The organism is Pseudonocardia thermophila (genome assembly GCF_900142365.1).
Classification (GTDB): Bacteria; Actinomycetota; Actinomycetes; order Mycobacteriales; family Pseudonocardiaceae; genus Pseudonocardia; species Pseudonocardia thermophila.
This window is the reverse complement of record NZ_FRAP01000006.1, coordinates 224292-274568: the sequence shown is the minus strand read 5'-3', so window position 1 is coordinate 274568 and position 50277 is coordinate 224292. Positions and strand designations below refer to the sequence as shown.

Here is a 50277-nt window from a genome sequence, read left to right as displayed (position 1 = left end):
GCTACAACACTCGACGCGCCCACTCCGCTCTCGGTGGCCGACCCCCAGCCACCCGACTCGCCGCCTAACTGTCAACAACCTCCCGGGTCAGTACACCTAGCGCCGCCGCGGGCGTAACATCAGCAGACGTCCATCGACGATCGACCGGCCGCGCGAGCGCGAACGCCGTGCCGCCTTTGGGAGGCCCGCACCGTGGCCGAGCTCCTCGACCGCACCGGCCCGTCACCCGCTGCGCCTGCCGCGGAAGCCGCGATCGCACCGCCCGCCGGCGCTGAGGTCCGCGCGCTGGAGGCGGTGCAGCAGGCGCTGGCCACCCCGCCCGTCGTGCGCACCGCCCGGGCGATGTCGCTGTTCGGCGAGCACGCCGCGGGCTGGCTCGCGCTGGGGCTCCTGGGGGCCGCCGTGGACCGCGGGCGCCGCCGTGATTGGCTCACCGCCGCCGCCGGGGTCGCCGCCGCGCACGGGGCATCGATCGCGGTCAAGCGGGTGGTGCGGCGCCGCCGTCCCGACCACCCCGCCGTGCAGGTACTGGTCGGCACCCCCAGTCGGCTCAGCTTCCCGTCCGCGCACGCCACTTCCACCACCGCGGCCGCCGTGCTCTACGGCCGCCTGCTCGGCACCCGGCTCACCGCCGCGGTCGTGCCGCCCATGGCGCTGTCGCGGATGGTGCTGGGCGTCCACTACCCGAGCGACGTCGCCGCCGGCACCGCGCTGGGCGCGGCGGTCGCGCTGCTCACCGGCCGGGTGACCCGTCGGGAGGTCGACCGATGACCAGTACGGATCTCACCCCGGTCACCGGGGAGCAACCCGTGGTCGCCCGCACCCCGAAGACGGTCGCGCTCGGCCTGCTGCGCACGATGCGGCCCAAGCAGTGGGTCAAGAACGTGCTGGTGCTGGCCGCGCCGTTCGTGGGCGGGCAGCTGTTCACCGGCCGCTCGATCCTGCAGCTGGCCGTGGCGTTCGTGGCCTTCTCGCTGGCCGCGTCGGCGATCTACCTGGTCAACGACGCGAAGGACGTCGAGGCCGACCGGGTGCACCCGAAGAAGCGGTGGCGCCCGATCGCCGCCGGGGTCGTGCCGGTGCGGCTGGCGTACGTGGCCGCGGGCGCCCTGATGGTGGTGGCCCTGGCCGTCAGCGTGCTGGCCACCTGGCAGCTCGTCGCGCTGATCGCGGTCTACCTCGCGGTGCAGCTGGGCTACTGCTTCGGGCTCAAGCACCAGCCGGTGCTCGACATCTGCGTCGTCGCGTCCGGGTTCCTGCTGCGCGCGGTCGCCGGCGGTCTGGCCACCGGCATCCCGCTGTCGCAGGCGTTCCTGCTGTGCGCCGGGTTCGGCTCACTGTTCATGGTGGCCGGCAAGCGCTACGCCGAGATGATGCTCGCCGAGCGCACCGGCGCGAAGATCCGCAAGTCGCTGGAGTCGTACTCGGCGTCGTACCTGCGGTTCGTGTGGGCGCTGGCGGCCACGGTGCTGATCGTGAACTACTGCCTGTGGGCGTTCGAGATCCGCGAGGAGCACCACAACACCGTGTGGTCGACGATCTCGATCGTGCCGTTCGTCGTGGCGGTGCTGCGCTACTCCGTCGACGTCGACAGCGGCAACGGCGGCGCCCCCGACGAGATCGCCCTGCGTGACCGGGTGCTGCAGGTGCTCGCCGTCCTGTGGGTGGCGACGTTGACCATGGCCGTGTACACCGGTTGACCCGCTCGGCGGAGCCCGGCGAGGGGCCGACGCAGCGCGGAGGGACGGCGTCGCTACCCTCGGGAGTCGTGGGTGACGCGCACAAACCGGCCACGTTCGACTCGTTCGACCTCGTCGTCGTCGGGTCCGGGTTCTTCGGCCTGACGATCGCCGAACGGGTGGCGGCCGGGCTCGGCAAGCGCGTGCTCGTGCTGGAACGCCGCTCGCACATCGGCGGCAACGCCTACTCCGAGCCCGATCCGGAGACCGGCATCGAGGTGCACAAGTACGGCGCGCACCTGTTCCACACCTCCAACGAGCGGGTGTGGGAGTACGTCAACCGGTTCACGGAGTTCACGAACTACCAGCACCGGGTCTTCGCCAGGGTCGGCGACCAGGTCTACACGTTCCCGATGAACCTGTCGCTGATCAACCAGTTCTTCGGCCGGTACTACAGCCCCGACGAGGCCCGCAGGCTCATCGCCGAGCAGGCCTCCGAGGTGGAGACCAAGGACGCGAAGAACCTCGAGGAGAAGGCGATCTCGCTGATCGGGCGCCCGCTCTACGAGGCGTTCATCAAGGGCTACACCACCAAGCAGTGGCAGACCGACCCGCGCGAGCTCGACGCCTCGATCATCACGCGGCTGCCGGTGCGGTACACGTTCGACAACCGGTACTTCAACGACACCTACGAGGGCCTGCCCGTCGACGGCTACACCGCGTGGCTCAAGCGGATGGCCGACCACGAGAACATCGAGGTCCGGCTGAACGTCGACTACTTCGACGTGCGCGACGAGATCCCGCCGGGCACCCCCACCGTCTACACCGGCCCACTGGACCGCTACTTCAACCACTGCGAGGGCGAGTTCACCTGGCGCACGCTCGACTTCGAGCGCGAAGTCCTCGACACGGGCGACTTCCAGGGCACCTCGGTCATGAACTACAACGACGTCGAGGTCCCGTTCACCCGCATCCTGGAGTTCCGCCACTTCCACCCGGAGCGGAACTACCGCACCGACAAGACCGTGATCGTCCGGGAGTACTCGCGGTTCGCCGAGCCCGGCGATGAGCCGTACTACCCGGTCAACACGCCCGAGAACCGCGCGAAGCTGCTGCGCTACCGCGAGCTGGTGCGCAAGGAGACCGCGACGGCGAACGTGCTGTTCGGCGGCCGCCTGGGTACGTACAAGTACCTCGACATGCACATGGCGATCGGCTCGGCGCTGACCATGTACAACAACCGGCTCGTCCCGTTCTTCACGAAGGGCACCCCGCTGTCGGGCACCGAGTCGGGCGACGACGACTGATCTTGACCTCGACCGATCCGACCCACCCGGAGGCCACCACCGTGTCCACCACCGCAGCAGAGACCGCGCCGGCGGCCGCCCCCGCCCCGGGCGAGCTGCCCCGCGAGGGACTGCTGCAGCGGGTGATCCTGCCGCGCCTCGGTGACCCGATGAGCGTGCGCGCCCTGTACGTGGACGAGCGGACCGGGCTGCGCCTGACCACCACCACCGCGCTGCCGACCGACCTGCCGGTGAAGCCGGTGCACCTGACCGGGTCCACGGTCGGCGGCGGTCGCAGGCTGCACGCGACCTCGCGCACGTCCGCGGTGATCGACGCCGACAGCGAGGTGTCCTTCGGCGCGTACTTCAACGCGTTCGCGGCGTCGTACTGGCGGCGCTGGACGACGCTCGACAAGGTGCGGCTGCGGCTGGACCTCACCGGCGGCGGACGCGTCGACGTCTACCGCACCAAGGCCGACGGCTCGCAGATCTTCGAGCGCAGCGAGCTGCTCAACGGCCCGGGCCGCCACCAGGTCGACATGGAGCTGGACCTGCGGCCGTTCGAGGACGGCGGCTGGTACTGGTTCGACCTCACCACCGATGCCGATGAGCTGACCCTGCACGGCGGCGGCTGGTACGCCGACTCCGAGCCGGCCGTCCCGGCCCGCATCGCGGTCGGCATGCCCACGTTCAACCGGCCGGCCGACGCCGTCGCCACCCTCACCGCGCTCGCGTCCGAGCCGCTCGTGCTCGACGCCGTCGTCGCCGTCGTCGTGGTCGACCAGGGCACGCAGAAGGTCCGCGACCAGGCCGGGTTCGAGCAGGCCGCGGCGCTGCTGGGCGACAAGCTCACGCTCATCGAGCAGCCGAACCTCGGCGGGGCAGGCGGCTACGCCCGCGCCATGCACGAGGCGCTCGACACCGACTTCGAGCAGTTGCTCTACATGGACGACGACATCCTGCTCGAGCCGGACTCGATCCTGCGGGCGCTGGCGTTCTCCCGGCACGCGCGCACGCCCACGCTGGTCGGTGGGCAGATGCTGTCGCTGCAGTCGCGGTCGCAGCTGTCCACGATGGGCGAGGTCGTGGACCGCAACGCGTTCCTGTGGCGCAACGCCCCCGGCACCGAGCCGCACCACGACTTCGCCGAGCGCACCCTGCGCCAGACCCCGTGGCTGCACCGGCGCGTCGACGTCGACCACAACGCGTGGTGGATGTGCATGATCCCGCGGACGGTCGTGGAGAAGATCGGCATGCCGCTGCCGGTCTTCATCAAGTGGGACGACGTCGAGTACGGGCTGCGCGCCCGGTCCGCCGGCTACCGCACCGCCACCGTGCCGGGCATCGGGATCTGGCACATGTCGTTCCTGGAGAAGGACGACACCAGCGACTGGCAGGCGTACTTCCACTACCGCAACCGGTTGGTCGCCGCCGCGCTGCACGGTCCGGACAACCCGCGGGCCATCCTCGTCGACATCTTCAAGCGCACGCTGCGCCACCTGATGCTCATGGAGTACTCGGCGGTGGCGCTGCAGGAGATGGCGCTGCGCGACTTCCTCGCCGGCCCCGACGAGCTGTTCGCGAACATCGGCACGATCCTGCCGCAGATCCGGGCCAAGCGCGCGGAGTACGACGACGGCCGCCCGCTCGACTCGGCCACCCAGGTGCCGCTCTCCGAGCTGGACTCGCTGGCCGCGCAGTCGTTCCCGGACCCGCCCACGGGGAAGCTGCCGATCGCGAAGGGCCTGGTCAAGAGCGTGCTGCGGAACCTGCGCCCGGTGAACCCCGCCCACCGCGAGGTGCCGCAGCGCAACGTGCCGCACCGGCAGGCGCAGTGGTTCGTGCTCTCTCAGCTGGACTCGGCGACGGTCACCACGCCCGACGGGCGCAGCGTGACGTTCCGCCGCCGCGACCCGGAGCTGTTCCGCTCGATGCTGCGCCGCTCGTTCGAGCAGTTGCGGGTGATCGGCAAGCGCTGGCCGCAGCTGCGGGCGCAGTACCGGGCGGCGCAGCCGCAGCTCACCAGCCGCGAGGAGTGGGTGAAGCGGGTCTTCGAGAAGACCTGGTGAGCTACTGGTCGTCCGGCATCCGGAACAGGTCGTGCTCCTCGGCCCACCGGATCGTCGCGTCGAGGGACGAGCGGACGTGCTGGGCCATCAGCTCCCGCGCCTGCGTGTCCTTGCCGTCGGTGATGGCGTCGGCGATGGCCTCGTGCTCGGCGAGGTTGCGCTGCAGCAGCCGGGTGTTGCCGTCGTAGGCGGCGTAGCTGATGTTGGCGGGCAGCCGGGAGTGGATGTCGCGCAGGCTCTGCGCGAGCTGCCGGTTCCCGGACGCCTCCACGATCACCGAGTGGAACGCGTCGTTGGCCTCGGCCCAGCGGCGGCCGCGGTCGGGTGCCCCCGGGGTGGGGTCGAAGTTGCGCCAGGCGGCGTGCATGCGCTCGATCTGCTCGTCGCTGATCCGCTGGGCGGCCAGGAACGCGGCGAACCCCTCCAGCTCGGCGCGGAGCTCGCCGAGCTCGCGGATGTCGCGGCTGGAGTGCCCGTTCACCCGTGCGCCGCGGTTCTTGACGATCGTGACGATGCCCTGCGCGTGCAGCACCCGCAGTGCCTCCCGGACGGGGGTGCGGCTCGTGCCGAACTCCTCGGCGAGTGCCGCGTGCCGCAGCCAGGAACCCACCGGCTGCTCCCCGAGCAGGATGCGGCGCTGCAGGGCGAGCACGATCTCGTCGCTCTTGGCGAGGTCGCCGTCGTCCGCCACGTGCGCCACCATGGCGCCATCATCGCAGATCTGGATGCAGTTCAGTACGACCGACATCCGAATCGACGAGCTGTGGTCCGCGGTCAACCCGTACCGGGCTACACCGCGGGCCGCTGAGACCGGTGGCCCTCAGTCGTCCAGGCCGTACAGCCGCGCCCAGTTCCCCCGCGACATCAGCTCGCCGGCCGCCTCGCGGTAGCGCTGCGCCACCGCCGGGCCCTCCTTGTAGAGGCGCTTGAGCGCCTTCAGGCCGCGCGCGGCGAGGTCCTTGGTCTTCGCCGCGTCGCGCTCGCGGACTCGGAAGCCCATCTCCGACATGTCGGTGACGATCGCGCGCTTGAACAGCGAGACGTGCCACCAGTGCGCGTCACCGGCGGGCACGAACGCGCTGTCGCGGCCGATCCCGGCGAGCTGGTAGGCGACCCGCTTCGCCCAGGTCGCCCGCGGCATGCCGGGCGTGCCGCGGTCCCGGACGACCTCTGTGTCGCGGAAGTCGCGGGTGTGTTCGGGCAGCTCCGCCATCGCGTGTGTCACCGTCTCCGGATAGGCGGAACGGATCTTGCGGATCTCCGCCGCCGCGGCCACCGAACCGTCGTTCATCGATTTCGGACCCTCGAGGAAGTCCTCGACGGCCTTGATCAGCGTGGCCGCGAGCCCGTAGTGCATCGCGACGAGGTAGTGGCCGAGCAGCGTCGCCAGTTCTTTCACGGTGCGGTGCCCCGTGAACGGCGTGTGCAGCGCAGCGGTGATGAGGGCGTTGCGCATGTTGAAGTACCGGTGCCACTCGTCCCAGTCCTTCCAGCCGAAGTCGGCGTGCCACACGGCGGCGCCGGGCAGCGCGACCGTCGGGATGCCGTGGGCGCGGGCCCGGTAGCCGTACTCGACGTCGTCCCACTGGAAGAACATCGGGAGCGGGTAACCGATCCGCCGCACGATCTCGGCCGGGATCAGGCACGCCCACCAGCCGTTGTACGCGGTGTCGACGCGCCGCTCCTGGACGATCGGTCGGCCCTGCTTGTCGGTGCCCAGGAGGTTGGCCTCCTTGAGCGCGCCAGGTATGGGAAGCCCGGCACGCAGGGTTTCGATGTCGGCGTACTCGGCAGCGATGTGCAGGTAGGCCGGGTGCAGCAGGTTCAGCATCTGCCCGCCGACGATCGTCGGGTGCGTGGTGCACGCCGCGAACGCGGTGAGCCGCACCAGGATCTCCGGCTCCAGCAGCACGTCGTCGTCCATGAGCAGGACGTCGCGGTGCTCCTCGGCCGGGCCGCGGGTGGCGTCGAAGATCGTGCGGGTGAACCCGCCCGCACCGCCCAGGTTGGGCTGGCGCACGTAGCGCAGCTTGCCGCCCAGGGCCGCGGAGACCTCGGCGAAACGGGTCCGTGACTCCAGCGGGTCGGTGCCCTGGTCGACGACCTGCACGTGCTCGACGGTCGTGAGCGCTTCGGGATCGTCGGCGAGCGCCTGCATGGTGTTGAGGCAGTCCTCGACCCGGTTGAACGTGCAGATGCCGACCACCGTCGGGGCCGGGGTGCGCGGCGCGGCCACGCTCCAGCGCACGTCCGTGACGGTCAGCTCACCCCTCTCGGTGGTGAACTCCAGCCACATCCCCCCGCCGTCGACGAACCGGTCGATCTTCCCGACCAGGCGCACGACCCACCCGTCGGCGTTCTCGACGTCCTGCGCGTCGACGATGCGCCAGACCTTGTTCGTGTCGGACGCGTAGAGCCGGACCCGGCCGGTTCCGGTGACGGTCGCGGACGCCTCCACCTCGGGGATCGCGGTCCAGCGCTGCCAGTAGGTGGCGTGGAAGCGGCCGAAGTACGTGTTGGTCGTCACCCGGGTGGCCGGGGAGAGCTCCACCGTGCGCCGGGTGCGGCGGGCGGCGCCGCACTCGACCTTGCTGTAGAGGTCCTCGGGGACGAGCGCCGACGGGCCGAAGAACAGGCCGCGCTGCACGAGCAGACGGCCGGGGGCGTCCTGCCCCCGGGGTTCGGCCGCCCGATCGGCGAGGGTCTCCGTGTCGTCGGGTGTGCGCAGCATCGGTTGAGATGTCCTCACAGCTGGGGGAAGGGCCCTGGACCCACCCATTGTGCTGGTGACCGCGGCATCAGCCGTGGGCCGGGTCGTCGCGCGGCGTGTCACCGTCAGTACGCTCGCTCATCATGACGGTGACCACCGCGGATGGACGGACACGTTCCGTGGTGCGCCCGGCTGCGACGGGCCTCGCCCTGCCGGCGGCGGCCGCGGTGGCGGCGATCGCGGCGTTCCTGCTCGTGCACGACGCCCTCATAGATGACGCGCACATCACGATGAGCTACGGCCGGAACCTCGGCCTGCACCTGCACTGGGGGCTCATCCCGGACGAGGTGGCCAACAGCGCGACCTCGCCGCTCAACGTGCTGCTGCTCGGCGCGATCACCGCGGTGGTCCGGGACGGCGTGGTCGCGGTCGGTGTGTTGTTCGTCGCGTCGATCGTCGTTGCCACGGTCTGGCTGCGCACACTGGCCCGGCAGTTGGAGCTCTCCCGGTGGTTTCCGGTGCTCGCCGTGGGGCTGCTGCTGGTCAACCCGCTGATGCTCTCCACGGTCGGGCTGGAGCCGTACCTGTGCGCGGCGCTGGTGGCCGGGCTGTTGCGCTACGGCACCGCGGACCGGCCGGTGGCGTTCGGGCTTGTGGGGGGTCTGGCCGTGCTCGCCCGGCCCGACCTGGGCGTGCTCGTCGCGGGGATCGCGCTCGTGCTGCCCGGGGTGCGCCGTCGCCTGCTCCGGACCGCTGCCGTTGCGCTGGCGGTGGTGTTGCCGTGGTGCGTGTTCAGCTGGTTCGCCCTCGGCTCTGCGGTGCCCGACACACTGGTCATCAAGGCGGGATCCGCGAGGTGGGGAGGCCATGAATTCTGGACCGGTCCGCTGCTGTACTACGGTTACATGCCGCGAGCGGCGCTCATGGCCTTCCTGCCGGCGCTCGCGGGCGTGCTCGTGCTGCTGGTCGTGCTCGTGAGCCGGGTACGCGCGCGGTGGGTCCCGTGGCAGCATGCGGCCGCGGCGGTGGGGCTGGGTGGGATCGCCCATTACGGTGTCTACGGGCTGCTGCACACCTCGCCATACCACTGGTATTTCACGCCGCTGATCATCTGTGGGATCCTTTCCGCGGCTATTGCCGTCGCGGCGTTGCGCGGCTGGCGAGCGATGGCTCCTGTCATTTTCGGGGTGCTGCTGGTCGGCGGGTCGCTGGCCGTCGACCTGGGCCACGGGCTGCCGTGGAAACGGGCCGTCATAGAGACGAACTGGGCGTCGGCCGCACAGTACGAGCGCATCGGCAAGGACATCGCCGCGGCCATGCCCGGCGCCACCATCGAGAGCCCTGGCGAGATCGGCACGATCGCCTACTACTGCGAGTGCCCGATCGTCGACCAGTTCTCCGACCGGGGGCGCGTGATCGCCGTGCTCAACGAGAAGGAGAAGAACGCCGGCTGGCTCGTCCGGTTCCTGATCCGGCTCAACTACGCGAACCTGGACCGCAGCGAGCGGCCGCGACCTGTCGACGCACGCCTTGTGTACCAGAGCGCATTGCTCCCGGACGGGCCGCTGCAGTGGGAGGCCAGGCACTGGGCCGAGCCTGTGCCCGGGCGCCTGGTGCTGGAGCGGACCCCGAACTCATGAAGGGCATCGTCCTCGCCGGCGGCAGCGGCACCCGGCTCCACCCGATCACCCGCGCGGTGTCCAAGCAGCTGCTGCCCGTCTACGACAAACCGATGATCTACTACCCGCTCGCGGTGCTGATGCTGGCCGGTGTGCGGGAGATCCTCGTCATCTCCACCCCGCACGATCTCCCGGCGTTCCGCCGCCTGCTCGGTGACGGCGGCGAGCTGGGGCTGCGGTTCAGCTTCGCCGAGCAGGCCGCGCCGAACGGGCTGGCCGAGGCCTTCCTCATCGGCGCCGACCACATCGGCGACGACGCCGCCGCGCTGGTGCTGGGCGACAACATCTTCCACGGTCCTGGGTTCAGCGGGATGCTGCGCGAGGCCCGCGCGCAGATCGCCTCGGGCGAGGCCGGCTGCGTGCTGTTCGGCTACCCGGTGCGGGATCCGCAGCGGTACGGCGTCGCCGAGGTCGACGAGACCGGCCGGCTCGTCTCGATCGAGGAGAAACCCGAGGTGCCGCGCTCCGACCAGGCGGTCACCGGCCTGTACATGTACGACAACGAGGTGATCGAGATCGCTCGCGGGCTGCGGCCGTCGGCGCGCGGCGAGCTGGAGATCACCGACGTCAACCGCACGTACCTGGAGCGCGGGCGGGCGAAGCTGTTCCCGCTGGGCCGCGGGTTCGCGTGGCTGGACACCGGCACCCACGAGTCGCTGCTGGAGGCCGGGGAGTACGTGCGGGTGCTGGAGAACCGGCAGGGCATCCGCATCGCGTGCCTCGAGGAGATCGCGATGCGGATGGGCTACATCGACGCCGAGGCCTGCTACGCGCTGGGACAGCGGCAGGCCTCGTCCGGGTACGGGCGGTACGTAATGGACGTGGCGACCACCTTCGAGGGAGCGTGAGGTGCGGGTTCTGGTCACCGGCGGGGCCGGGTTCATCGGCTCGCACTACGTGCGCACCCTGCTCGCCGGCGGCTACCCGGCGTTCGCCGGTGCCGAGGTGGTGGTGCTGGACCTCTTGACCTACGCGGGCACCCGCACCAACCTGCCCGATCACCCGCGGCTGGAGTTCGTCCACGGCGACATCCGCGACCCCGAGGCGGTTGCTGCGGCGATGGCCGGGGTGGACGTCGTCGTGCACTTCGCGGCCGAGTCGCACGTCGACCGCTCGATCCGCGGCGCAGCCGACTTCGTCTCCACCAACGTCCTGGGCACCCAGGTGCTGCTGCAGGGCGCGCTGGACGCCCGCGTGTCGCGGTTCGTGCACGTCTCCACCGACGAGGTGTACGGCTCGATCGACGAGGGCTCCTGGACCGAGGACCGGCCGCTGGAGCCCAACTCCCCGTACTCGGCGTCGAAGGCGGGCTCGGACCTGCTCGCCCGCGCCTACCACCGCACGTACGGGCTGCCGGTGTGCATCACCCGCTGCTCGAACAACTACGGGCCGCACCAGTTCCCGGAGAAGGTCATCCCGCTGTTCGTCACCAACCTGCTCGACGGCAAGAAGGTGCCGCTCTACGGCGACGGGCTCAACGTGCGCGACTGGCTGCACGTCGACGACCACTGCCGCGGCATCCAGCTCGTCGCCGAGAAGGGCCGCGACGGTGAGGTCTACAACATCGGCGGCGGTACTGAGCTGACCAACCTCGAGCTGACGAGGCGGCTGCTCGCCGCGGTCGGGGCGGGGGAGGAGATGATCGAGCGGGTGCCCGACCGGCTCGGCCACGACCGTCGCTACAGCGTCGACTGGACGAAGATCCGCACGGAGCTGGGGTACGAGCCGCGACGCTCGTTCGACGAGGGGCTGGCGGAGACCGTGCGCTGGTACCGGGAGAACCGGGCCTGGTGGGAGCCGCTGAAGGCGCGGGCCTGAGTCAGGCCAGGTAGCGGGCCAGGCTCTCCCGCCAGTCCGGGCAGCGCACCCCCGCGGCCTCGGCTTTGTCCAGCGCCAGCACGCTGTTGAGGGGGCGGGCCGCCGCGCCCGGCTTGTCGGCGAAGTACGCAGCGGTGGTCGTGTCGGTGACGGTCAGGTCCGGCCGCACGATCGCGAACACCGCCCGCGCCACGTCCGCCCAGGACACCGGTTCACCGCCGCCGGTGACGTGGAACGTGCCCGTGGCGCCGAGGTCGAGCAGGTGCACGATCGCGTCGGCGAGGTCCTCGGCGAACGTGGGGCGGCCGATCTGGTCGGCCACCACCGTCGGCGCGATACCGCGCTCGGCCAGCCCGACCATCGTGCGCACGAAGTTGTGCCCGTCGCCGACGACCCAGGTCGGGCGCACGATGAGGTGCCGTTCCGCGGTGGCCACGGCGAGATCGCCCGCGGCCTTCGACGCCCCGTACACCGACAGCGGCGCCACCGGGTCGTCCTCCCGGTACGGCCGCGGCGAGCGGCCGTCGAAGACGTACTCCGTGGACAGGTGCACCAGCAGGCAGCCGTGCCGGTCCGCGAGCCGGGCGAGCTCGGCGGGGCCGGCCGCGTTCGCCTGCCAGGCCGCGCGCCGGCCGTCCGGGGTCTCGGCGGCGTCCACCGCGGTCCACGCGGCCGCGTTCACGATCACGTCGTAGCCGGAGACGTCGACACCGGCGAGGTCCGCGAGGTCCAGCTCGGCGCGGGTCGGGGTGGCCGCGTCCGGCCACCGCGCGGCGAGCGCTCGCCCGACCTGCCCGGTGGCGCCGATCAACAGCGTGCGGCTCACCGCTGCTGCCCCAGCAGCTCGGCCAGCCGCGGATGCGCGATGTCCTTGGCCGAGCGGATCGCCCGGTCGGGCCCGATCGGCCAGTCGATGCCCAGGTCCGGGTCGAACGCCTGGATCAGCGTGTACTGCGCGTCCGGGGACCAGTGGTCGTTGACGAGGTAGCTGTAGACGACGTCGGTGGTGAGCGTCTGGTACGAGTTGCCGCAGCCGCGCGGGATGTAGAGCGCCCGGCCCGGCTCCAGCTCGAACGTCGCGACCTTGCCGCGGTCCGGCCCTTCGCGCAGGTCGACGATCGCGGCGAAGACCCGCCCGTGCAGCACGGTCACGTACTTGTCCCACGGCTCGGCGTGGATCCCCCGGGTCACCCCGATCTCGCGGTTGTACGACACGTTCTGCTGGACGATCTCGAACTCGGGGAACCCCTGCTCGGCCAGTTTGGCGCGCTGGAAGCACTCGGCGAACCAGCCGCGCTCGTCCCCGTGCACGGCCAGCTCGATCTCCAGGAGGCCGGCGATCGACGTGGTGCCGGCACGCAGCGTGTCACCCACCCGATCAACCTCTCACAGCGTGCCGCCGAGTTCGTGCGCTGGTCGCGCCGGTACTCTGGTCCGGTGACGGACGAGGAACCGGACACCGCGTCTGCGGCCTACACGGAGCGGCTCGTGGGCCGTTCCGGTGCCGGATGGAAGCGGCTGCTGGACGTCCAGGCGCCCTATCGCCGCAACCTCCAGCGCCTGCTCGGTGACCGCCGCACCCTCGACGTCGGCTGCGGGATCGGCCGGCTGCTCAGGCACCGCGCCCCGGGCAGCGTCGGCGTGGACCACAACCCGCATTCGGTGGCGATGTGCCGCCGGGCGGGCCTCACCGCCTACACCGTCGAGGAGTTCCTCGCCCGGCCGCCCGCCGAGCCGCTGTTCGAGGCGATGCTGGCCGCGCACCTGGTGGAGCACCTGCCCCCAGGGGAGGCCGCCGGCGTGCTCAAGCCGTACCTGGCCTACCTGGCGCCGCGCGCGGTCGTGGTGCTGATCTGCCCGCAGGAGCGCGGGTTCGCCTCCGACCCGACCCACACCGTCTACTTCGACCAGGCTGCGCTCGCCGCGCTGGCGGAGGAGCTGGGCCTCGTCGTCGAGCGCCAGTACTCCTTCCCGCTGCCCCGCTTCGCCGGGCGCTTCTTCACGCACAACGAGTTCGTCACCGTCGCGAGGAATCCGTGACCACAGGAGAACTGCCTGCCGTGGCGCCCGCTGCGGACCGGCGAGTGGCGCTGCCCGGCACCGGCGAGCTGCTCATCGTGATGCCGGCGCTGAACGAGCAGGACAGCGTCGCCCGCGTGGTGCGCGAGGTGCGGGCCGCACAGCCGGACGCCGACGTCCTCGTGGTCGACGACGGCTCCACCGACGCCACGGCCGAGCGCGCGGCCGCGGCCGGCGCGCAGGTGATGCGGTTGCCGTTCAACCTCGGGGTCGGCGGGGCGATGCGCGCCGCGTACCGCTGGGCCCGGGACCGCGGCTACCGGCAGGTGATCCAGGTCGACGCCGACGGTCAGCACGACGCGGCCGAGCTGGAGACGCTGCTGGCCGTGCAGGCCGCCGATCCGTCGATCGACATCGTCATCGGGTCGCGGTTCGCCGGGAAGGGTGACTACCCGGTGCGCGGGCCGCGCCGCTGGGCGATGCGCATGCTGTCGGTCGCGCTGACGTCGATCGTCGGCACCGACGTCACGGACCCCACGTCGGGGTTCCGGCTGGTCAACCGGCGGGCCCTCGCCCTGTGGGCCGAGCACTACCCGGAGGAGTACCTCGGCGACACCGTGGAGGCGCTCGTCATGGCCCACCGCGCCGGGCTGACCATGCGCCAGGTTCCGGTGGTCATGCGCGTCCGCGAGACCGGCCGGGCGAGCACCAACCCGGTCCGCTCGGCCGTCTACCTGCTGCGCGTGATCGTCGCGATCGGGCTGGCGATGGTCCGGCGCCCACCCCGAGGTGGCGACTCGTGAAGGGCGTTCGCTGATGCCGACGACCCGCCTGACGATCATCTCGGTGATCGTGGCCGTCGCGGCGCTCGTGCTGGTGTTCGAGCTGCTGCGCCGCAGGCGGCTGCGCGAGAAGTACGCCGTCATCTGGGTGCTCATCTCGCTCGCGACGGTGGTGCTCGCGGCGTTCCCCACGCTGCTGCGCGACGCCGCGCACCTCGTCGGCATCCAGACCCCGTCCAACCTGCTGTTCTTCGGCTCGGTGCTGGTGCTGTTCGCGGTCTCGCTCCAGCTCTCCCGCGAGGTCGGGCTCCTGGAGGAGCAGTCGCGGCGGCTGGCCGAGGAGGTCGGCGCGCTGCACCTGCGCGTCGAGGAGCTGGAGAAGAAGCAGCAGGCCGCGGAGCGGGGGAGCGAGACTGGTCGACCGACCCCGGGGAGTGAGGCTCAGAGCAGCCGCCGCACCAGCGCCCAGTAGGCCCGGAAGCCGACGTTGGCGACCGCGGTGAGCGGGGCCGGGCCGATCGCCTGCGGATCCAGGTCCGGGGTGAGCCGCGCCATCCACTCCCGGTCGGGCACCGTCCGCTCGGCCTGCACCACCCTGCGGCGGGCGGCGATGTGCGCGCGGTTGCGCCACAGCCACACCCATCCGCGGACCTTCCCGCCGCCCCAGCCGGACGCGACCGCGTAGACCGTCAGCAGGACCTCGATCGTCACCAGCAGCGGAGCGAGGAGCACCAGTGCGCGCGCCGGCCACACCGTGGCCAAGAGCATCAGCCGGTTGCGCTCCAGCAGGTACATCTTGTTGGCGTTGCGGGAGAACTCGTAGTGGTGACGGGCGATCGCCGTCGGAACGCACCGCACGGCGAGCCCGGTGCGCCAGCAGCGCAGGGACAGCTCGGTGTCCTCGAGGTAGGCGAAGTACTCCTCGTCGAACCCGTCGAGCGCCTTCCACACCGACGCCGCCATCAGCACGCACGCGCCGCTGGCGCCGGTCACGTCGAACGGCTCGGTGCGGGTCTCCGGCCGGTTCATCTCGCCGGCCCAGGACAGCCCCACCAGGTGCACGGGGTTGCCCGCGCTGTTGATCAACTCGGGCCGCTCGGCGAGCCGGACGCTCGCCATCACCGGGCCGACGCCCGGCCGGGAGGCCTCCGCGGCGAGCAGGGCGAGCGCGTCCGGTTCCAGCACGCAGTCGGAGTTCACCAGCGCCACGAACTCGGTGTCGAGCTGGGCCGCTCCCAGGTTGCAGCCGCCGGCGAACCCCGTGTTGCGGCCGGGGCGCAGCACCGTCAGGCGGGGATCGTCCCGGGCGGCGTCGAGCGCGGCCTGCAGGTCCCCCGGGGTGCACGCGTTGTCGACGAGCACCAACCGCACGTCGACGTCACGGGAGGCCAGCACCGACCGCACGCAGTCGGCGAGGTAGGGCTCGTCGGCGTAGGCGAGCACGACAACCCCGACGCTGGGGCCGCTCATGACGTCTCGCGGGTTCGGCGCACGAGGGCAATCACTACCACCACGGCCGCGGCCCCGAGGAGCTGGCCCAGGGTGCCCGCGGCCAGCACCGGCGGGATCGCCAGCGCCAGCACGACGAGCACACCCAGCCCGATCGTCCACGCGATCGCGACCGCGGCGGGGCGGCGCTGCGCCACGAGCCGGGTCTGCCCGATCTGGGCGACCGCGCCGACACCGGTGGACGCGGCGAGCAGCGCCATGAGCCAGGCGGGCGGGGTGACGCTCGCGGCGAACACGAGGTGCGCCACGACCGGCACCACGGACACCGCCAGCAGCACCCAGACCGCGCCGCCCGCCGCGATCAGCAGCACCAGCCTGCGCGTCGTGCGGCGCAGGCCGGCGTGGTCGCCGGTGCTCGAGAGCTCGGTGAACGCGGGCAGCAGCAGCGCCTGCACCGACGGGAACAGCAGCACGGGTGCGCGCAGGATCACCGCCGCGGTGACGAACCCCGCGGCAGCCGCGGGATCGTCGGCGAGCCGGGACGTGACGATCACCGGCGCGATGTTCCACACACCCTGGCCGGCGAGCAGCAGCACCGCGGACCAGGCCACCGCACGCATCGACGTCGCGGCGCTGGGATCCGGGTCGCCCGGCGGGCCGGGCCGGTTCGCGGGCCGGGCCAGCACGACCGCGGCCAGCAGCGGGGTGAGGGCCAGGACCAGCACCCACGCGGTCGTCGCGGCCACACCGGCCAGCGCCAGCACGATCGCGGCGACGGCGCCCGAGCCCGCCTCGATCCAGAACGTGGCGGCGTAGAGGCCGTAGCGGCGGTGGCCGGCCAGCGGGCCGCGCAGCAGGTACGACGCCGCCATCGCGACCGCGCCGAGGGCGAGCAGCCCGAGCGCTGCCGGGAGCGAGCCCAGCTCGGAGCCGAACACGGGCCCGACGAGCGGGGCCGCCAGCACGATCAGCGCGGCCACGGCGGCCAGCAGCAGCCCGGTCTGGCGCAGGGCGGCGCGGCGCACCGCGGTGTCGTCGGCGCCGGTCGCGCGCGCGTGCGCGACCGCGCGAGTGGTCTCCAGCTCGACGGCGGCGAACACGCCGCGGCCCACCGTGTTGATCAGCAGGTAGTACGAAGTGAGGACGGCGAACCCGGCCGCGCCCACGTGCCGCGCGGCCAGCGCCAGCAGCAGGTAGTTCGCGCCGGCGAGGGCGAACTGGCTGCCCGCCACCTGGGCGGCCGAGCCACCCCGGCGCAGCAGGCCCGCCCGGTCGGTCACCGGCCAAGGTTAGGCCGTGCCCCGATCCGCCCGTGCTGCAGGTCGCTCCACCGGAAAGCGTCGAGAACGAGGTTGTGGTGATCGAAACGCCCTGTTGATCACCACAGGTTCGTTCTCGACGCGGCGAGCGTCAGCGCTCCTCCTCCGAGCCCAGCACCTCGCCGGGGGCGGGCGGGCCGACGATCTCGTACAGCTGCACGTCCGGGTTGGCGTAACGCAGTGCGAGCCACGGGGCGTCCGCGAGGTTCTCCAGCCCCGGTGCCCGGTACGCCCAGTCCCGCAGGAACCCCTCGTTCACCTGCACGAAGCGGATCCCGAGATCGGCGACGGCCTGCTGGACGGCGGGATCGTCGGGGTAGGCGTTGAACCGCTCGGCGAGCAGGGCGGCGGCCGGGCCGATGCGGTAGCCGTCGTAGTGCGCCGCCACGGGCCGGACACCGGTCAGCGCGTACATCCACACCGAGCCGTCGGCGCGGTCGTTGAGCACCCGCGTGCCCGGCGGCACGATCTCCGCCACCGCGTACATGCCCGCGATCTCCAGTGAGGACACCGCGGGGCCCTCGCCGGTGTTCGCGGTCATCCGCTCCTGGTCGCGGGAGACGTAGAGCCCGTCGGTGCCGACCACCGTCCCCAGGATCGCGGCCGCCGCGGTCGCGACGGCCACCGCCGACACCCGTCGGGGTCGGCCCTCGGCTGGACGCAGCCGCCCCAGCACCGCCTGCAGCCCGCGGGCGACCAGGCGCTGGACCTCCGCCACCCCGTTCCCCATGACCGCGCAGAACGCGAGCGCGGCCATCGCGATCAGCCGCCACCGGTCGTTCCACCACAGGCTGGTGATCTGCTTCGCCCACGGGTCCTCGTACGCCGCGGCGATCACGAACAGCGCGGCGAACACGATCCCGCTCGCCCCGATCCAGCGCAGCTCGCCGAGCCGGTGGTAGAAGACGACCCCCAGGGCGAGCAGCACGGTCAGCGCGATCTGCTCGGACTCGGCCGCGTGGCCGAACAGCAGCAGCTGCTCGATCGCCTCGCCGACGGTCAGGTCCGCGGGCCAGAAGACGGCGGCGAGGTTACCGGCGCTGCTGGCCGCCCCGCTCAGCTGCAGCACGCACACCCACGCGGCGACGATCCCGGCGGCCGTGAGCCGGCCGAACTCGCGCAGCAGCCCGCGCGGCCGCCCGCACCAGCGCTGCACGAACGCGGGCGCGGAGAACAGGATCGCGCTGATCAGCGTCGCCGGGTGCAGGCACAGCAGCCCCGTCATGCCCAGCACGAACGCCGCGCCGGTGCGCAGCACCTCGCGGCGGCCGACGGCGTCGAGCAGGTCCGTCGCCAGCACGACGAGCAGCGGGGTCAGCGCCACCCCGGTGGCGAACGGCAGCAGCGGACCGCGCCACAGCATGTCGTAGAACGACGTGACCGCCACCGACACCAGCGCCGTCGCTGCGGCGAGCATCGGGCGTCCGCCGAACCGGCGCACCAGCGCGACCAGGCCGAGGGCCAGCAGCCCCGGGATGAGCACCGTGTGGGCGTTGAGGACGGTCGGGATGGTCGCGCCGGTCAGCTCGTACACCACGGCGGCGACGAGGTGGTAGGCGTTCGGGTAGAAGACGGTGACGTCGTCCTCGTACCAGTTGGTGCGGGCCATCCCGTACAGCCCGCCGTCGCCGGTGTCGGCGATGTAGCGGATGCCGTTCGCGTGGAAGACCGCGTCCCAGTCCTGGGGGATCGCGCCGAGGAACCGGATCCCGCCGAGGATCACCACCACGCCGGTCACCGCGACCACCGCGACGACGAGGGTGACCCCCGCGTGGGCGAGCGGTGCCCACGCCGGCAGCCGGTCCGGCAGCACCACCCGGCCGTACCGGTGCCGCACGACCAGACCGACGACGGCGGCGAGCGCGTAGGCGAGGGCGAACGCGAACGTGGCCGTGCCGATCGTCCACCGCACGCCGGCGGTGGCGTAGACCGGGCCGGCGAAACCGGCGACCGCGTAGGTGACCAGCGGTGCCGTGGCGGCCAGGGTCCATCCGCGCACCCCGCAGCGCGCCGCGAGCAGCCCGCCGGGGACGAACAGCACCGCGAGGTAGACCAGGACGACGGCCAGGTCGGGCAGCCCGTTCGCCGGGAGGGCCACGATGCTCCCTTCGGCGTCCTGGTGGGTGCGGTGGCGGACGGACACCGTGTCGCGCCGTCGACGCCATGCTATCCACGCAGCGGACCGGGGCCGGGGGACCGGTCCGGGCGCGTCGCTACTCTGCTCGTGTGAGCGAGCTCGTCCGCTGATGGCCGTCCTCGACCAGGCGCCCGCCGCGGCGCCGCACCCGCCCGCACCGCTCCGGCGCCGGTGGCCGCGCGCCCTGGCCGCGGCCGTCGCCGTGGCGGTCCCGACGCTGCTCTTCGTCTGGCACGCGACCGCGTACGGGGCGTGGGAGATCGACGACGCCGGCATCACGTTCGCCTACGCCCGCTCGGTCGCCACCGGCCACGGCCCGGTGCTGCAGCCGGGCCAGCCGCCCGTGGAGGGGTTCTCGAACCCGGCCTGGCTGGCGCTGCTGGTGGTCGGGCGGTGGCTGGGGCTGTTCGACCACGGCACGTGGTTCGGCGTGCCCGACTACGTCGCCTATCCGAAGGCGCTGGCCACCGTGCTGGTGGCGGGCACGTTCGCCGCCTTCCACGCCGCCGCGGCCGTGCTGTCCCGCCGTCCCGCGCTGGTCACGATCCTCGCCGGGGGCATCACTGCGGCGATCCCGTCGTTCGTGATCTGGTGCGTCTCCGGGCTGGAGAACTCGCTGCTCGTGTTCGCGGTGGTCACGGCCGCCGCGGTGGCGGTGCGGGCGCACGCCCGCGGCGCGCTGGCCACCTGGCAGCCGGCCGTCGCCTGCGGTCTGCTCGCCGCCCTCGCCGCGCTGACCCGGCCCGAGGGTCCGATCTACGCCGCCCTGTACCCGATCGCGGCGCTGCTGCTCGCGCGGCCGGTGCGCGCGGCGCTCGGCTGCGCGCTGGTCTCGGTGGTGGCGTTCGCGGTGCCGGCCGGGGCGTACCTGGCCTATCGGCTCACCACGTTCGGTGAGTGGCTGCCGACCACCGCCGTCGCCAAGTCGCAGGGGCTGCCGACCGTCGAGGGGTTCGCGAAGGTCACCGAGCTCGTCGGGTACGCGGGCTGGCTGGGCGTGCTGGTCGGGGTCGTGCTGGTCGGTGCCGCGCTGGCCGGCCCGGCCCGCGACGGCCTGGTGATCCTGCTCGTGCCGCTCGGGCTGGGGCTCGTGGCGTACGGGGTGCTGGTGCCCGACTGGATGGGCCAGCACCGGTTCGCCTCTCCGGTGTGGGCGCTCGGCGCGGTCGTCGTCGCGCTGGCCGCGGTGGAGGTCGTCGAGCGGCTGGGGTGGCGCGGCCGGATCGCCGCCGGGACGGTGGGTGCGGCGGCGCTGGTGCTGTCCGGAGCCGGGTGGATCGCCGCCGGGCGGGAGTTCCGGGCCGAGCCGGTCGCCCCGATGTGCCTGATCGTGGTCAACTCCGGGTACGAGTTCAACGCCTACCTGCAGGCGCTCGGCCGCACCGAGGGCACCCTGTTCGCTCCCGAGCTGGGCGGCACTGCCCTGGTGGGCACCGCGATCGTCACCGACGGCGGCGGCCTCGCCGAGCCGGTCATGGCGCGGTACTGGCGGACAAAGGACACCGCGGGTGTGCGCGACTACGTCCTGGAGCAGGTCAGGCCCACGTTCCTCAAGGCGCACGGCGAGTTCCGCCCGTTCATGGGCTTCGACGACGATCCGCGGTTCCAAGCCGACTACGTCGAGATCGGGCCCACACCCAACAACGGCGCCAACTGGGTGCGCCGCGACGCGCTCACCGATCCGGGGGCGCTCGACCGGCTGCGCGCCGTCGCCGCCGAGGCGCTGGCCGCCGACGCCGCGCAGCGGGCGACCCCGCGGGCGTCGTGCGGCGACGTGCTGACGCCGGGCTCGACGGGTCCGATCAGATCCCGATGACGCTCAGGTACCGATGACGCTCAGACACCGATGACGCGGTCTTCGAGGATCGGCATGTCCAGGTCGGCGAGGATCGCCGCGCGGTACTCGCGCGGCACCAGCGCGACCGCGTCGGAGCTGGACGCGAGGATCGTCAGCACCGCCGACGCGGGCTGTCTGCGGTAGGCCTTCTCGTCGATCGCCGAGGCCACGTCGTTCGCCTCGGCGGTCCACGTGCCGGTCAGCGCGAGGTACCACTGGGCCATGAGGATCGGGTCCGGCGACCGGTCGGTGCGGGCGTCGACGTAGAACCCGTTGGCCGGGACGCGCCCGGTGCGCTGCAGCTCCGCGACGCGATCGGCCAGGTCGGCCACTGACGGGGTGACGACCAGGGTGGTCTGCTGCGCGGCGTACGCGGTCGCACCCGGCGCGGACGCGACCAGCCCGCGCGGGCCGAAGCCGAGCAGGGTGAAGCCGAACACCTGGGTGAGGCTCACCGCCAGGACGAGGCTCGCCGCGCCGGTCCGCAGCGCCGTGCCGGCCGACCGCGGACGCACCGGCAGGCGGGCCAGCGCGTACGCGATCGGGACGACGAGCAGCACGAGCGTCACGATCTCGACGCCCAGCATGAACTTGTAGCCGTAGTAGCTCAGCCGGTAGTTGGCGTCGATCTGCGCGACGGCGAGCCCGATCGTCACCGCGATCCCGCAGACCGGCACCAGTGCGAGGCCGCGCAGCCGCTGCTGCACCGTGCGGGTCCGGTGCCGGACGAGCAGGCACGCCGCCAGCAGGCCGAGCGCGCCGACGACGTACAGGCCGAGGTTCACCGGGGGCACGCCGCCGGAGGGGATCGTCAGCGGATCGCTCTCCCGCACCCGCCCGAGGATGACGAGCACGCGCCATGCGCAGAGCGCCGTCACGACCGCCACGACGGCCGTCACGATCGCGGCGCTGCGCGACCACCGCCACCGGCGGCGCGGCGGCAGCAGCACCAGCGCGGCCGCGGGCACGGCGAGCGCGAGCATCAGGACCCAGGTGAAGGCGACCCCGACGACCGCCCCGCCGATGGCGAGGACCGACCAGGGATCCAGCGCCCGCGGCGCGGGCAGCGCGACGAGCGCGGCGGCGATGCACAGCGCGCAAGCCAGCGTGAAGTTGCCGATGGCGCCCTGGATCGCGGTGGCGGCCGGGCCGACGTAGAAGATCGTCGTCACGTACGCGGCGACCGGCAGGGCCACCGCGGGCCGCGTCCGCAGCGGGGCGAGCACGCACAGGCCGGCGACCACGATCACCGCGGTCAGCACGACCATCAGCGCCGCGGCCTGCGAGTAGGCCAGCAGCTCTGCCTGCAGGTCGCCGGGCCGGGCGCCGTGCTGCAGCTCCATGATCGACACCAGCAGCGCGTGGAAGCCCTGCGGGTAGCTCTCGAACTGCCAGCGGAACCCGCCGCCCGGCTCGGGCAGCGCGTCCACGGTCGCGCCGTGGTGGCGGATCATCGACACCATCGCGTAGTGGGCCGAGTGGTCCCACGCGCTGAACAGCAGGCCCAGCGACTGCGCTGCGGTCTTCGCACGCAGCCACGGCGCCAGCTGCAGCAGACCCACGACGACGGTGATCGGGATCAATGCGTCGACCAGCCGCATCCGCGGCACCAGCTGCTGCACCCGCACCCACGGGCGATCGCTCCACCCGACCCATGCGGCGAGCGCACCGGCCAGCACGACCAGAGCGATCGTGACGCGGCCGACTCCCGGGACCGGCGGGCCGAGCCAGAGCAGCGGCACCCAGCCGAGCACCGCGCAGCCGGCGATCAGCACCCGCCGGCTCAGCTCGCGCGATGTGGGGACCGCGAGCACGAGCAGCACCGCGACCCCGAGGCCCACTCCGCCCTCGAGCAGGCCGCTGAGCCGGCCGGCCAGCACGACCCCCCCGGCCACCGCCGCGTACACGAGGCTCGTGACGAGCCGGCGGCGCGAGTCCGCGCTCAGCCGCTCCCACCCGACGACCGGGAGTGCAGGCGATGACGCTGTCATGGGACGTGCACCGATCTCCCTCGGGGACAGCGACGAGCCTCGCGCACCGGTCTGGGCCACCCGGACTCTATTGGATCGCGCCCGGCTCCTCCGTCGCCGGATCGCGGCTGTCCGGAGCTTCTGCAACACCTGGCCCGGATGATGCAAGGATCGGGTGCATGACGCTCCCGCTGAGCCCCGACGAGCTGCTCACCACCACCCGCTCCGTCCGCAAGCGCCTCGATCTCGACCGCCCGGTCCCGCTGGAGCTGGTCGAGGAGGCGCTCACGATCGCCCTGCAGGCCCCGACCGGCAGCAACTCGCAGAACTGGCAGTGGCTGGTGATCACCGATCCCGACCTGCGCGCGCAGATCGGCGAGTACTACCGCAAGTCGTTCCAGGCCTACCGCGCCGCCGGCGGGCCGAAGCGGCACCTCGAGAACGCCAGCCCGGAGCGGGTGGCCACGCAGGAGCGGGTGACCAGCTCCGCTGATCACCTCGCCGAGGTGATGGGCCGGGTGCCGGTGCACGTGCTGGCCTGTATCCACGTCGGCGACGAGCTGCCGCCCGGCAACCAGGCGGGGCTGTGGGGATCGCTGCTGCCGGCGGCCTGGAGCTACCAGCTGGCGGCGCGGGCCCGTGGGCTCGGCAGCGCGTGGACGACGCTGCACCTGCGGTACGAGAAGGAGATCGCGGAGCTGCTCGGCATCCCGCCGCAGTACCGGCAGGGGGTCCTGCTGCCGACCGCCTACTACACGGGGGAGACGTTCAAGCCCGCCCCGCGCGAACCGCTCGCAACCGTCCTGCACCACGACAGGTGGTGACATGCATGTAATTCGGGTGGCTTTCGCCATCTGACACGTCGCTCACGGTGACGGATCTACCTGATCCGGTGGCGGCCGTTCCGGCTGCGGAGCCACCTGGACGGCCCAGTGCTCCATCGACGGTAGGTGACGTACCGCGGCATCCCGGTATTGCCGCTGCGCTACCCACATCGTGGCCCCCGGGACCCTCGTTCCCCGAACCGTGACGACGAGCAAGCCCAACCCCACAGCAGTCGGCGATGCCTCGGGCGCTGGTGAGCTGCGGGGCCTGACGGGCCTGCGGATCGTCGCCGCGGCGTGGGTGGTGCTGTTCCACTTCCACTTCACGTCGGTGCCTGGGGTCGCCGAGGTGGTCGGCGTACTGGGGCCGCTGATCACCTCCGGCGCCCTCGGCGTTGATCTCTTCTTCGTCCTCTCCGGGTTCGTCATCGCGCACACCTACCTCGACCGGCTCGGCCCGCGCCTGCGCGCCGCGGACACCGCCCGGTTCGTGTGGGCCCGCGCGTGCCGCATCTGGCCGGCCTACGCGCTGGTCTTCAACCTGTTCGGCATCTGGCTGGTCGCGCGGCTGGTGTTCGGCAGCGACGGCGACATCGCCTTCCAGGCGGTGCAGCCCGAGGTGAACCTCGGCGAGTGGCTCGCCCAGATGTTCATGGTCCAGCTGTGGGACCAGCCGTTCTTCGACGGCGCGTCCTGGGTGGGCGCGACGTGGTCGATCAGCGCGGAGTGGCTGGCCTACCTGCTGTTCCCGGTCGCGGCGCTGGTGTTCTTCCGGCTGCGCCGGCTGCCCGCCGCCGTGCTGATGCTCGGCGCCCTCGTCCTGATGGCGCCGATGACCTGGGCGTACCTGTCGACGGGCAACCCGTACTTCCCGTGGAGCTGGCTGGTGCGCATCCTGTGCGGCTTCGGCGCCGGGGTACTCACCCACCTCGCGGTGCGCCGGCTGCGCGGCGGATCCGCGGTGAACCGGTACGCGTCGGCCGTGGCGGCGGTGGTCCCGGTGCTGATCGTGCTCGGCCTGCTGATCGGTGACGAGTTCGGTGAGGGCCGCGGCGGCGCCGTCATCGCGCTGTTCCCGCTGCTGGTCGGGGCGCTGGCGCTGGCCGACCGCGGCCCGGCCGTGGTGCTGTCGTCGAACTGGGCGGTGTACGGCGGCCGGGTCTCCTACGCCCTCTACCTCGTGCACATCCCGATGTTCGAGGTCTACTGGCTCGCCCAGGCGTACGTGCCGGCACTCGTCGTGGACACCCTCACCGCGAACCTGATCGCGGCGCTCGTCGTGGTTGCCCCACTGCCGGTCGCTGCCGCGCTCTACCGGTTCGTGGAGGAACCTGCACGGCGTCAACTCGTCCGAGTCGCCCGCCCTGTGCCGGACCGGACAACTCCAGTGGCGCTGCCCGAGGCACCGATCGCCGCTCAGGTCCCGGCCGCTCGGCCGGCCGCCGAGGACGTCCCGGTCGCCGTCCCGACCCAGGCCCTGGATCCGGTGGAGCGCATCAAGGCCCGGCGGGCGGCGGCGCGGCACGCCGCCACCCCGCACCGGCAGGCCACCCTCGCCGCGGCCTTGGTCAAGGCGCAGCGGCGGCGGCCCGCGCACCGCGCGCAGCTCGCCGACGAGTTCGACCGGGCCGCGTTCATCCGCGCCCGCTACCTCCAGGCCGGCAACTAGGCCCTGGCCGAGAGACTTCCCCGGGTGGCGCGTCCCCCCGCCTGCCACCCGGGGAGGGCTGCCGGATCGTCAGATCGGCAGCCTGCGGAAGATCGGGCGCGGCACGTGCCGCAGGGCGCTCATGATGAACCGGGCCGGCGCCGGCGCCCACACCAGCTCCTTGCGCTTGCGCACCGCGTCGACGACGACGGCGGCCACCGCCTCCGGGGTGGTGGCCATCGGGGCGGGCGTGAGCCCGGCGGTCATCTTCGACTTCACGAACCACGGCCGCACCACCGCGACGTGCACGCCGTAGGGGCGCAGCGCCTCGGTCAGCCCCGAGTAGAAGGCGTCGAAGCCGGCCTTGGTGGAGCCGTAGACGAAGTTGGAGCGGCGGGCCCGTTCTCCGGCCACCGAGGAGAGCGCCACCAGCGAGCCGTGGCCCTGCTGCTTGAACTTCTCCGCGAGCGCCACCCCGACCGAGACGGCCGCCGTGTAGTTGACCTGGGCCAGCTCGACGGCCGTGTCGATCTGCGTCCACGCCTGCTCGTTGTCGCCGAGCAGGCCGAACGCCACCACTGCCACGTCGATGTCGCCGCCCGCGAACGCCTTCGCGATCACGTCGGCGTGGGTGTCCAGGGCGAGCGCGTCGAACGGCAGCGCCTCCACGGCGCAGCCGCGCGCCTCCAGCTTCGCCTTCGCGGCGTCCAGGCGCTCGGACGGGCGCGCGGCCAGCACCACGCGCAGCGGCCGGTCGGAGGCGAACGCCTCGACGATCGCGAGGCCGATCTCCGAGGTGCCGCCCAGCACGAGGATGCTCTGCGGGTTCCCGACTGCGTCGATCATCGGTCGATCACCGCTCTCCGCCCGAGGGATCGGTCACGTGTTCAGCTCCAGCCTGCGTGCCATGTCGGATGTGAAGACGCCGTGCGGGTCGGTGGCGGCGCGGACCTTGCGCCACTCCTCGAACCGCGGGTAGCCGGCCCGGATCGTCTCCGCGCTGGCCCGCGACTCCTTCGCCAGGTACAGCCGGCCGCCCGCGGCGAGCACCAGCTCGTCGAGCTCGTTGCAGAACCGGTTGAGGCCGCGCATGGCCGCCGGGAAGTCGACGGTGATCGTCCAGCCCGGCATCGGGAACGACAGCGGCGCCGGACCGGCCGCGCCGAACCGCTTGAACACGTTCAGCCCGGACGTGTACGGCGAGTGCGCGATCTTCTCCACGATCCGCCGGATCGTGGCCTCCTCACCCATCGGCACCACGAACTGGTACTGCAGGAAGCCGTGCGAGCCGTAGACGCGGTTCCACTCCCCGACCACGTCGAGGGTCTGGTAGAAGCTCGTGATGTTCTCGATGTGGCCGCGGCGGCGCTTCGGCGCCTTCCGGTACCACAGCTCGCTGAACGCGCGCAGGGTGACGCGGTTGGCCAGCCCGTTCGGGAAGATGTCCGGCACGGTCAGCAGCTGCGGCGCGTCGAACTTCAGCGGGTCGCGGCGCAGCTTCGGCGGCAGCTGGTCACGGGTGGCGAGCGAACCGCGGGTGAGCACGGCCCGGCCCAGCTGGCGCCCCGTCGTCGTGGTGTCGAACCAGGCCGCGGAGTAGCCGTAGCGGTCGTCGGAGCCGTCGGTGAGCAGCTCCAGCAGCTCGTCCAGGTCGTTGGTGCGGTCGGTGTCGACCACGAAGTACGCCGACTCCGTCGGGTGCAGGGCGATCGTGGCGCGGGTGATGACGCCGGTGAGGCCCATGCCGCCGACCGTCGCCCAGAACAGGGCCGGATCGGGCCCGTCCGGGGTGAGGGTCTGCACCCGGCCGTCGGCGGTGACCAGCTCCAGCGAGCGCACGTGCCGGGAGAAGCTGCCCTTGGTGTGGTGGTTCTTGCCGTGCACGTCCGCGGCGATCGCGCCGCCGATCGTCACCTGCCGGGTGCCCGGCAGAACCGGCACCCACAGTCCGTGGGGCAGCGCGGCGCGCATCAGCGCATCGAGGCTGACTCCCGCGTCGAGGTCGACCAGCCCGGTGTCCGAGTCGATCGAGTGGATGCGCGCCAGCTGCGTCATGTCCAAGACGGTGCCGCCGGCGTTCTGCGCGGGATCGCCGTAGGAGCGGCCCAGGCCGCGGGCGATGATGCCGCGCGGACCCGCCGCGGAGACCGTCGCCACGACCTCCTCGACGGACCGCGGCGTGACGACCGTGGCGTACGTCGGCGCGGTGCGGCCCCAGCCGCGGAGCCGGACCGGTTGAGAGGAAGCCATCGGCGCCAATCTACCGCTGCGCCGGTTTCACTATCCTGGGCCCGTGGGCAGCCCGGAACCGTCGAAGCCACCGGGGATCCGCATCTCCGACGCCGACCGCGAACGCGCTGCCCAGCGCCTGCACAAGGCGCTCTCAGAGGGCCGGATCACCCTCGCCGAGCTGGAGGAACGGCTCGAGGCCGTCTACGCGGCGCGCTACGAGGCCGACCTCGTCCCGCCCCTCGCGGACCTGCCGGTCGAGGACACCGTCGTCGCCCCCTACTCGTCGGTCCCGGTCACCCCGGCCGGGCCACCGGTCGTGCTGCGCTCGGGGATGTCGACGATCAAGCGCACCGGCCGCTGGCAGGTGCCGGCCCGGCTGCGGGTGCAGAGCGGCATGGGATCGGCGGTGCTCGACTTCAGCGAGGCCGTCATCGGCCACCCCGTCGTGGAGATCGAGCTGGCGCTCGGCGCCGGGTCGGCGCGGATCCTGGTGCCGGAGGGCGCCACCGCCGACGTCACCGGCGTGGTCGCCACCATGGGATCGGTCACCAGCAAGGTCTCGGAGATCCGCACGCCGGACAGCGGCCCGCACTTCGTGGTGCACGGGACGCTGGGGATGGGTTCGCTGAAGGTGCGCCGGCCCTACCGGTTCGGCAACAAGCGGTTCTGACCAAGGCGCGTGGCGGCGTTCCAGGACGCTGTGGCCCTGCTGCAACACGCACCGTCCCCACCGCAGCCGCCGGGACCGCCGGCCGATACTCTGATCCGGTGACCGCGACCGCCGAGCAGAGCGCCGAGCCGGCCCCGATGGGCCTCGTCGCGCAGCTGGCTCGCTTCGTCGCCATCGGTGCGTTCTGCGCGCTCGTCGACTTCGGGATCTACGGCGGGCTGCTCGCGTTGACCGGCCAGCACGTCGGCGGCGGTGTCGACGCGGGGGCCTGGCACCACGTGGCCAAGGGCATCAGCTTCATCTGCGGTACCACCACCGCGTACCTGCTGAACAAGCGCTTCACGTTCCGCGCCGCGGGCGGCAGCGGGCGGTTCGCGGGGTTCGTCGCGCTCTACGCCACCACGTTCGCGCTGAACGTCGGCATGAACGCGCTCATGCTGGCGGTCCTGCCGCAGATGCCGTTCCGCCTCACCGCCGCCTGGATCGTCGCGCAGGGTACGGCCACGCTGGTCAACTTCGTCATGCTGCGCACGGTGGTGTTCCGGGAGCCCCGCGCCTGACGCGGCTCAGCGCCGGGTGAACTGCTCCCGCCTGCCCTGCCGGGTCAGCCGCAGCCACTCCACGAACTCGCCGGGCCGTTTCTTGGTGACCAGGTAGTACCAGGCGAACCGGGGCACATCGAGCAGCCCGACGGCGCGCATCCCCGGCTGCGCGACGAGGTAGCCGCGGTTGCGGAACTGGTAGTAGCGCTTCGTCTCGTCGTCGGGGTCGAAGGCGTGCAGCCGCCCGCCGAGCATCGGCTTGTGGTCGACGTCACCGTGCGGGTGCAGGTAGGCGGCGCGCAGCGCGGTACCGAACGGTAGTCCGGAGCGGACCAGCCGCCGGTGCATCTCCACCTCGTCGCCGCGCACGAACAACCGCAGGTCCGGCACCCCCACGACGTCGAGCGCCGACGCGCTGAACAGGGCGCCGTTGAACAGTGCGGCGATGCCGGGCAGCAGCTCCGGGTCCGCGCCCGGATCGGCGATCAGCGCCGACCGCGACCGGTGCCAGGTGAGGCCGCGCCGCACCGCGAACGCGAGCCGGTCGGGCTCGGCGAGATCGGCGACCATCGGCGAGACGGCGGCCAGCCCGCGCCGCTGCGCCAGCTCCACCAGCGTGGCCAGCACGGTCTCGTCCTCGGGGCGCCCGTCGTCGTCGCCGAGCCACACCCAGGAGGCGCCCAGCGCGAGCGCGTGCAGCATGCCGAGCGCGAACCCGCCGGCCCCACCGAGGTTGTGCCACGACGGCAGGTACGTCGCGGGTAGCCCGCAGGCCTCGACGACCCTGCGGGCCGGACGATCGGGCCCGTTGTCGACGACGACGAGGTGCGCGACCGGGTGGGTCTGCCCGGCGATCGCGGCGAGCGAGTCGACGAGCTGCTCGGGCCGGTGCCGGGTGACGACGACGGCGACGACGGACCCGGGTGGGAGCGGCGCGATCTCGCCCGCCGCCTGGTGATCGGCCGGCACGCGCGGTCAGCGCCCCATCTCCGCGAGCACGTCGCGACCCTTGTAGTGGTGCAGCACCTCGCGCAGCGGACCGATCTCGCGGATCGTTCCGTGCTCCATCCAGATCGCAGTGGTGCACAGGTCGGCGAGGAACTCGTCGGAGTGCGAGGCGAACACGAGCATGCCGGAGCGCTCGACGAGCTCGAACAGCCGCTTGCGGGCCTTGTTCAGGAACTCGGCGTCGACCGCACCGATGCCTTCGTCGAGCAGCAGGATCTCCGGGTCGATGCTGGTGACGACGCCGAGCGCGAGCCGCACCCGCATACCGGTGGAGTAGGTGCGCAGCGGCATCGACAGGTAGTCGCCGAGCTCGGTGAACTCCGCGATGTCGTCGATCCGCTTCTCCATCTGCTTGCGGGTCATGCCGAGGAACAGGCCGCGGATGAGGATGTTCTCCAGGCCGGAGATCTCCGGGTCCATGCCCACGGCGAGGTCGAAGATCGGCGCGACCTTGCCGACGACGGAGGCGCGGCCGCGGGTCGGCTCGTAGATGCCGGACATCAGCCGCAGCAGCGTGGTCTTGCCGGCGCCGTTGTGGCCGACGAGCGCCACCCGGTCGCCTTGGCGCAGGTGCAGGTTGATGTCGCGCAGCGCCTGGATGACCGGCACCTTGGACTCGGTGCCGATGAACCCGCCTGCGCGGCCGAGGACGGCCTTCTTCAACGAGCGGGACTTCGCGTCGAAGATCGGGAAGTCGACCGCGGCGTCTTGGATGTCGATCCTGACCATGTGCTGCCTCAGACCCAGTACGCGACTCGGGAACGGTAGTTGCGCAGCGCCACCAGTGCGGTGAGGCAGCCGACGACGGTGATCACCCCGACGACCACCCAGTGGTGCCAGGCGATCGGCTGCCCCAGCATCGGCTGCCGCATGATCTCGACGAAGTGCAGCACGGGGTTGATCTCGGCGATGCGCGCGCGCTCCGCCACGGCCGGCATGCTCAGCAGCCGGTCGTACTGCCACACGATCGGGGTCATGAAGAACAGCAGCTGGGTGAGGCTCGCGATGATCGGCGGGATGTCCCGGAACCGGGTGGCGAGGATGCCCGACACGATCGCGATCCACGCCCCGTTGATCATCAGCAGCGCGAACGCCGGGATCGCCAGCAGCAGCGTCCACCCGATCGGCTGCGGGAAGATGATCACCAGGACCAACCACACGATGAGGTTGTGCAGGAAGAACAGCGTCTGCCGCCACACCAGCCGGTAGACGTGCAGGGACAGCGGGGCGGGGAGGAACCGGATCAGCCCCTCGTTGGCGATGAAGACCTCGCTGCCCTCGATGATGCTGCCCTGGACGAAGTTCCAGATCAGCAGGCCGGTCGCGACGTACGGCAGGAACGTCGCCAGGTCCTCGCCGAACAGCGCACCGTAGAGGATCCCCATGGCCACGGCGATGACCGCCATGCTGATGGAGATCCACAGGGGGCCGAGCACCGAGCGCCGGTAGCGCTGCTTGATGTCCTGCCAGCCGAGGTAGCCCCACAGGGCCCGCTGCTTCCAGCCCCGTCCGAGGTCGTCGAACGCCTTTCGCCACGAGCGCGGACCCGGGTCGTCGACGAGTTCGACCTGGCGAGGTTCCCGGTCGTCGTCCGTCACCGCGTGAGCCACTGTGCGAGAGTACGGGAGCCCGAACGTCTGCCTTCTGCCCGGTCCCCGGCCTACAGGTACTGGCCGGTGCCGCGGCCCGAGCCGTGGTCGCTGCCCTGCTGCATCCCCGCCGGCAGCCCGCGGCGCATCTGCTCCAGCTGGGCCCGCGCGGCCATCTGCTGGGCGAACAGCGCCGTCTGGATGCCGTGGAACAACCCCTCGAGCCAGCCGACGAGCTGCGCCTGCGCGATCCGCAGCTCTGCGTCGGAGGGCGTCGCATCGTCGGTGAACGGCAGCGACAGCCGGTGCAGCTCCTCGCGCAGCTCGGGGGCGAGACCCTCCTCGAGCTCCTTGATGGAGTTCTCGTGGATCTCCTTGAGCCGCGCCCGCGAGGCCTCGTCCAGGGGAGCGGCGCGCACCTCCTCGAGCAACTGCTTGATCATGGTGCCGATCCGCATGACCTTCGCGGGTTGCTCCACCATCGCACCGACCCCCTGCTCACCCTCGTCGCCCTCCTTGGGCAGCGACGCCATTCCGACCGGGCGGCCGTCGGGTCCGACGACCATGACCTGGTGGTCGTTGTCGTTCTCTGCAGGCTGGCTCATGTCTCCACCGTATCGCCAGGGGGGGTTCGCGGTGGCCTCCGGCGCAGGCGCCGGGCGCCGTCGGGCTCGCCTGTCACGACGCGGTCACGACGCGGTCAGGATCAGCTTCCCGACGACCCCACCGGCCTCCAGCGCTGCGTGCGCCTGCGCCGCCTCGGGCAACGGGAACGTACCCGCCACGACGGGGTGCACGCGCCCGCTCTCGACCAGCGGCCAGGTCAGCTCCCGCACCCCGGCCACGACGCGGGCCTTGCCGTGCGGACCGTCGACCGGACGCCCGCGCAGCCCGAGCGAGGTGACGCTGCCGCGCTTGGCCATCAGCGCGGCGAGGTTGATCTCGGCCTTCGTCCCGCCCTGGAAACCGATGATCATCAGCCGGCCGTCCATCGCCAGCGCCTTGATGTTGTTGGCCAGGGCCTTCGCGCCCATGTTGTCGAGGATGACGTCGGCCCCGTGCCCGTCGGTGGCCTTCAACAGCTCGGCGGCGACGTCGTCGTGGTAGTCGATGGCGATGTCGGCGCCCAGCTCGCGGCAGCGCTCGAGCCGCTCCGGAGCGCCCGCGGTCGCCGCCACCCGCGCCCCGTACGCCTTGGCCAGCTGGATCGCGTGCGTGCCGATGCCGCTGGTGCCGCCCTGCACGAGGAACGTCTCGCCGGGCTGCAGCCGGCCTTCGTCGATCACGTTGGACCACACGGTGCACGCGACCTCGGGCAGACCCGCGGCCGTCACCAGGTCGATCCCGGCCGGCACGGGCAGCAGCTGCGCCGCCGGCACCGCGACCTTCTCCGCGTAGCCGCCGCCGGCGAGCAGCGCGCACACCTCGTCGCCGACCTGCCAGTCCTCGACCCCGTCGCCGACCTCGACGATCCGGCCGGAGCACTCCAGCCCGATGATCTCCGAGGCCCCGGGCGGGGGCGGGTAGTGGCCCTGCCGCTGCAGGATGTCGGCGCGGTTGACGCCGGCCGCCACCACCTCCACGACGACCTCGCCGGGCTTCGCGCCCGGGTCCGGGACCTCGGTCCACTGCAGTGCCTCCGGCCCACCGGGCTCCGTCACCGTGATCGCACGCATGCCCCGACGCTAATCGGTGGAGCCGCCGCGGCGCGCTCCGGCACCCTTCCGGCATGACCGATCCGTGGCCGCTGCGCGGGCTGGTGCTGCGCACCCCGCGGCTGGAGCTGCGGCCGGCCACCGACCCGGACCTGTACGCGCTGGTCGGCGTGGCGGAGCGGGGCATCCACCCACCGGAGGAGATGCCGTTCGGCGAGGAGTGGACCGACGCCGATCCCCGCTACCTGGGCCGGGGCATCCTCCAGTACCACTGGCGGCTGCGCGCCGAGCTCTCGCCGCAGCGCTGGACATTGCCGTTCGCGGTGCGCACCGGCGGTCGGGTGATCGGACTGCAGTACCTGTCCGCGCGCGAGTTCCCCGTGCTCCGCGAGGTGTGCACCGGCTCCTGGCTGGGCATGGCCGACCAGGGCAAGGGCTACGGCGCCGAGATGCGCGCCGCCGTGCTGACGTTCGCGTTCGACCACCTCGGCGCCCGCACCGCCCGGTCGAGCGCCCGAGCGGAGAACACGGCGTCGCTGGCGATCTCCCGCAAGCTCGGCTACCGGCCCGACGGGACCGAGGCCGTGGTGCGCCGCGGCGAGCCCACGACCGACGTGCGGATGCTGCTCGACCGCGCGTCGTTCGTCCGGCCCGCCTGGGCGACGGCGGTCGAGGGCGCCGAGCCGTGCTTTCCGCTGCTCGGCGCCTGGTGAGCCGTCAGCCCAGGTCCACGCCGCGCGCGAACGTGTCGCAGCGCGCCGGGTTGCCGCTGTCGAAGCCGGTGCGGAACCACTTCTCCCGCTGCGCCGAGGTGCCGTGGGTGAACTGGCTCTGGTCGACCCGGCGGCCGGCGAGCTGGCTCTGGATGAAGTCGTCGCCGATCCGCGCTGCCGTGTCGAGCGCGGCGGTCAAGTCCTCCTGCGTGACGTCGACGATCAGCGGGCGGCCGCTGGCCGTCGGCACGGTCGTGGCGTGGTGGCCCCACGCACCTGCGTAGCAGTCGGCCTGCAGCTCCAGGCGCACCGACGACGACGTGGGGCCGGAGTCGCCCGCCCGCACCCGATCGGTGGTGCCGAGCAGTGCCTGGATGTGGTGGCCGTACTCGTGGGCGAGCACGTAGGCGCGGGCGAACGGGCCGCCCTGAGCGCCGAACCGCTGCTCCAGCTCCTGGTAGAAGCTCAGGTCGATGTAGATGTAGTTGTCGGCCGGGCAGTAGAACGGGCCGGTGTCGGAGGTGGCGCCGCCGCACCCGGTGCTGACGGCGCCGTTGAAGAACCGCGTCCGGGCCGGCTGGAACTGCAGGTTCGAGCGGGCGAACACGTCGGTCCAGAACCCGTCGAGCGAGTTCAGCACGCCGACCGCCTCACAGGCGATGTCGCGGTTGGCGTCGGCGCCGGTCCGGCAGGCCTGCGCCACCTCGCTGGTGTCGGAGATCGAGTTGGCCGCGCCGAAGGGGCTCGACTCGGGCAGTGCGAAGTTGCCGCCCCCGAACTGGGAGAGCAGGAAGTAGATGATCAGGCCGACGATGCTGATCCCGCCGCCGCCGATCGCGACGCGGCCACCCATCCCGCCGCCCCTGCCGCGCAGGTCCTCGACGCGGGACGTGTCCAGATCCGCGCTCTCGTCGAACCGCATCACTGCCTCCCGTCTCGGTGCACGCCTCGTGCCGCGCGCCCGGGGAGATCCCATCACGTCAGGGCGGGCGCCGGTATGTCCGGGTACGGCGAGTTGCGCGTTTCGCCCTGGCGAGTCGCGCGTTCGGTCGCGCGAGTCCGGCGTTCGCTCGCGCGAGCCCGGTTCGGCACACCGGCCGGACACCGGGAGCGGGGGCCGCTCGCGTGGGTAGGCTTTCGGGCGGAAGCGTGGCAGAGCGGCCGAATGCACTCGCCTTGAAAGCGAGCAGTGGGAAACCACTCGGGGGTTCGAATCCCTCCGCTTCCGCAGCTCCGGACGGCGGCGCCGGAGAACGCTCGTCCGGCGCCGCCGTCGCGGCCGTCGGCCCGTCGCGGGAGTCCGGAACCGCAGGCGCAGAGCTGATCGAGGACATGCCGACCCGCCAGGGGCCGATCGCGCTGATCATGGCCGGGCCGAGCAGCTCGTCGACACGACGCTGCCTGGCACACTGCCTGCCACAGCCCGCTACACGTCGGTGCACCGAGCCGGAGCGACGCGGCGGGCGCCGTGGTAGTGGCGGGGATCGTCGCGCTCGCTCTCGGGCGGGAGGTTCCGGTCCGGCGTGTGCACGAGCGGGGCGTCGGGCGGCTCCTCGCCCCGCGCGCGGCGCCATCCGGCCCGGGCCCGCGGGTGGTAGCGCAGCGGCCACGGCACCAGGTGCCAGACCAGGTTCAGCGCCCGGCCGAACCGGCGCAGCCGCCGCTCGTCGCGCTCGTTCCACGTGAAACCCAGCCGCTCGCGGACCGCCGGCGGGTAGAGGCCGACGGTGATCCACAGCAGCGCACGGGAGATCGGGCGGCGCACCAGCCGCCAGACGGCGTCGGGCAGCCACGGCACGGCGGGGGGCTTGGCGAGGTCGGACAGGTCGAGCACGTCCCGGGTGGCCTTGTTGTCCTCCAGCACCTCGGTGCACATGCGGTCCCAGTACACCAGGAAGTCGGCGTAGGTCGGCGGGACCGGCCGCATCGTCATACCGTACTGGCGGTAGAGCTCGACGTACTCGTCGTACATGCGGGCCCGGTCGGCCTCGTCGAGCCCGCCCATGAACACGTCGGCGGCCAGGACCGCAGCCATGTAGAAGGTCGAGTGGGCCCAGAAGAAGGTGTCCGGGTCCAGGGCGTGGTAGCGGTTGCCGTGCCGGTCGTACCCGCTGATGCCCGCGTGGTAGCCGCGCACCTCCCGCGCGGTGGCGACGGCGCGGTCGCCGTCGTAGACCATGCCGTCGATGGGGTAGAGCGACCGGTTGAGCCGCTGCCAGCGCTCGGTGAAGAACCGCGAGTGCTGCTCGACCGCCGCACCCAGCCACGGGTGCATGTTCTGCATGGACCCGGCCCACAGCGCCATCAGGTACGTGCGGTGGTCACCCGAGTAGCGCCAGGTGAGGGAATCCGGTCCCAGCGGCATGCCCGACTCCGATCCGAGCAGGTCAGTCCGGGTCGGTGAGGAACGCGGCCGCCGCCGCGCGCATCAGGCCCAGGTCCTCGACACCGCACAGCTCGCGGGCCGAGTGCATCGACAGCACCGGGATGCCGACGTCGACGGTGCGGATGCCCAGCCGCGTCGACAGCAGCGGCCCGACGGTCGACCCGCACGGCACGGTGTTGCGCGAGACGAACACCTGCGTGGGCACATCGACCTTCCGGCACGCCCGCCGCCAGGCCGCGGCACCCGGGGCGTCGGTCGCGTAGCGCTGGATCGCGTTGACCTTGAGCGCAGGTCCCTGGTTGGGCAGCGCGCGGTGATCGGGATCGTGCCGTTCCAGGTAGTTCGGGTGCGCGGCGTGGGTGACGTCGACGGAGAGGCAACGGGAGACCGCGAACACGCGGGAGCGGGCGTCGAACCCGCCGGCCAGCGCGGTCAGCACGTTCTCCAGCAGCGGGCCCTGCGCGCCGGTGGCCGACGCGCTGCCGACCTCCTCGTGGTCGAACCCGACGAAGACCGGCACGGTGTCGCCCGCGGCCGAAGCGTCGAGCAGTGCGCCGATGCCCGCGTGCACCGACGCGAGGTTGTCCAGGCGGGGCGCGGCGAGCAGCTCCTCGTCCTCGCCCAACCGGGCCGGGGGCGTGACGTCGTGGACGACGAGGTCGTGCGCGGCGACGTCGGCGGGATCGACGCCGGCCTCGCCGGCCAGGAACTCCAGCAGATCGCCCTCGGCCGGGGTGCCCAGCCCCCACACGGGCAGCAGGTGGTGCTGCGGGTCGAGGGTGAGGCCCTGGTTCACCTGGCGGTCGAGGTGGATCGCCAGCTGCGGCACGCGCAGCAGCGGCCGGTGCACGTCGACCAGGACGGACGTTCCGTCGTAGCGGACCAGTCGCCCGGCCACCCCGAGGTCGCGGTCCAACCACGAGTTCCACAGCGCGCCGCCGTAGACCTCGACCGCGACCTGCCGCCAGCCCGCCGCACCGGTGTCCGGCTTCGGCTTGATCTTCAGGGTGGGGGAGTCGGTGTGCGCGGCGTAGACCCGCAGCGGTCGTCCCGCGGCCCCGCCCTCGGGGACGTACCAGGCCAGGAGCGTGCCGTCGCGGACGAGGTAGCGCCCACCGGGCCCGTCCGGCCACGGATCGGTCTCGACGTGCTCGGTGAAGCCCGCGGCGGTGAGCAGGCGCACACCCTCGGCCACCGCGTGGTACGGCGACGGCGACGCGGACACGAACGCGGCGAGGGCAGCAGCGGGATCGGCTGGCTCGGTCATCTACGTCATGGTCCCCCTGCGGGGTGATCCGCCGGAGCTCGGGTCCTCGACCGGTGCGCTCCGGTCGCCGACCGGCGCGGTGATCGCATCCGGAAGCGTCCGCCCGGGTGCCCCGTGGAGGAGGGGCACCCGGTGCACGGAAGCGGGCCGCCCGGATGCGATCACCCCCTCCACCTTGGGAGAGGTCGGCCGAGCTCGCGAACGCTGTACCACGATCAGGTGGCGACCGGAGCCGTCCGGGCCGACGTAGGTTCGGGTCGTGGCGGAGATCGTCGTGGTGGGTGCCGGCGCGGCGGGCTCCGCGCTGGCCGGTCGGCTCGTCGAGCGCGGGGCCGACGTGCTGCTGCTGGAGGCCGGGACCGCGGAGCGTCCGCCGGAGGTGCGCGACGTCGGCTCGCTGGCCGCCACGCTGCCGGACCACCCGTGGAACTGGGCGTACCCGGTGCTGCTGCGCCGCGGCACCCCCGCGGTCGTCCCGCGCGGGCGGGGGCTCGGCGGCTCCACGGCGATCAACGGGGCGGTGTGGACCCGGGCGGTGCCCGCCGACGCCGACGGCTGGGGAGTGCCCGGCTGGACGTACGAGGAGCTGCTGCCGTACTTCGTGCGGGCCGAGCGAGACCTCGACGAGCAGGGGCCGCGGCACGGCGCGGACGGGCCGGTCCCGGTCCGGCGGCCGGCGGGACAGCTGCGGCACGCGACCGTGGACCGGTTCCTCGCCGCCGCCGAGAGGCTCGGCTACCCCGCCGAGCCGGACAAGAACGCCGGCGGCCCGCCCGGCGCCGGGCCGGTGCCGAGCAACAGCCTCGACGGGGTGCGCGTCGACGCGGCGACCGCCTACCTGGGCCCGCGGGTGCGGGTGCGCACCGGCGCCGTCGTCACCCGGGTGCGGCTGCAGGGGAGCCGGGCGACCGGGGTGGAGCTGGCCGGCGGGGAGATCGTCGAGGCCGGCCAGGTGGTGCTCGCCGCGGGTGCCGTCGCCACCCCGCAGATCCTGCTGCGCTCGGGCATCGGTCCGGCCGGGCCGCACGAGCTGCCCGTCGGGCAGGGCTTCTCCGACCACCCGGCCGTCTACCTGCCGATGCGCACCGACGATCCGCCCGCGCACCCGCACGCCCCGATCGCGCAGGCGGCGCTGCACCTGGACACCGGAGCGGACCCGGCGGGCGACGTGTGGGTGCTGCAGTTCGTGCGCCCCTTCGCGGCGGGCGGCGACCTGCACCTCATGTGCGCGCTCGGCCTCCCGCACGGCCGGGGCGAGCTCACCCTCCACCCGGCGGATCCGGCCGGCCCGCCCCGCATCGAGTACCGCTACCTGCAGGAGGAGAGCGATCGCCGCCGCATGCGGCACGCCGTGCGCACCGCCGCCGAGCTGCTGCGCGCCGGCCTCGGCACCCGCACGGCCCCCGACGGCGACGTGCTCGGCGTCGACCACAGGCTCGACGGCTGGATCGCCGCCCACCTCACCACGGCCGTCCACATGTGCGGCACGGCCGCGATCGGCCGGGTCGTGGACGCCGAGCTGCGGGTGTACGGCATCGAGGGGCTGCGGGTGGCCGACACGTCGGTGCTGCCGACGGTGCCGCGGCGGGGCACGGCCGCCACTGCCGTGGCGATCGGGGAGAAGGCCGCGGACCTCGTCGCGGGCGCCTGAGCCGCGGGGCCGGGATCCGAGCCCGCCAGTTGCGGTTTCCGCGACGGCGAGTCGGAGTTCTCGCGACGGCGAGTTGCCCCGAAGGGCCCGGTGAGTTGCCCCGAACGGCCCGGCGAGTCGCCCCGAACGGCCCGGCGAGTCGCCCCGAACGGCCCGGCGAGTCGCCCCGAACGGGAGGGTGAGTCGGCCGAAGTATGAAGGGTGGTCGCGCGTCCGGGCGGGTGAGTCGTGCGGCCCGTGCGGCGAGTTGCGGTTCTCCAGACGCCGGCCTTCCTGCCACTCTCTGTCGTGTGCTGACCCCGTCGCAGGTCGACGCCTACCTCGCCCGCATCGGATCGCACCGCGGCGCTTCGCTCGCCGAGCTGCACGCCGCGCACACCCGCACCATCCCGTTCGAGGACTACGACATCCACCTCGGCATCCCCATCTCCTTCGACGTCGGCGAACTGCACGACAAGATCGTCGGTCGGCGCCGGGGCGGGTTCTGCTACGAGCTCAACGGCCTGTTCGCTGCGCTGCTGCGGGCGCTGGGCCACGACGTGACGATGTTGTCGGCGTTCAGCGCCGACGAGCCGGCTGAGTTCGACCACATGCGGTTGCTCGTCGCGACCGCCGACGGGCCGGTACTCGCCGACGTCGGCCAGGGCGGACGGTGGGAGCTCCCGCTGCCGCTCGTGGCCGGCGAACACGGCCCCCGCATGGTCGGCCGCGAGGGCGACCGCTGGTTCACCGCCACCCGGACCGCCGACGGTTGGCAGCGCGACTGGACCTTCACGCTCACCCCGCGCGCGTTCACCGACTTCGCGCCGCGCTGCCGGTTCCAGGAGCACGATCCCGCGTCGCACTTCCGGGCCCACCGGGTGGCGGTGCTGGTCGTCGACGGTGGGCGGATCGCGCTGGACAACGGGGTCTTCACGCAGACCGGGCGGCCGGAGCGCGTCCTGTCACCGGGCGAAGAGCTGGCCGTGCTGGGGGAGCGGTTCGGCATCACCCTGCCGCGGCCCTGGTACTGAGGCCGAGTACCGGGCCGAGCAGGACCGGACGCTCACCCTCCTGCTACGGCCGACTCACCCTGCTGCGCAGGGCGACTCGCCGGGCCCTTCGGGGGAACTCGCCGAGCTCGTCGGGGGAACTCGCCGAGCCCTGCGGGGCGGTTCGCGGCCCGAGCTCCCGACTCGGTGCACGCGAACGCGCAACTCGCCCGGCCACACGCGCGATCCGCCGGGCCGTATGCGTGATTCGTCGGGCCGTACGCTCGACTCGCGACCGTGAGTTGACCGTCCTGCAACCCTCGCCTCCCGGACCCCGACCGCTTGGCCGCCTACATTGGGCAAGGTGACCAACCCGTTCCTCGCGCCCAGCCCGCTCCCGTTCGGCTACCCCGACTTCGGGGCCATCCGCGAGGAGCACTACCTGCCCGCCTTCACCGCCGGCATGGCTGAGCAGCGCGCCGAGGTCGCCGCGATCGCGGACAACCCGGAGCCGCCCACGTTCGAGAACACGATCGTGGCGATGGAGCGGTCGGGGGAGACGCTGCGGCGGGTCTCGGCGGTGTTCTTCGCGCTCGTCGCCTCCACCAGCACCCCGAAGCTGCGGGAGATCGAGGCGGAGGTCGCGCCGCAGCTGGCCGCGCACAACGACGCGATCCGGCTGGACCCGAAGCTGTTCGCCCGCATCGACGACCTCTTCCAGCGCCGCGACGAGCTCGGCCTCGACGAGGAGGAGCTGCGGCTGCTCGAGCGCTACCACCGCGACGGGGTGCGGGCCGGTGCCCGGCTGGCCCCCGAGCAGCAGGAGCGGCTGCGCGAGCTGAACGCCGAGATCTCGAAGCTCACCACGGAGTTCAACAGCAGGCTGCTCGCCGAGGCGAACGACTCCGCGGTCCACGTCACCGACGCCGCCCAGCTCGACGGGCTGTCCGCCGACGCGATCGCCGCGGCGGAGAAGGCCGCCGCCGACCGCGGGCTGGACGGCTACCTGATCACCCTGGTCCTGCCCACCGAGCAGCCCGTACTGGCCTCGCTCACCGACCGCGAGCTGCGGGCGCGGGTGCACCAGGCGGCGCTCTCCCGCGGCCTGCGCGGCAACGAGCACGACACCCGCGAGATCGTCCGGCGGCTGGCCGCACTGCGGGCCGAGCGTGCGGCGCTGCTCGGCTACCCGCACCACGCGGCGTGGGTGGCGGAGCCGTTCACGGCGGAGTCGGTGGAGAACATCGACGCGATGCTGGGCAAGCTCGCCCCCGTCGCGGCGGCGAACGCCCGCGCCGAGGCGGAGGAGCTGTCCGCGGCGGCCGGCCACCCGATCACCGCGGCCGACCGCGCCTTCCACGCCGAGCAGGTGCGCCGCGAGCGCTTCGCCGTCGACACCGACGCCCTGCGCCCGTACTTCGAGCTGGAGCGGGTGCTGCACGAGGGCGTGTTCCGCGCCGCCGGGTTGCTCTACGGGGTCACCTTCGCCGAGCGCGACGACCTGCCGCGCTACCACCCCGACCAGCGCATCTTCGACGTCGCTGACGAGGACGGCCCGCTCGGGCTCTACGTCCTCGATCCGTACGCGCGTGCGTCGAAGCGCGGCGGCGCCTGGATGAACTCGTTCGTCACGCAGTCGCACCTGCGCGGAACCCGGCCGGTCGTGCTCAACACGCTCAACATCCCGAAGCCGCCGGACGGCGAACCGACCCTGCTCACGCTGGACAACGTGCGGACGCTGTTCCACGAGTTCGGCCACGCCCTGCACGGGCTGTTCTCCGATGTGCGGTTCCCGACGTTCGCCGGTACTGCGGTCCCGCGGGACTTCGTCGAGTTCCCGTCGCAGGTCAACGAGATGTGGCTGGACCACCCGGCCGTGCTCCCGCACTACGCGGTGCACCACGAGACCGGGGAGCCGCTGCCGGCGGAGATCGTCGAGAAGCTGGCGGCGGCGCGCCGGTTCGGCGAGGGTTTCGCGACCACCGAGTACCTGGCCGCCGCCCTGCTCGACCAGGCGTGGCACCGGCTGGGCCCGGACGAGGTGGTCGAGGACGTGGAGCGGTTCGAGGAAGCCGCGATCGCCGCGGCCGGGCTGGCCGTGCCGACCGCGCCTCCGCGCTACCGCAGCACCTACTTCCAGCACGTCTTCGGCGGCGGCTACAGCGCCGCGTACTACTCGTACATCTGGAGCGAGGTGCTCGACGCCGACACAGTGGAGTGGTTCGGCGAGCGCGCCGGCGATCTGCGTGCGGCCGGGGAGGAGTTCCGCCGGAAGCTGCTCGCCCGCGGCGGGGCGGTGGACCCGATGGCGGCCTACCGCGCCTTCCGCGGCCGGGATCCGCAGATCGAGCCGCTGCTGGTGCGCCGGGGCCTGCTGGCCTGACGAGGTCCGCCGGAAAGCTGACGAACGGCACTCTCGTAAGCAGCACTCACGGAAGTGCCGTTCGTCGAGTTTCCGGGCGGGCAAACTCGGCGGCGCGCTACTCGGCGTGCGACTACCGTCGGCGGGTCCCACCGCACCCCGGAGGTCCCGATGAACACACCCGACGTCCCCGCGGCCTCCGGCGAGCCGGATCCCGCCGACGCCGCGCCCGAGGAGAGCGAGGGCCGACCGCTCAACCGGGCCGCCCGGCGGGCGCGGGCCGCGCAGGCGCCGCCGTCGCACGTCGGCCCGCAGACGGGGCTACCGGGTGCTCGGCCCACCCGGTCGCGCCGCCGGAAGCGCTAGCGAATCCCGAGGTGATGGCCGTCCCGCCCGGTGGGGAGCGCCGGGCGGGACGGGCGGGAGCTTCGCGGAAAGCTCCGGTTCCTCACCGCGCTTTCGTGAACCACATCTTGCCGGGAGGGGTCCCGCCACCTCGATGAGGGGCGGCCACCCGGTCGGACGCACGCTGACCACGTCGCCGCAGCAGAGCGCATCCGTCGCACGGCCGCAGACCCTAGAAGGGGTGTCCCCGGGGCGGAACTCGATCTGAGAGGCGTGTCGCAGATGCGCGCCGATCGGTCGGCCTCGAGCGCCGGGCTGCACGGGATGCGCGGTGAAACCTGGTCCGTTCCTCCGTTCAGCCCATGCGATCTTCGACGGTCCGTAGCCGTCGTCACCCTCCTGGGCGAGATCGCTCCGTTAGCCGATTGTTATCAGACATCGGCTTCGGGGACAATGGTCGCGATGCTCCCCGCTGCTCCCCACGGTGGTGCACTCGCGTCCACGTCGGTTCTCCCTGCCGGCTCCCGGTCGTCCGTGCTCCGCCACGACTCGCCCAACGACCGCGTCCTGCTCGCCCTGCCGAGCACCGCGGCGTCCGCCTCTGTCGTGCGCAGCCTGCGGGCCGAGGGGGTCAACATCAGTCCCGTCGGTGACGGGATCGCCGCCCTCGACGCGCTCCGCCACAGCGATCCGGCGCTGCTCGTCCTCGACGCCGAGCTGCCTGGCCCTGATCCCGTCGGCATGCTCGCCACCGTCCACATGGAGGCGCCGGACGTCCCGGTCGTCGTGGTGACGCCCCGGGAGCGCCGGGCCGCCGTGCTCGCGCAGCTGCGCGGCGATCGTGACGACTACGTGGTGCGTCCCTTCGCGGTCGACGAGCTGGCCGCCCGCATCCGCTTCCGGCTGCGCCTGGGCCCCCACGTCGACTCCACGGTGCTGCGCCGCGGCGAGCTGACCGTCGACACCGAGTTCGGCGAGGTCGCGGTCGATGGGCGCCCCGTGTCGCTGTCGCCCACCGAGTACGCCCTGCTCATGGCCCTGATGGCGACTCCGGGCGAGGTGGTGCCGCCGTCGCGGATCGCCCGCGAGGTGTGGTCGGAGCCTGCGTCGCCGAACCTCGTCCAGGTCTACATCTCCTACCTGCGCCGCAAGATCGGTCCCGAGCGGATCCGCACCGTCCGCGGCGAGGGGTACGTGCTCGAGGCCTGACGGGTTCTCCGGATCACATTAGGCTGAACGGGTGACGACGGCTCGATAACGCTTCGGCGACCTGGGCCCGCTGCAGCGTGCGGGAGGTCACGTGCGGTGGTACGCAGTTCCCAGCGGGTCGCGACGGAAGGCGGCCCGGAACAGTCGGGAGCACGCACATGATCGGAAGCATCATCGGGGCGATCGTCATCGGTCTGATCCTGGGCGTCCTGGCCCGGATCATCCTCCCGGGCAAGCAGAACATCCCGGTCTGGCTGACGATCGTCGTGGGTATCGTCGCTGCCTTCATCGGGACGTTCATCGCTCGCCTGCTCGGCGTGGAGGACACCGCAGGTATCGACTGGATCGAGCACATCATCCAGCTGATCCTGGCGATCATCGGGATCGGCATCGTCGCCGGTGTCTACAACAAGGGCGGCGTGCGCAGCTGACCGAAGCCTCCGGGCGGCCCGGTCCGATCACGCATCGGACCGGGCCGTTCCGCGTCCGGGTCGGAACCTCGCAGGTCAGGAGACCAGCCGCACCGTGAGCGGGTAGCGGAACTCCCCGCCCTGCGACGCCCGCACGCTCGCGATGATCACGCAGACGAGCCAGAAGACCCCGTAGAAGGCGATCAGCACGAAGCCGATCAGCACGAACATCAGCACGTAGCAGCTCACCGTCCAGACCAGCGCGTTGATCTGGAAGTTCAGCGACTCCACCGCGTGCCGGCGATGTAGGGCGAGTCCTTGCCCTTCACCAGCAGGACGATGAGGGGCGCGACCAGCCCGAGCGCGAACCACGCCGTGACGATGCTGCCGAGGTGGGCGGCGAGCGCCCAGTTTCGTTCCTCCGGGGTCGTGGCCGCGTAGGGGACCCCGGGCTGCGGATACGTCATCGGCACATTCAACCGCAGGTCAGGCCTGGAAGGAGGTCGCCGCGGCCAGGAATGCGTCGTTCTCCTCCTGGCCGGTGACGGTGACCCGCACGCCGTCGCCGGGGAACGGGCGCACCACGACCTTCTGGTCCATGCAGTGCTGAGCGAACGGCACCGCCGCGTCCCCCAGCGGGAGCCACACGAAGTTGGCCTGGGTGACCGGCACGGTGTAGCCGGCGGCGAGCAGCGCCTCCCGGACCCGCGTGCGCTCCTCGATGATCGGCGGCAGGGCTGCGAGCAGCTCGGCCGAGTGCTCGATCGCGGCGATCGCCGCGGCCTGGGCCGGGATGCTCACGCTGAACGGCGAGCACACCTTGCGCAGCGCGGTGATGACCGGCGGGGCGCCGAGCGCGTAGCCCACGCGGAACCCGGCCAGCCGGTAGGCCTTGGAGAACGTGCGAAGCACGACGAGGTTCGGGTGCTCGTCGAGCAGGGTCCGTCCGTTCACCGCCGCCGGGTCGGTGACGAACTCGAAGTACGCCTCGTCCAGCGCCACCACCACGTCGGGGCCCACCGCGGCGAGGAACCGCCGCATCTCGGCGTCGGTCACCGCGGGCCCGGTCGGGTTGTTCGGGCTGCACACGAACACCAGCCGGGTGTTCGGGCCGACCGCGGCCGCCATCGCGTCGAGATCGTGACGGAACTCGGCGTCGAGCGGCACCGTGCGCGCCACCGCCCCGCCGATCTGGGTGACGATCGGGTACGCCTCGAAGGATCGCCACGCGAACACGACCTCATCGGTGGTCTCCCGGCAGGTGGCGCTCACCAGCTGCTGGCACAGGCTCACCGAGCCGCAGCCGACCGCGACCTGCTCGGGGGCGACGTCGCAGAACTGCGCGAGCTTCTCCGTCAGCGCCACCACCGCCAGGTCGGGGTAGCGGTTGCCGCCCGCCGCGGCCTCGGCGATCGCGTCCAGCACCGCGGGCAGCGGAGGCAGCGCGACCTCGTTGCTGGCCAGCTTGATCGACCCGGGTACCGACTTGCCGGGGACGTAGGCGGGCAGCGTGTCGAGGTCGGGACGGATGAGCGTCATGGAGCCACGATAGAAGGGCGGTCCATCTCACACGCCGGCCCGACCGGTGCGGTTGCGCCGAGCGTGACACCCTGGGGCAATGAGCGACATCCGCACCGAGACGGTGCCGCTGGTGGACGGCAGCAGCCTGCGCCTCACCGTCGGGGAACCGGAGGGTGCGGTCCGTGGGGGCATCGTCGTGCTCCACGAGGCTCGCGGGGTCACCGACGCCGTCCGTGACCTCGTCAACGGCCTCGCGGACGACGGCTGGCTCGCCGTGGCTCCGCACCTCTACCACCGCGACGGCGCCGACGAGCTCGACGGCGACGAGGCCGCCGTGCGCGAGCAGCTCGAGCGCCTCGACAGCGACCAGGTGCTCGCCGACACCGACACCGCGTTCGGCTGGCTCGGCGACCACGACATCGACGCCGACCGCATGGGCGTGATCGGGTTCGACCTCGGCGGCTCGGTCGCGCTGGTCGTGGCGGCCAAGCGCACGCTCGGAGCGGCGGTCTCCGTCGGCGACATGAGCGGGCCGGGGGCGCCGTCCGAGCGGATCACCGCGCTGGTGGCCGCCGCGCAGGGGCTGACCTGCCCGTGGCTGGGCATCTACGGCGACGCCGGCGACGCCGACGCGGACGCGGCGATCGGCAGGCTGCAGGAGGCCGCCGCGAAGTCGGAGATGGTCACCGACGTCGTCGTCTACCCGCAGAGCGGGCACCGCTTCGACGTCGACTCCGACGCGGCCGCCGACGCCTGGGAGCGCACCCTGAACTGGTTCGACTCCCATCTGAGGTAACGGCGGTCACTCTGGTGTCCGGGCGGCAGTGATTGCATGCTGTGGCCCATGGCATCCGACGGCACCGCTGCTCCCGAGATCCTCTGGACGCCGGATCCGGACCACCGCGGCCCGCTGGCCGAGTTCACCGAGTGGGTGGCCGCTCATCGCGGGATCCGCGCGGAGGACTACAAGCAGCTGCACGAGTGGTCGATCGCGGACCTCGACGGCTTCTGGTCGGCGGTCGCCGAGTTCTGCGGCGCGAAGTTCCGCTCGCCCTACCGCGCTGTGCTCGCCGACGACCGGATGCCGGGGGCGCAGTGGTTCCCCGGTGCCACCCTCAACTACGCCGAGCACGTCCTCACCGACGGCCCCGGCCGCGCCCCCGAGGACGTCGCGGTCGAGTTCGAGCGCGAGGACGGGCTCTCCCGCACCGTCACCCACGCCGAGCTGCGCGATCTCGTCGCCCGCGCCCGCGCCGGCCTGATCGCCCAGGGTGTCAAGCGCGGTGATCGCGTGGTGGCGCTGGCCCCGAACAGCGTCGAGACGCTGGTCGCGTTCCTGGCCGCCGCGAGCCTCGGTGCGATCTGGTCGTCCTGCTCGCCGGACTTCGGGCCGCGCGCCGTGCACGACCGGTTCGCCCAGATCGAGCCGACCGTGCTGATCGCCGTCGACGGTTACCTCTACGGCGGCAAGCGCTACGACATCCGGCCGCGCATCGAGGAGCTGCGCGCCCAGCTGCCCACCTTGCGCGCCACCGTGCTGGTGCCGTACCTGGACCCGGACGCCACCCTCGACGGCACGGTGAGCTGGGCGGCCTTCACCGCGCAGACCGGGCCGCTGGAGTTCGACCCGGTGCCGTTCGAGCACCCGCTGTGGGTGCTCTACTCCTCCGGCACCACCGGACTGCCGAAGGGCATCGTGCACAGCCAGGGCGGCATCGTGCTCGAGCACCTCAAGCAGCTGCGGTTGATGTTGGAGCTGGGCCCGGGCGACCGGTTCTTCTGGTTCACCACCACCGGCTGGATGATGTGGAACTTCCTCGTCGGCGGCCTGCTGGTGGGCTCCACGATCGTGCTGTTCGACGGCAACCCCGGCCATCCGGACATGGGCGCGCTGTGGCGGCTGGCCGAGAAGCACAAGATCAGTGTCTTCGGCGTCTCGGCCCCGTACATCCAGGCCAACCTCAAGGCCGGCCTGCGCCCGCGCGACGAGTACGACCTGTCGTGGCTGCGCACGATCGGCTCGACCGGGGCGCCGCTGTCGGTGGAGGGCTTCCGCTGGGTCGCCGACGCCGTCGGCTCGCACATCCAGATCTGCTCCACCTCCGGTGGCACCGACGTGTGCACCGCGTTCGTCGGCACCGCCCCGAACGTGCCGGTGTGGCTCGGCGAGATCTCCTGCGCCTCGCTGGGTGCCGCGGTCACCGCGTTCGACGAGCAGGGCCGGGAGCTCGTCGACGAGGTCGGCGAGCTGGTGGTCACCCGGCCGATGCCGTCGATGCCGGTGTCGTTCTGGAACGACGACGACGGCTCGCGCCTGCGCGATGCGTACTTCGCCGACTACGAGGGCGTGTGGCGGCACGGCGACTGGGTGCGGGTCACCCCGCGCGGTTCGTACGTGATCTACGGCCGCAGCGACTCCACGCTCAACCGCGGCGGCGTGCGCATGGGCACCGCCGACTTCTACGCCGTCGTCGAGGGCTTCGACGAGGTCGCCGACTCGCTCGTGATCGACACCACGGAGCTGGGGGCGAAGGACGAGGGCGAGCTGCTCTGCTTCGTCGTGCTGGCGCCGGGCGCCCGGCTGGAGGACGTCGAGCCGAAGCTGCGCACGGCGCTGCGCAGCGAGCTCTCGCCGCGCCACGTGCCCGACCGCTTCCTGGTGATCGACAAGGTGCCGCGCACGCTGAACGGCAAGAAGTGCGAGGTCCCGGTCAAGAAGATCCTGGCGGGCGTGGACCCCGAGAAGGCGGTCAGCCGGGGTGCCCTGGCCGATCCGGACGCCCTCGCGCCCTTCCTCGCACTCGCCGGCAGGGGGTAGGTGACACGGCCGCGGAGACCCTAGGTTATGCTGGTCTCCGCTGGCGGCCGTGAGGCCCCGGGGAGGCTTCGCCTAGTCTGGTCTATGGCGCCGCACTGCTAATGCGGTTTGGGGTAACACCCCATCCCGGGTTCAAATCCCGGAGCCTCCGCGCAGGGCGTCGCGGTACGATGGCGACGCCCAGCACGACAACTGAATGACAACTGAACACAAGCGCCCGTAGCTCAACGGATAGAGCATCTGACTACGGATCAGAAGGTTAGGGGTTCGAATCCCTTCGGGCGCGCCCTCAGCATCCCGGCCCTGACCAGCACCATCGGTCGGGGCTGAGGTCTTCAGCGGACTTCTTCGAGCCTCTTCGGACTAGTTCGTTCTGTCCCCGGCCGCCAGCTTTCGCCCGGGTTCCCACGCCCTGGACGCAACGAACGGCACTTTCGTCCACTCGGCGTGGACGAAAGTGCCGTTCGTCACCCCGCTCGGTGGCGGGGACGGCACCCTTCGGGTTGGGGGGGCGAATCCGAGAGGTGGCCGGCCCCGCCGGCTCGTGACCCCTAGCCTGCGACCTGTGTGGCGCAGCGCGCCTCGAGCCAGTCGATCCACGCGTCGACGCCCTGGCCGGTCCGCGCGCTCAGCTCGACGACGGCGACGTCGGGGTTGACGTCGCGCAGGTTGCGGTAGAAGGCGGCGAGATCGAAGTCCAGGTGCGGCAGCAGGTCGATCTTGTTGACCAGCACCACGTCGACCGACCGGAACATCACCGGGTACTTCAGCGGCTTCTCCTCGCCCTCGGTGATCGCGTAGACCATCGCGCGGGCGTGCTCGCCGACGTGGAACTCGGCCGGGCAGACCAGGTTGCCGACGTTCTCGACGATCAGCAGGTCGATCGCGGCGAGGTCCAGCCGCGACAGCGCGCTGCGGACCATCGGCGCGTCGAGGTGGCACTCGCCCCCGAAGCCGTTGGCGGTGTTGAGCAGCGAGATCTGCGCGCCGAACCCGGCGAGCCGGTCGGCGTCGAGCCCGGTCTCGATGTCGCCCTCGACGATCCCCACCCGGATCCGCCGGTGCAGCCGCTCCAGCGCCGCCCGCAGCAGGGTGGTCTTCCCGGCACCGGGCGAGCTCATCAGGTTGACCGTGAACACGCCGTGGGTGTCGAAGTCGGCCCGGTTGGCCGCGGCGGTGCGGTCGTTCTCGTCGAAGATGCGTTCGAGCACCTCGATCCGCTCGCCGCCGGTGGCGTACCCGGAGTGATCGCCCACTCCGTGGTCGTGATCGTGGTCGTGATCGTGGTCATGGCCGTGCCCGTGACCGTGACCGGTGGCGTCGTCGTGCCGGTGGAAGCGACCCATCGTCGGTCACACCTCCGCGAGTTCGAGGGACGTGATGAGGAACTCCTCGCCGGACACGATCGTCACGTCGCGGCCCCCGCACTGCGGGCAGACGAGGATGGGTGCGGTCAAGGTGTGCGTTTCGTCGCACGAGGCGCAGCGGATCGCCCCGGGGACCCGTTCGATGTCGAGCTCGGCCGACGCCAGCTCGGAGCCGTCCGTCACCAGCTCCCAGCAGTAGGCGAGTGTGTCCGGGACGATCTGGCGCAGCTCGCCCACCTTCAGGTGGACGGTCTTCACCGGCTTGCCCGCCGCGTGCTTGGTGACGATGGCGGTGATGGAGCGGCAGATCGACAGCTCGTGCACCAGGTCCTCTT

Annotated in this window: 47 protein-coding genes and 3 tRNA genes; 27 read left to right on the top strand and 23 right to left on the bottom strand. The window is 72.3% G+C overall.

What is annotated here, in order from left to right:
• Window positions 1-192: 192 nt before the first annotated feature.
• The 4 genes from BUE41_RS10625 (at window position 193) to BUE41_RS10610 (ending at window position 5034) form a co-directional block, all read left to right on the top strand.
• Window positions 193-771: a phosphatase PAP2 family protein gene (locus BUE41_RS10625; RefSeq protein WP_073456844.1), complete on the top strand. Its 579-nt coding sequence runs from the start codon at window positions 193-195 to the stop codon at window positions 769-771.
• A complete protein-coding gene (locus tag BUE41_RS10620; protein ID WP_073456843.1) occupies window positions 768-1700 on the top strand; it encodes a decaprenyl-phosphate phosphoribosyltransferase in 933 nt (310 codons plus the stop codon). Before BUE41_RS10625 ends, BUE41_RS10620 begins: the two co-directional genes overlap by 4 nt.
• Window positions 1701-1768: 68 nt before the next feature.
• Entirely contained in the window at window positions 1769-2986 is a 1218-nt protein-coding gene (glf, locus tag BUE41_RS10615) for a UDP-galactopyranose mutase (protein WP_073456842.1), read from the top strand.
• 2 nt (window positions 2987-2988) lie between these two features.
• Window positions 2989-5034, top strand: a complete 2046-nt coding sequence (locus BUE41_RS10610) for a glycosyltransferase (protein ID WP_234997150.1) — start codon at window positions 2989-2991, stop codon at window positions 5032-5034.
• A 1-nt stretch (window position 5035) separates the two neighbouring features.
• Here the strand turns inward: BUE41_RS10610 and BUE41_RS10605 are convergent, their stop codons facing one another.
• A complete protein-coding gene (locus BUE41_RS10605) occupies window positions 5036-5737 on the bottom strand; it encodes a GntR family transcriptional regulator (RefSeq protein WP_073456881.1) in 702 nt (233 codons plus the stop codon).
• 117 nt (window positions 5738-5854) lie between these two features.
• Window positions 5855-7765, bottom strand: coding sequence for a glycosyltransferase (locus BUE41_RS10600; RefSeq protein ID WP_143172081.1), 1911 nt, complete (start codon window positions 7763-7765; stop codon window positions 5855-5857).
• Between the two features lie 122 nt (window positions 7766-7887).
• On the opposite strand from BUE41_RS10600, the gene BUE41_RS10595 reads away from it, so the two are divergent.
• The 3 genes from BUE41_RS10595 to rfbB are packed head-to-tail and all read left to right on the top strand — an operon-like array spanning window position 7888 to window position 11241.
• On the top strand, window positions 7888-9384 hold the full coding sequence (locus BUE41_RS10595) for a hypothetical protein (RefSeq protein WP_143172080.1): 1497 nt from the start codon (window positions 7888-7890) through the stop codon (window positions 9382-9384).
• Window positions 9381-10271 carry a glucose-1-phosphate thymidylyltransferase RfbA gene (rfbA, locus tag BUE41_RS10590; RefSeq protein ID WP_073456839.1) on the top strand — a complete coding sequence of 297 codons (891 nt, stop codon included), beginning with the start codon at window positions 9381-9383 and terminating at the stop codon, window positions 10269-10271. Before BUE41_RS10595 ends, rfbA begins: the two co-directional genes overlap by 4 nt.
• A 1-nt stretch (window position 10272) precedes the next feature.
• Window positions 10273-11241, top strand: a complete 969-nt coding sequence (rfbB, locus tag BUE41_RS10585; protein ID WP_073456838.1) for a dTDP-glucose 4,6-dehydratase — start codon at window positions 10273-10275, stop codon at window positions 11239-11241.
• Window position 11242: 1 nt separating this feature from the next.
• On the opposite strand, the gene rfbD is transcribed toward rfbB, so the two are convergent.
• Entirely contained in the window at window positions 11243-12067 is an 825-nt protein-coding gene (rfbD, locus tag BUE41_RS31820; RefSeq protein ID WP_234997149.1) for a dTDP-4-dehydrorhamnose reductase, read from the bottom strand.
• Entirely contained in the window at window positions 12064-12615 is a 552-nt protein-coding gene (locus tag BUE41_RS31815) for a dTDP-4-dehydrorhamnose 3,5-epimerase family protein (protein WP_234997147.1), read from the bottom strand. Before BUE41_RS31815 ends, rfbD begins: the two co-directional genes overlap by 4 nt.
• 63 nt (window positions 12616-12678) lie before the next feature.
• On the opposite strand from BUE41_RS31815, the gene BUE41_RS30725 reads away from it, so the two are divergent.
• The 3 genes from BUE41_RS30725 to BUE41_RS10565 all read left to right on the top strand — a co-directional run bounded on the left by BUE41_RS30725 (window position 12679) and on the right by BUE41_RS10565 (window position 14514).
• The gene (locus BUE41_RS30725) at window positions 12679-13281 is read left to right on the top strand and encodes a class I SAM-dependent methyltransferase (RefSeq protein WP_159444889.1); all 603 of its coding nucleotides are present in this window, start codon (window positions 12679-12681) and stop codon (window positions 13279-13281) included.
• An 80-nt stretch (window positions 13282-13361) separates the two neighbouring features.
• The gene (locus BUE41_RS10570; protein ID WP_073456880.1) at window positions 13362-14063 is read left to right on the top strand and encodes a glycosyltransferase family 2 protein; all 702 of its coding nucleotides are present in this window, start codon (window positions 13362-13364) and stop codon (window positions 14061-14063) included.
• A gap of 13 nt (window positions 14064-14076) precedes the next feature.
• On the top strand, window positions 14077-14514 hold the full coding sequence (locus BUE41_RS10565) for a DUF2304 domain-containing protein (RefSeq protein WP_073456836.1): 438 nt from the start codon (window positions 14077-14079) through the stop codon (window positions 14512-14514).
• Here BUE41_RS10565 and BUE41_RS10560 read toward each other — a convergent pair.
• The 3 genes from BUE41_RS10560 to BUE41_RS10550 form a co-directional block, all read right to left on the bottom strand.
• On the bottom strand, window positions 14484-15512 hold the full coding sequence (locus BUE41_RS10560) for a glycosyltransferase family 2 protein (RefSeq protein ID WP_073456835.1): 1029 nt from the start codon (window positions 15510-15512) through the stop codon (window positions 14484-14486). The genes BUE41_RS10565 and BUE41_RS10560 overlap by 31 nt on opposite strands.
• Window positions 15509-16771 carry a polysaccharide biosynthesis protein gene (locus BUE41_RS10555; RefSeq protein ID WP_073456834.1) on the bottom strand — a complete coding sequence of 421 codons (1263 nt, stop codon included), beginning with the start codon at window positions 16769-16771 and terminating at the stop codon, window positions 15509-15511. The genes BUE41_RS10560 and BUE41_RS10555 overlap by 4 nt, the downstream gene beginning before the upstream one ends.
• Window positions 16772-16901: 130 nt before the next feature.
• Window positions 16902-18908 (bottom strand): DUF6541 family protein, encoded by a 2007-nt coding sequence (locus BUE41_RS10550; protein ID WP_143172079.1) that lies wholly within the window; start codon window positions 18906-18908, stop codon window positions 16902-16904.
• A gap of 148 nt (window positions 18909-19056) precedes the next feature.
• Between BUE41_RS10550 and BUE41_RS10545 the strand changes: the two genes are divergently transcribed.
• Window positions 19057-20763: a hypothetical protein gene (locus BUE41_RS10545; RefSeq protein WP_073456833.1), complete on the top strand. Its 1707-nt coding sequence runs from the start codon at window positions 19057-19059 to the stop codon at window positions 20761-20763.
• A 20-nt stretch (window positions 20764-20783) separates the two neighbouring features.
• On the opposite strand, the gene BUE41_RS10540 is transcribed toward BUE41_RS10545, so the two are convergent.
• Window positions 20784-22775, bottom strand: a complete 1992-nt coding sequence (locus tag BUE41_RS10540) for a hypothetical protein (RefSeq protein ID WP_143172078.1) — start codon at window positions 22773-22775, stop codon at window positions 20784-20786.
• Between the two features lie 158 nt (window positions 22776-22933).
• Between BUE41_RS10540 and BUE41_RS10535 the strand changes: the two genes are divergently transcribed.
• The gene (locus BUE41_RS10535) at window positions 22934-23578 is read left to right on the top strand and encodes a nitroreductase family protein (protein ID WP_073456831.1); all 645 of its coding nucleotides are present in this window, start codon (window positions 22934-22936) and stop codon (window positions 23576-23578) included.
• 202 nt (window positions 23579-23780) lie between these two features.
• Window positions 23781-25247, top strand: coding sequence for an acyltransferase family protein (locus BUE41_RS10530; protein ID WP_073456830.1), 1467 nt, complete (start codon window positions 23781-23783; stop codon window positions 25245-25247).
• Between the two features lie 69 nt (window positions 25248-25316).
• Here the strand turns inward: BUE41_RS10530 and BUE41_RS10525 are convergent, their stop codons facing one another.
• Both BUE41_RS10525 and BUE41_RS10520 read right to left on the bottom strand, forming a co-directional pair.
• Complete coding sequence (locus BUE41_RS10525) at window positions 25317-26072, bottom strand: decaprenylphospho-beta-D-erythro-pentofuranosid-2-ulose 2-reductase (RefSeq protein ID WP_073456829.1); 756 nt, start codon at window positions 26070-26072, stop codon at window positions 25317-25319.
• 33 nt (window positions 26073-26105) lie between these two features.
• Window positions 26106-27476: a decaprenylphosphoryl-beta-D-ribose oxidase gene (locus BUE41_RS10520; protein ID WP_073456828.1), complete on the bottom strand. Its 1371-nt coding sequence runs from the start codon at window positions 27474-27476 to the stop codon at window positions 26106-26108.
• A 43-nt stretch (window positions 27477-27519) separates the two neighbouring features.
• Here BUE41_RS10520 and BUE41_RS10515 point away from each other — a divergent pair, with 43 nt between their 5' ends.
• Window positions 27520-28128 (top strand): DUF1707 SHOCT-like domain-containing protein, encoded by a 609-nt coding sequence (locus BUE41_RS10515; protein WP_073456827.1) that lies wholly within the window; start codon window positions 27520-27522, stop codon window positions 28126-28128.
• Between the two features lie 137 nt (window positions 28129-28265).
• Window positions 28266-28688, top strand: coding sequence for a GtrA family protein (locus BUE41_RS10510; protein ID WP_073456878.1), 423 nt, complete (start codon window positions 28266-28268; stop codon window positions 28686-28688).
• Between the two features lie 6 nt (window positions 28689-28694).
• On the opposite strand, the gene glfT1 is transcribed toward BUE41_RS10510, so the two are convergent.
• The 5 genes from glfT1 to BUE41_RS10485 form a co-directional block, all read right to left on the bottom strand.
• Window positions 28695-29639 (bottom strand): galactofuranosyltransferase GlfT1, encoded by a 945-nt coding sequence (gene glfT1, locus BUE41_RS10505; protein ID WP_281690711.1) that lies wholly within the window; start codon window positions 29637-29639, stop codon window positions 28695-28697.
• A 6-nt stretch (window positions 29640-29645) separates the two neighbouring features.
• Window positions 29646-30407 carry a galactan export ABC transporter ATP-binding subunit Wzt/RfbE gene (wzt, locus tag BUE41_RS10500; protein WP_073456826.1) on the bottom strand — a complete coding sequence of 254 codons (762 nt, stop codon included), beginning with the start codon at window positions 30405-30407 and terminating at the stop codon, window positions 29646-29648.
• An 8-nt stretch (window positions 30408-30415) separates the two neighbouring features.
• The gene (gene wzm, locus BUE41_RS10495; protein ID WP_143172077.1) at window positions 30416-31276 is read right to left on the bottom strand and encodes a galactan export ABC transporter permease subunit Wzm/RfbD; all 861 of its coding nucleotides are present in this window, start codon (window positions 31274-31276) and stop codon (window positions 30416-30418) included.
• Window positions 31277-31338: 62 nt separating this feature from the next.
• Window positions 31339-31872: a bacterial proteasome activator family protein gene (locus BUE41_RS10490; protein WP_073456824.1), complete on the bottom strand. Its 534-nt coding sequence runs from the start codon at window positions 31870-31872 to the stop codon at window positions 31339-31341.
• Between the two features lie 84 nt (window positions 31873-31956).
• Complete coding sequence (locus BUE41_RS10485; RefSeq protein ID WP_073456823.1) at window positions 31957-32943, bottom strand: NAD(P)H-quinone oxidoreductase; 987 nt, start codon at window positions 32941-32943, stop codon at window positions 31957-31959.
• Between the two features lie 53 nt (window positions 32944-32996).
• On the opposite strand from BUE41_RS10485, the gene BUE41_RS10480 reads away from it, so the two are divergent.
• Window positions 32997-33635 carry a GNAT family N-acetyltransferase gene (locus tag BUE41_RS10480; protein ID WP_073456822.1) on the top strand — a complete coding sequence of 213 codons (639 nt, stop codon included), beginning with the start codon at window positions 32997-32999 and terminating at the stop codon, window positions 33633-33635.
• 4 nt (window positions 33636-33639) lie between these two features.
• Here the strand turns inward: BUE41_RS10480 and ypfJ are convergent, their stop codons facing one another.
• A complete protein-coding gene (gene ypfJ, locus BUE41_RS10475) occupies window positions 33640-34557 on the bottom strand; it encodes a KPN_02809 family neutral zinc metallopeptidase (RefSeq protein WP_073456876.1) in 918 nt (305 codons plus the stop codon).
• A 221-nt stretch (window positions 34558-34778) separates the two neighbouring features.
• Here ypfJ and BUE41_RS10470 point away from each other — a divergent pair.
• Window positions 34779-34863: transfer RNA gene (locus BUE41_RS10470), tRNA-Ser, on the top strand.
• Window positions 34864-35061: 198 nt separating this feature from the next.
• Here the strand turns inward: BUE41_RS10470 and BUE41_RS10465 are convergent.
• Complete coding sequence (locus BUE41_RS10465; protein WP_073456821.1) at window positions 35062-36000, bottom strand: oxygenase MpaB family protein; 939 nt, start codon at window positions 35998-36000, stop codon at window positions 35062-35064.
• A 22-nt stretch (window positions 36001-36022) separates the two neighbouring features.
• Entirely contained in the window at window positions 36023-37288 is a 1266-nt protein-coding gene (locus tag BUE41_RS10460) for a M18 family aminopeptidase (protein ID WP_073456820.1), read from the bottom strand.
• Between the two features lie 259 nt (window positions 37289-37547).
• Between BUE41_RS10460 and BUE41_RS10455 the strand changes: the two genes are divergently transcribed.
• The 6 genes from BUE41_RS10455 (at window position 37548) to BUE41_RS10430 (ending at window position 44257) form a co-directional block, all read left to right on the top strand.
• Window positions 37548-38939 (top strand): GMC family oxidoreductase, encoded by a 1392-nt coding sequence (locus BUE41_RS10455; protein WP_073456819.1) that lies wholly within the window; start codon window positions 37548-37550, stop codon window positions 38937-38939.
• Window positions 38940-39229: 290 nt separating this feature from the next.
• Window positions 39230-39952 (top strand): arylamine N-acetyltransferase family protein, encoded by a 723-nt coding sequence (locus tag BUE41_RS10450; protein WP_159444888.1) that lies wholly within the window; start codon window positions 39230-39232, stop codon window positions 39950-39952.
• 313 nt (window positions 39953-40265) lie between these two features.
• The gene (locus tag BUE41_RS10445; RefSeq protein ID WP_073456818.1) at window positions 40266-42293 is read left to right on the top strand and encodes a M3 family metallopeptidase; all 2028 of its coding nucleotides are present in this window, start codon (window positions 40266-40268) and stop codon (window positions 42291-42293) included.
• 150 nt (window positions 42294-42443) lie between these two features.
• Entirely contained in the window at window positions 42444-42638 is a 195-nt protein-coding gene (locus BUE41_RS10440) for a hypothetical protein (protein ID WP_073456817.1), read from the top strand.
• A gap of 513 nt (window positions 42639-43151) precedes the next feature.
• Window positions 43152-43826: a response regulator transcription factor gene (locus BUE41_RS10435; protein WP_234997143.1), complete on the top strand. Its 675-nt coding sequence runs from the start codon at window positions 43152-43154 to the stop codon at window positions 43824-43826.
• 158 nt (window positions 43827-43984) lie between these two features.
• Window positions 43985-44257 (top strand): GlsB/YeaQ/YmgE family stress response membrane protein, encoded by a 273-nt coding sequence (locus BUE41_RS10430; protein WP_073456816.1) that lies wholly within the window; start codon window positions 43985-43987, stop codon window positions 44255-44257.
• 75 nt (window positions 44258-44332) lie between these two features.
• On the opposite strand, the gene BUE41_RS31240 is transcribed toward BUE41_RS10430, so the two are convergent.
• From BUE41_RS31240 to hisC, 3 genes are read right to left on the bottom strand one after another with little or no spacing between them, the layout of a single operon-like run.
• Window positions 44333-44527: a DUF4870 domain-containing protein gene (locus BUE41_RS31240; protein ID WP_200803845.1), complete on the bottom strand. Its 195-nt coding sequence runs from the start codon at window positions 44525-44527 to the stop codon at window positions 44333-44335.
• Entirely contained in the window at window positions 44515-44703 is a 189-nt protein-coding gene (locus BUE41_RS31235) for a magnetosome magnetite crystal formation protein family (RefSeq protein ID WP_200803844.1), read from the bottom strand. The genes BUE41_RS31240 and BUE41_RS31235 overlap by 13 nt, the downstream gene beginning before the upstream one ends.
• Window positions 44704-44722: 19 nt before the next feature.
• A complete protein-coding gene (hisC, locus tag BUE41_RS10420; RefSeq protein WP_073456815.1) occupies window positions 44723-45775 on the bottom strand; it encodes a histidinol-phosphate transaminase in 1053 nt (350 codons plus the stop codon).
• Window positions 45776-45854: 79 nt separating this feature from the next.
• Between hisC and BUE41_RS10415 the strand changes: the two genes are divergently transcribed.
• The 4 genes from BUE41_RS10415 (at window position 45855) to BUE41_RS10400 (ending at window position 48861) form a co-directional block, all read left to right on the top strand.
• Complete coding sequence (locus BUE41_RS10415) at window positions 45855-46553, top strand: dienelactone hydrolase family protein (protein ID WP_073456814.1); 699 nt, start codon at window positions 45855-45857, stop codon at window positions 46551-46553.
• A 48-nt stretch (window positions 46554-46601) separates the two neighbouring features.
• Window positions 46602-48575 (top strand): acetoacetate--CoA ligase, encoded by a 1974-nt coding sequence (locus BUE41_RS10410; protein WP_073456873.1) that lies wholly within the window; start codon window positions 46602-46604, stop codon window positions 48573-48575.
• A 61-nt stretch (window positions 48576-48636) separates the two neighbouring features.
• Window positions 48637-48726, top strand: a tRNA-Ser gene (locus BUE41_RS10405).
• A 62-nt stretch (window positions 48727-48788) separates the two neighbouring features.
• Window positions 48789-48861: transfer RNA gene (locus tag BUE41_RS10400), tRNA-Arg, on the top strand.
• 265 nt (window positions 48862-49126) lie between these two features.
• On the opposite strand, the gene hypB is transcribed toward BUE41_RS10400, so the two are convergent.
• Complete coding sequence (gene hypB, locus BUE41_RS10395; protein WP_073456813.1) at window positions 49127-49921, bottom strand: hydrogenase nickel incorporation protein HypB; 795 nt, start codon at window positions 49919-49921, stop codon at window positions 49127-49129.
• Between the two features lie 6 nt (window positions 49922-49927).
• Window positions 49928-50266 (bottom strand): hydrogenase maturation nickel metallochaperone HypA, encoded by a 339-nt coding sequence (locus BUE41_RS10390; RefSeq protein WP_073456812.1) that lies wholly within the window; start codon window positions 50264-50266, stop codon window positions 49928-49930.
• Window positions 50267-50277 lie beyond the last annotated feature (11 nt).

What these genes read in the sequence shown, in the direction of transcription:
- hypB (WP_073456813.1), bottom strand. Translation starts at nt 49,921, where the DNA reads ATGGGTCGCTTCCACCGGCACGACGACGCCACCGGTCACGGTCACGGG.
- BUE41_RS10565 (WP_073456836.1), top strand. Translation starts at nt 14,077, where the DNA reads ATGCCGACGACCCGCCTGACGATCATCTCGGTGATCGTGGCCGTCGCG.
- hisC (WP_073456815.1), bottom strand. Translation starts at nt 45,775, where the DNA reads ATGACGCTCATCCGTCCCGACCTCGACACGCTGCCCGCCTACGTCCCC.
- BUE41_RS10600 (WP_143172081.1), bottom strand. Translation starts at nt 7,765, where the DNA reads ATGCTGCGCACACCCGACGACACGGAGACCCTCGCCGATCGGGCGGCC.
- BUE41_RS10485 (WP_073456823.1), bottom strand. Translation starts at nt 32,943, where the DNA reads ATGCGTGCGATCACGGTGACGGAGCCCGGTGGGCCGGAGGCACTGCAG.
- BUE41_RS10510 (WP_073456878.1), top strand. Translation starts at nt 28,266, where the DNA reads ATGGGCCTCGTCGCGCAGCTGGCTCGCTTCGTCGCCATCGGTGCGTTC.
- BUE41_RS10465 (WP_073456821.1), bottom strand. Translation starts at nt 36,000, where the DNA reads ATGCCGCTGGGACCGGATTCCCTCACCTGGCGCTACTCGGGTGACCAC.
- BUE41_RS10525 (WP_073456829.1), bottom strand. Translation starts at nt 26,072, where the DNA reads ATGATCGACGCAGTCGGGAACCCGCAGAGCATCCTCGTGCTGGGCGGC.
- BUE41_RS10620 (WP_073456843.1), top strand. Translation starts at nt 768, where the DNA reads ATGACCAGTACGGATCTCACCCCGGTCACCGGGGAGCAACCCGTGGTC.
- BUE41_RS10460 (WP_073456820.1), bottom strand. Translation starts at nt 37,288, where the DNA reads ATGACCGAGCCAGCCGATCCCGCTGCTGCCCTCGCCGCGTTCGTGTCC.
- BUE41_RS10535 (WP_073456831.1), top strand. Translation starts at nt 22,934, where the DNA reads ATGACGCTCCCGCTGAGCCCCGACGAGCTGCTCACCACCACCCGCTCC.
- BUE41_RS10430 (WP_073456816.1), top strand. Translation starts at nt 43,985, where the DNA reads ATGATCGGAAGCATCATCGGGGCGATCGTCATCGGTCTGATCCTGGGC.
- BUE41_RS10540 (WP_143172078.1), bottom strand. Translation starts at nt 22,775, where the DNA reads ATGACAGCGTCATCGCCTGCACTCCCGGTCGTCGGGTGGGAGCGGCTG.
- BUE41_RS10560 (WP_073456835.1), bottom strand. Translation starts at nt 15,512, where the DNA reads ATGAGCGGCCCCAGCGTCGGGGTTGTCGTGCTCGCCTACGCCGACGAG.
- BUE41_RS10415 (WP_073456814.1), top strand. Translation starts at nt 45,855, where the DNA reads ATGAGCGACATCCGCACCGAGACGGTGCCGCTGGTGGACGGCAGCAGC.
- BUE41_RS10545 (WP_073456833.1), top strand. Translation starts at nt 19,057, where the DNA reads ATGGCCGTCCTCGACCAGGCGCCCGCCGCGGCGCCGCACCCGCCCGCA.
- BUE41_RS10410 (WP_073456873.1), top strand. Translation starts at nt 46,602, where the DNA reads ATGGCATCCGACGGCACCGCTGCTCCCGAGATCCTCTGGACGCCGGAT.
- rfbA (WP_073456839.1), top strand. Translation starts at nt 9,381, where the DNA reads ATGAAGGGCATCGTCCTCGCCGGCGGCAGCGGCACCCGGCTCCACCCG.
- BUE41_RS10595 (WP_143172080.1), top strand. Translation starts at nt 7,888, where the DNA reads ATGACGGTGACCACCGCGGATGGACGGACACGTTCCGTGGTGCGCCCG.
- wzt (WP_073456826.1), bottom strand. Translation starts at nt 30,407, where the DNA reads ATGGTCAGGATCGACATCCAAGACGCCGCGGTCGACTTCCCGATCTTC.
- BUE41_RS10605 (WP_073456881.1), bottom strand. Translation starts at nt 5,737, where the DNA reads ATGGTGGCGCACGTGGCGGACGACGGCGACCTCGCCAAGAGCGACGAG.
- BUE41_RS10490 (WP_073456824.1), bottom strand. Translation starts at nt 31,872, where the DNA reads ATGAGCCAGCCTGCAGAGAACGACAACGACCACCAGGTCATGGTCGTC.
- BUE41_RS10440 (WP_073456817.1), top strand. Translation starts at nt 42,444, where the DNA reads ATGAACACACCCGACGTCCCCGCGGCCTCCGGCGAGCCGGATCCCGCC.
- BUE41_RS10480 (WP_073456822.1), top strand. Translation starts at nt 32,997, where the DNA reads ATGACCGATCCGTGGCCGCTGCGCGGGCTGGTGCTGCGCACCCCGCGG.
- BUE41_RS31235 (WP_200803844.1), bottom strand. Translation starts at nt 44,703, where the DNA reads ATGACGTATCCGCAGCCCGGGGTCCCCTACGCGGCCACGACCCCGGAG.
- BUE41_RS10570 (WP_073456880.1), top strand. Translation starts at nt 13,362, where the DNA reads ATGCCGGCGCTGAACGAGCAGGACAGCGTCGCCCGCGTGGTGCGCGAG.
- BUE41_RS10520 (WP_073456828.1), bottom strand. Translation starts at nt 27,476, where the DNA reads ATGGCTTCCTCTCAACCGGTCCGGCTCCGCGGCTGGGGCCGCACCGCG.
- ypfJ (WP_073456876.1), bottom strand. Translation starts at nt 34,557, where the DNA reads ATGCGGTTCGACGAGAGCGCGGATCTGGACACGTCCCGCGTCGAGGAC.